Source organism: Streptomyces sp. NPDC005566, from assembly GCF_040605575.1.
Taxonomy (GTDB): Bacteria; Actinomycetota; Actinomycetes; order Streptomycetales; family Streptomycetaceae; genus Streptomyces.
In genome coordinates this window covers 1-54450 of the sequence record NZ_JBEXDB010000008.1, presented here as the reverse complement: position 1 = coordinate 54450, position 54450 = coordinate 1, and the positions used below count along the sequence as shown (strand labels likewise).

The 54450-nt window shown below is 70.5% G+C and carries 58 protein-coding genes and 1 pseudogene (1 of these 59 only partly in view); 35 read left to right on the top strand and 24 right to left on the bottom strand.

Translation table 11 applies throughout. The features are described 5' to 3' along the window. A protein-coding gene (locus ABZS61_RS14610; RefSeq protein WP_356419586.1) for an inorganic phosphate transporter crosses the window boundary here: on the bottom strand, nucleotides 1–1254 show its 5' portion. Its footprint begins 9 nt before the window's first position; 1254 of the gene's 1263 nt are visible here — the first part of the coding sequence; its start codon is at nucleotides 1252–1254; its stop codon lies off the left edge, out of view. Between the two features lie 305 nt (nucleotides 1255–1559). Here ABZS61_RS14610 and ABZS61_RS14605 point away from each other — a divergent pair, with 305 nt between their 5' ends. From ABZS61_RS14605 to ABZS61_RS14595, 3 genes are all read left to right on the top strand, one after another. Beyond that, nucleotides 1560–2219, top strand: coding sequence for a class II aldolase/adducin family protein (locus ABZS61_RS14605; RefSeq protein ID WP_356419583.1), 660 nt, complete (start codon nucleotides 1560–1562; stop codon nucleotides 2217–2219). 68 nt (nucleotides 2220–2287) lie between these two features. After that, a complete protein-coding gene (locus ABZS61_RS14600) occupies nucleotides 2288–3418 on the top strand; it encodes an alpha/beta hydrolase (RefSeq protein ID WP_356419580.1) in 1131 nt (376 codons plus the stop codon). 184 nt (nucleotides 3419–3602) lie between these two features. Then, complete coding sequence (locus ABZS61_RS14595; RefSeq protein ID WP_356420269.1) at nucleotides 3603–4910, top strand: hypothetical protein; 1308 nt, start codon at nucleotides 3603–3605, stop codon at nucleotides 4908–4910. 30 nt (nucleotides 4911–4940) lie between these two features. Here the strand turns inward: ABZS61_RS14595 and ABZS61_RS14590 are convergent, their stop codons facing one another. Both ABZS61_RS14590 and ABZS61_RS14585 read right to left on the bottom strand, forming a co-directional pair. Next, nucleotides 4941–5351 (bottom strand): VOC family protein, encoded by a 411-nt coding sequence (locus ABZS61_RS14590; RefSeq protein WP_356419577.1) that lies wholly within the window; start codon nucleotides 5349–5351, stop codon nucleotides 4941–4943. A gap of 98 nt (nucleotides 5352–5449) precedes the next feature. Then, nucleotides 5450–6337, bottom strand: coding sequence for a neutral zinc metallopeptidase (locus ABZS61_RS14585; protein ID WP_356419574.1), 888 nt, complete (start codon nucleotides 6335–6337; stop codon nucleotides 5450–5452). Between the two features lie 255 nt (nucleotides 6338–6592). Here ABZS61_RS14585 and ABZS61_RS14580 point away from each other — a divergent pair, with 255 nt between their 5' ends. From ABZS61_RS14580 to ABZS61_RS14570, 3 genes are all read left to right on the top strand, one after another. After that, nucleotides 6593–8191: an ABC-F family ATP-binding cassette domain-containing protein gene (locus ABZS61_RS14580; protein ID WP_356419571.1), complete on the top strand. Its 1599-nt coding sequence runs from the start codon at nucleotides 6593–6595 to the stop codon at nucleotides 8189–8191. A gap of 365 nt (nucleotides 8192–8556) precedes the next feature. Further along, a complete protein-coding gene (locus ABZS61_RS14575) occupies nucleotides 8557–8778 on the top strand; it encodes a helix-turn-helix domain-containing protein (RefSeq protein ID WP_018518904.1) in 222 nt (73 codons plus the stop codon). Between the two features lie 150 nt (nucleotides 8779–8928). Beyond that, complete coding sequence (locus ABZS61_RS14570; protein WP_356419568.1) at nucleotides 8929–9720, top strand: enoyl-CoA hydratase/isomerase family protein; 792 nt, start codon at nucleotides 8929–8931, stop codon at nucleotides 9718–9720. Between the two features lie 39 nt (nucleotides 9721–9759). On the opposite strand, the gene ABZS61_RS14565 is transcribed toward ABZS61_RS14570, so the two are convergent. After that, nucleotides 9760–10455: a hypothetical protein gene (locus ABZS61_RS14565; protein WP_356419565.1), complete on the bottom strand. Its 696-nt coding sequence runs from the start codon at nucleotides 10453–10455 to the stop codon at nucleotides 9760–9762. Between the two features lie 94 nt (nucleotides 10456–10549). Here ABZS61_RS14565 and ABZS61_RS14560 point away from each other — a divergent pair, with 94 nt between their 5' ends. Genes ABZS61_RS14560 through amaP form a run of 5 tightly spaced genes read left to right on the top strand, consistent with a single transcriptional unit; the run spans nucleotide 10550 to nucleotide 12886 of the window. Further along, nucleotides 10550–11041 carry an Asp23/Gls24 family envelope stress response protein gene (locus tag ABZS61_RS14560; protein WP_356419562.1) on the top strand — a complete coding sequence of 164 codons (492 nt, stop codon included), beginning with the start codon at nucleotides 10550–10552 and terminating at the stop codon, nucleotides 11039–11041. A 36-nt stretch (nucleotides 11042–11077) separates the two neighbouring features. Then, on the top strand, nucleotides 11078–11269 hold the full coding sequence (locus ABZS61_RS14555; RefSeq protein WP_329212455.1) for a hypothetical protein: 192 nt from the start codon (nucleotides 11078–11080) through the stop codon (nucleotides 11267–11269). Further along, on the top strand, nucleotides 11266–11619 hold the full coding sequence (locus tag ABZS61_RS14550; RefSeq protein ID WP_356419558.1) for a hypothetical protein: 354 nt from the start codon (nucleotides 11266–11268) through the stop codon (nucleotides 11617–11619). The genes ABZS61_RS14555 and ABZS61_RS14550 overlap by 4 nt, the downstream gene beginning before the upstream one ends. After that, on the top strand, nucleotides 11616–12302 hold the full coding sequence (locus ABZS61_RS14545) for a DUF6286 domain-containing protein (RefSeq protein WP_356419555.1): 687 nt from the start codon (nucleotides 11616–11618) through the stop codon (nucleotides 12300–12302). Before ABZS61_RS14550 ends, ABZS61_RS14545 begins: the two co-directional genes overlap by 4 nt. Before the next feature lie 5 nt (nucleotides 12303–12307). Beyond that, on the top strand, nucleotides 12308–12886 hold the full coding sequence (gene amaP, locus ABZS61_RS14540; RefSeq protein ID WP_356419552.1) for an alkaline shock response membrane anchor protein AmaP: 579 nt from the start codon (nucleotides 12308–12310) through the stop codon (nucleotides 12884–12886). Between the two features lie 22 nt (nucleotides 12887–12908). Here amaP and ABZS61_RS14535 read toward each other — a convergent pair whose 3' ends face one another. The 5 genes from ABZS61_RS14535 to ABZS61_RS14515 all read right to left on the bottom strand — a co-directional run bounded on the left by ABZS61_RS14535 (nucleotide 12909) and on the right by ABZS61_RS14515 (nucleotide 17757). Next, the gene (locus ABZS61_RS14535; RefSeq protein WP_356419550.1) at nucleotides 12909–13664 is read right to left on the bottom strand and encodes an SDR family oxidoreductase; all 756 of its coding nucleotides are present in this window, start codon (nucleotides 13662–13664) and stop codon (nucleotides 12909–12911) included. A gap of 4 nt (nucleotides 13665–13668) precedes the next feature. Continuing rightward, nucleotides 13669–15462 carry a glycoside hydrolase family 15 protein gene (locus ABZS61_RS14530; RefSeq protein ID WP_356419547.1) on the bottom strand — a complete coding sequence of 598 codons (1794 nt, stop codon included), beginning with the start codon at nucleotides 15460–15462 and terminating at the stop codon, nucleotides 13669–13671. Between the two features lie 132 nt (nucleotides 15463–15594). Continuing rightward, nucleotides 15595–16389: an SURF1 family protein gene (locus ABZS61_RS14525; protein WP_356419544.1), complete on the bottom strand. Its 795-nt coding sequence runs from the start codon at nucleotides 16387–16389 to the stop codon at nucleotides 15595–15597. A 68-nt stretch (nucleotides 16390–16457) separates the two neighbouring features. Further along, nucleotides 16458–16691, bottom strand: coding sequence for a hypothetical protein (locus ABZS61_RS14520; protein ID WP_073747930.1), 234 nt, complete (start codon nucleotides 16689–16691; stop codon nucleotides 16458–16460). A gap of 64 nt (nucleotides 16692–16755) precedes the next feature. Next, complete coding sequence (locus ABZS61_RS14515) at nucleotides 16756–17757, bottom strand: DEDDh family exonuclease (protein WP_356419540.1); 1002 nt, start codon at nucleotides 17755–17757, stop codon at nucleotides 16756–16758. 142 nt (nucleotides 17758–17899) lie between these two features. Here ABZS61_RS14515 and ABZS61_RS14510 point away from each other — a divergent pair, with 142 nt between their 5' ends. The 4 genes from ABZS61_RS14510 to ABZS61_RS14495 all read left to right on the top strand — a co-directional run bounded on the left by ABZS61_RS14510 (nucleotide 17900) and on the right by ABZS61_RS14495 (nucleotide 21361). Next, nucleotides 17900–18619, top strand: coding sequence for a VIT family protein (locus tag ABZS61_RS14510; protein WP_356419537.1), 720 nt, complete (start codon nucleotides 17900–17902; stop codon nucleotides 18617–18619). A 109-nt stretch (nucleotides 18620–18728) separates the two neighbouring features. Then, complete coding sequence (locus ABZS61_RS14505; protein ID WP_356419534.1) at nucleotides 18729–19619, top strand: sterol desaturase family protein; 891 nt, start codon at nucleotides 18729–18731, stop codon at nucleotides 19617–19619. Continuing rightward, complete coding sequence (locus tag ABZS61_RS14500; protein ID WP_356419531.1) at nucleotides 19616–20296, top strand: lysoplasmalogenase; 681 nt, start codon at nucleotides 19616–19618, stop codon at nucleotides 20294–20296. Before ABZS61_RS14505 ends, ABZS61_RS14500 begins: the two co-directional genes overlap by 4 nt. A gap of 21 nt (nucleotides 20297–20317) precedes the next feature. Then, complete coding sequence (locus tag ABZS61_RS14495; protein WP_356419529.1) at nucleotides 20318–21361, top strand: zinc-dependent alcohol dehydrogenase family protein; 1044 nt, start codon at nucleotides 20318–20320, stop codon at nucleotides 21359–21361. A gap of 69 nt (nucleotides 21362–21430) precedes the next feature. Here ABZS61_RS14495 and ABZS61_RS14490 read toward each other — a convergent pair whose 3' ends face one another. Further along, a complete protein-coding gene (locus ABZS61_RS14490) occupies nucleotides 21431–22960 on the bottom strand; it encodes a S8 family serine peptidase (RefSeq protein ID WP_356419526.1) in 1530 nt (509 codons plus the stop codon). Between the two features lie 302 nt (nucleotides 22961–23262). Here ABZS61_RS14490 and ABZS61_RS14485 point away from each other — a divergent pair, with 302 nt between their 5' ends. The 3 genes from ABZS61_RS14485 (at nucleotide 23263) to moaA (ending at nucleotide 26421) form a co-directional block, all read left to right on the top strand. After that, entirely contained in the window at nucleotides 23263–23628 is a 366-nt protein-coding gene (locus ABZS61_RS14485; RefSeq protein WP_356419523.1) for a DUF485 domain-containing protein, read from the top strand. After that, a complete protein-coding gene (locus ABZS61_RS14480; protein ID WP_356419520.1) occupies nucleotides 23625–25277 on the top strand; it encodes a cation acetate symporter in 1653 nt (550 codons plus the stop codon). The genes ABZS61_RS14485 and ABZS61_RS14480 overlap by 4 nt, the downstream gene beginning before the upstream one ends. A gap of 154 nt (nucleotides 25278–25431) precedes the next feature. Beyond that, nucleotides 25432–26421: a GTP 3',8-cyclase MoaA gene (gene moaA / locus ABZS61_RS14475; RefSeq protein ID WP_356419517.1), complete on the top strand. Its 990-nt coding sequence runs from the start codon at nucleotides 25432–25434 to the stop codon at nucleotides 26419–26421. On the opposite strand, the gene ABZS61_RS14470 is transcribed toward moaA, so the two are convergent. Continuing rightward, nucleotides 26404–26652 (bottom strand): hypothetical protein, encoded by a 249-nt coding sequence (locus ABZS61_RS14470; RefSeq protein ID WP_356419514.1) that lies wholly within the window; start codon nucleotides 26650–26652, stop codon nucleotides 26404–26406. The genes moaA and ABZS61_RS14470 overlap by 18 nt on opposite strands. Before the next feature lie 206 nt (nucleotides 26653–26858). Continuing rightward, nucleotides 26859–27236 (bottom strand): DUF3099 domain-containing protein, encoded by a 378-nt coding sequence (locus ABZS61_RS14465; protein ID WP_356419511.1) that lies wholly within the window; start codon nucleotides 27234–27236, stop codon nucleotides 26859–26861. A 209-nt stretch (nucleotides 27237–27445) separates the two neighbouring features. Between ABZS61_RS14465 and ABZS61_RS14460 the strand changes: the two genes are divergently transcribed. Further along, complete coding sequence (locus ABZS61_RS14460) at nucleotides 27446–27727, top strand: GlsB/YeaQ/YmgE family stress response membrane protein (RefSeq protein WP_356419508.1); 282 nt, start codon at nucleotides 27446–27448, stop codon at nucleotides 27725–27727. A gap of 80 nt (nucleotides 27728–27807) precedes the next feature. Here ABZS61_RS14460 and tyrS read toward each other — a convergent pair whose 3' ends face one another. The 3 genes from tyrS to ABZS61_RS14445 form a co-directional block, all read right to left on the bottom strand. Further along, on the bottom strand, nucleotides 27808–29076 hold the full coding sequence (gene tyrS / locus ABZS61_RS14455; RefSeq protein WP_356419504.1) for a tyrosine--tRNA ligase: 1269 nt from the start codon (nucleotides 29074–29076) through the stop codon (nucleotides 27808–27810). Between the two features lie 74 nt (nucleotides 29077–29150). Then, nucleotides 29151–30545, bottom strand: a complete 1395-nt coding sequence (locus ABZS61_RS14450; RefSeq protein WP_356419501.1) for a metallopeptidase TldD-related protein — start codon at nucleotides 30543–30545, stop codon at nucleotides 29151–29153. Next, nucleotides 30542–32065 (bottom strand): TldD/PmbA family protein, encoded by a 1524-nt coding sequence (locus ABZS61_RS14445; RefSeq protein WP_356419498.1) that lies wholly within the window; start codon nucleotides 32063–32065, stop codon nucleotides 30542–30544. Before ABZS61_RS14445 ends, ABZS61_RS14450 begins: the two co-directional genes overlap by 4 nt. Before the next feature lie 222 nt (nucleotides 32066–32287). Between ABZS61_RS14445 and fabG the strand changes: the two genes are divergently transcribed. The 3 genes from fabG to ABZS61_RS14430 all read left to right on the top strand — a co-directional run bounded on the left by fabG (nucleotide 32288) and on the right by ABZS61_RS14430 (nucleotide 34296). Continuing rightward, nucleotides 32288–33007 carry a 3-oxoacyl-[acyl-carrier-protein] reductase gene (gene fabG, locus ABZS61_RS14440; protein ID WP_356419494.1) on the top strand — a complete coding sequence of 240 codons (720 nt, stop codon included), beginning with the start codon at nucleotides 32288–32290 and terminating at the stop codon, nucleotides 33005–33007. A 5-nt stretch (nucleotides 33008–33012) separates the two neighbouring features. Further along, entirely contained in the window at nucleotides 33013–33780 is a 768-nt protein-coding gene (gene fabI / locus ABZS61_RS14435) for an enoyl-ACP reductase FabI (protein ID WP_356419491.1), read from the top strand. 150 nt (nucleotides 33781–33930) lie between these two features. After that, nucleotides 33931–34296, top strand: a complete 366-nt coding sequence (locus ABZS61_RS14430; protein WP_356420267.1) for a hypothetical protein — start codon at nucleotides 33931–33933, stop codon at nucleotides 34294–34296. 88 nt (nucleotides 34297–34384) lie between these two features. Here the strand turns inward: ABZS61_RS14430 and ABZS61_RS14425 are convergent, their stop codons facing one another. Further along, on the bottom strand, nucleotides 34385–35059 hold the full coding sequence (locus tag ABZS61_RS14425) for an FCD domain-containing protein (protein ID WP_356419488.1): 675 nt from the start codon (nucleotides 35057–35059) through the stop codon (nucleotides 34385–34387). A 127-nt stretch (nucleotides 35060–35186) separates the two neighbouring features. On the opposite strand from ABZS61_RS14425, the gene ABZS61_RS14420 reads away from it, so the two are divergent. From ABZS61_RS14420 to ABZS61_RS14405, 4 genes are all read left to right on the top strand, one after another. Then, the gene (locus ABZS61_RS14420; protein WP_356419485.1) at nucleotides 35187–36530 is read left to right on the top strand and encodes an MFS transporter; all 1344 of its coding nucleotides are present in this window, start codon (nucleotides 35187–35189) and stop codon (nucleotides 36528–36530) included. A 17-nt stretch (nucleotides 36531–36547) separates the two neighbouring features. Continuing rightward, nucleotides 36548–36667: an SGM_5486 family transporter-associated protein gene (locus tag ABZS61_RS14415; protein WP_329212505.1), complete on the top strand. Its 120-nt coding sequence runs from the start codon at nucleotides 36548–36550 to the stop codon at nucleotides 36665–36667. 146 nt (nucleotides 36668–36813) lie between these two features. Continuing rightward, complete coding sequence (locus ABZS61_RS14410) at nucleotides 36814–37020, top strand: hypothetical protein (RefSeq protein ID WP_356419482.1); 207 nt, start codon at nucleotides 36814–36816, stop codon at nucleotides 37018–37020. Nucleotides 37021–37128: 108 nt separating this feature from the next. Beyond that, the gene (locus ABZS61_RS14405; RefSeq protein WP_356419480.1) at nucleotides 37129–37647 is read left to right on the top strand and encodes a histidine phosphatase family protein; all 519 of its coding nucleotides are present in this window, start codon (nucleotides 37129–37131) and stop codon (nucleotides 37645–37647) included. A 72-nt stretch (nucleotides 37648–37719) separates the two neighbouring features. Here the strand turns inward: ABZS61_RS14405 and serB are convergent, their stop codons facing one another. After that, a complete protein-coding gene (serB, locus tag ABZS61_RS14400; RefSeq protein ID WP_356419477.1) occupies nucleotides 37720–38967 on the bottom strand; it encodes a phosphoserine phosphatase SerB in 1248 nt (415 codons plus the stop codon). Between the two features lie 279 nt (nucleotides 38968–39246). On the opposite strand from serB, the gene ABZS61_RS14395 reads away from it, so the two are divergent. Then, on the top strand, nucleotides 39247–41796 hold the full coding sequence (locus ABZS61_RS14395; RefSeq protein WP_356419474.1) for an FHA domain-containing protein: 2550 nt from the start codon (nucleotides 39247–39249) through the stop codon (nucleotides 41794–41796). A gap of 138 nt (nucleotides 41797–41934) precedes the next feature. On the opposite strand, the gene ABZS61_RS14390 is transcribed toward ABZS61_RS14395, so the two are convergent. From ABZS61_RS14390 to ABZS61_RS14380, 3 genes and pseudogenes are all read right to left on the bottom strand, one after another. After that, entirely contained in the window at nucleotides 41935–42687 is a 753-nt protein-coding gene (locus ABZS61_RS14390) for a transglycosylase SLT domain-containing protein (protein WP_356419471.1), read from the bottom strand. Between the two features lie 272 nt (nucleotides 42688–42959). Continuing rightward, a pseudogene (locus ABZS61_RS14385) lies at nucleotides 42960–44046 on the bottom strand (S-adenosylmethionine:tRNA ribosyltransferase-isomerase). Next, nucleotides 44043–44744, bottom strand: a complete 702-nt coding sequence (locus tag ABZS61_RS14380) for an SDR family oxidoreductase (RefSeq protein WP_356419468.1) — start codon at nucleotides 44742–44744, stop codon at nucleotides 44043–44045. Before ABZS61_RS14380 ends, ABZS61_RS14385 begins: the two are co-directional and overlap by 4 nt. Nucleotides 44745–44924: 180 nt before the next feature. On the opposite strand from ABZS61_RS14380, the gene ABZS61_RS14375 reads away from it, so the two are divergent. From ABZS61_RS14375 to ABZS61_RS14365, 3 genes are all read left to right on the top strand, one after another. Further along, complete coding sequence (locus tag ABZS61_RS14375; RefSeq protein ID WP_356419465.1) at nucleotides 44925–46070, top strand: GAF domain-containing sensor histidine kinase; 1146 nt, start codon at nucleotides 44925–44927, stop codon at nucleotides 46068–46070. Continuing rightward, nucleotides 46063–46707 (top strand): response regulator transcription factor, encoded by a 645-nt coding sequence (locus ABZS61_RS14370; protein ID WP_356419462.1) that lies wholly within the window; start codon nucleotides 46063–46065, stop codon nucleotides 46705–46707. Before ABZS61_RS14375 ends, ABZS61_RS14370 begins: the two co-directional genes overlap by 8 nt. A gap of 161 nt (nucleotides 46708–46868) precedes the next feature. After that, the gene (locus ABZS61_RS14365; protein WP_356419459.1) at nucleotides 46869–47120 is read left to right on the top strand and encodes a chaplin family protein; all 252 of its coding nucleotides are present in this window, start codon (nucleotides 46869–46871) and stop codon (nucleotides 47118–47120) included. 115 nt (nucleotides 47121–47235) lie between these two features. Here the strand turns inward: ABZS61_RS14365 and ABZS61_RS14360 are convergent, their stop codons facing one another. Next, the gene (locus ABZS61_RS14360) at nucleotides 47236–48015 is read right to left on the bottom strand and encodes a hypothetical protein (protein WP_356419456.1); all 780 of its coding nucleotides are present in this window, start codon (nucleotides 48013–48015) and stop codon (nucleotides 47236–47238) included. 122 nt (nucleotides 48016–48137) lie between these two features. On the opposite strand from ABZS61_RS14360, the gene ABZS61_RS14355 reads away from it, so the two are divergent. The 4 genes from ABZS61_RS14355 (at nucleotide 48138) to ABZS61_RS14340 (ending at nucleotide 51341) form a co-directional block, all read left to right on the top strand. Next, entirely contained in the window at nucleotides 48138–48935 is a 798-nt protein-coding gene (locus ABZS61_RS14355; protein WP_356419453.1) for an ABC transporter ATP-binding protein, read from the top strand. 67 nt (nucleotides 48936–49002) lie between these two features. Continuing rightward, nucleotides 49003–49431: an NfeD family protein gene (locus tag ABZS61_RS14350; RefSeq protein ID WP_356419449.1), complete on the top strand. Its 429-nt coding sequence runs from the start codon at nucleotides 49003–49005 to the stop codon at nucleotides 49429–49431. A 128-nt stretch (nucleotides 49432–49559) separates the two neighbouring features. Further along, nucleotides 49560–50489 (top strand): SPFH domain-containing protein, encoded by a 930-nt coding sequence (locus ABZS61_RS14345; RefSeq protein ID WP_329212534.1) that lies wholly within the window; start codon nucleotides 49560–49562, stop codon nucleotides 50487–50489. Nucleotides 50490–50573: 84 nt separating this feature from the next. Then, nucleotides 50574–51341: a sulfite exporter TauE/SafE family protein gene (locus tag ABZS61_RS14340; RefSeq protein WP_356419447.1), complete on the top strand. Its 768-nt coding sequence runs from the start codon at nucleotides 50574–50576 to the stop codon at nucleotides 51339–51341. A gap of 49 nt (nucleotides 51342–51390) precedes the next feature. Here the strand turns inward: ABZS61_RS14340 and ABZS61_RS14335 are convergent, their stop codons facing one another. The 3 genes from ABZS61_RS14335 to ABZS61_RS14325 form a co-directional block, all read right to left on the bottom strand. Further along, nucleotides 51391–51897, bottom strand: a complete 507-nt coding sequence (locus tag ABZS61_RS14335) for an HNH endonuclease (protein WP_329212538.1) — start codon at nucleotides 51895–51897, stop codon at nucleotides 51391–51393. 142 nt (nucleotides 51898–52039) lie between these two features. Further along, a complete protein-coding gene (locus ABZS61_RS14330; protein ID WP_356419443.1) occupies nucleotides 52040–52573 on the bottom strand; it encodes a YbhB/YbcL family Raf kinase inhibitor-like protein in 534 nt (177 codons plus the stop codon). Nucleotides 52574–52626: 53 nt separating this feature from the next. Then, a complete protein-coding gene (locus tag ABZS61_RS14325) occupies nucleotides 52627–53409 on the bottom strand; it encodes a sporulation protein (RefSeq protein ID WP_329212542.1) in 783 nt (260 codons plus the stop codon). 87 nt (nucleotides 53410–53496) lie between these two features. Between ABZS61_RS14325 and ABZS61_RS14320 the strand changes: the two genes are divergently transcribed. Further along, nucleotides 53497–54138 (top strand): DNA-3-methyladenine glycosylase, encoded by a 642-nt coding sequence (locus tag ABZS61_RS14320; RefSeq protein ID WP_356419440.1) that lies wholly within the window; start codon nucleotides 53497–53499, stop codon nucleotides 54136–54138. The last annotated feature ends 312 nt before the right edge of the window (nucleotides 54139–54450 follow it).

The following is a 54450-nucleotide window of genomic DNA, read 5'->3' as shown; positions in this document are numbered from 1 at the left end:
GGCCGGTCGGGCCGGGTCGGCCGGGGTTCCGGCCGTCGGGGCCGGGGCCGGGATGGTGGTCTTGAGGTCCGGGACGCCGGAGCCGATGGGCGGCGGGCTGACGGCCGCGATGGCGGTGGTGACGACGCCCGCGGGCTCGGCGTCCGTCTCGTTGACGTTGGTGTGGTCGACCGGCTTGCGGCGCGACAGCAGCCAGATGGCACCGGAGCCCGCGACGAGGAGAACGGCGACCACGCCGACACCCCAGGGGCCCTGTTTGGTGAGGAACTCCGCGCCCGCGCCGACCAGGCCGGCGGCCGGCAGGGTCAGGCCCCAGGCGATGAACATGCGGGTGGCCGTGGACCAGCGGACCACGCCTCCCTTGCGTCCGAGACCGGCGCCCATCACGGCACCGGAGCAGGACTGGGTGGTGGAGAGGGAGAAGCCGAGGTGCGAGGAGGCCAGGATGACCGTGGCCGCACTGGTCTGGGCGGCGAAGCCCTGCGGCGGCCTGAGGTCGGTGAGGCCGCTGCCCATGGTGCGGATGATGCGCCAGCCGCCGAGGTAGGTGCCCAGTGCGATGGCGATACCGGCGGAGGCGATGACCCAGACCGGCGGGTTGGAGCCGGGGGCGAGCACGCCACCGGTGACCAGGGCCAGGGTGATGATGCCCATCGTCTTCTGGGCGTCGTTGGTGCCGTGGGCGAGGGAGACGAGACCGGCCGAGGCGATCTGTCCGGCCCGGTAGCCCTTGGCGGTCGACTTCAGCTGCGCCTCGTCGGTGATCTTCCGGTTGAGGCGGTACGTCAGCTTCGTGGCCAGTAGTGCGGCCAGACCTGCCACGAGGGGGGCCGCGATCGCGGGCAGGAGGACCTTCGTGACGACGGTGCCGCCGTTGATCGAGGACCAGCCGGCCGACATGACCGCGGCGCCGATGAGGCCGCCGAAGAGCGCGTGGGAGGAACTGGAGGGCAGGCCGACCAGCCAGGTCAGCAGATTCCACAGGATGGCGCCGACGAGCGCCGCGAAGATGACCTCGGTTCTGAGGCCGTTCTCATTGATGATCCCGCCGGAGATCGTCTTGGCGACCTCCACCGACAGGAACGCGCCGACGAGGTTGAGAACGGCGGACATGGCCACCGCTGTCTTGGGCTTGAGGGCGCCGGTCGAGATGGTGGTGGCCATCGCGTTGGCGGTGTCGTGGAAACCGTTCGTGAAATCGAACACGAGAGCTGTCACGATCACGATCGCGAGCAGCAGCGTGATGTGTTCCATTTACCCAGGCAATCGTTCGACGTCAGTGGCTGTAGGAACGTAAGCAACCTGGATGAACGGAAGATGAACTGGGCAGGGCGTTGTGGTGACTCCAAGCGCGAGCAGCCATTCCGCTTGTGTGCGCCCAGGGTGGCCGCACCGGCCCGCGCCGGTGCGGCAACCGGCCTTCGCCGGGTTCCGGTGCGCACCTGGTGTGCCGCATTTGCCCCTTTGGGATGACATCGGTCACGTGACCCTCGACGGCTCCGCCCGACAGGCCACGGCGGAGCCGGAGTGATACGAACGGATGACCCTAGGATCGCCCCATGAGCGATCAGCACCAGGACGCGATCGAGCGGGCATGGGACGGCGTCGTCGCGACGGCCCGCAGGACTGCCGCGGACGGGCTGGTCGTCGGCACCTCGGGCAACGTGTCGGCGCGGGTCGGCGGAGTCGTCCTGGTCACCCCCAGCGGAGTGCCCTACGACCGGCTGGGCCCCGCAGACGCGGTCGGCGTCGACCTCGAAGGGCGTCAGGTCCTCGGCGGCATGACCCCGACGAGCGAGCTCCCCCTCCACCTGGCCGTCTACAACAACAGCGGCGCCGCCGCCGTCGTGCACACCCACGCGGTCCACGCCACGGCCGTCTCCACCCTCGTCGACGAGGTCCCGCTGGTGCACTACGCCGCCGCCATGCTCGGCGGCCCCGTCCGCACCGCCGCCTACGCCCGGTACGGGACGCCGGAGCTCGCCGGGAACATGCTCACCGCACTGCGCGACCGCACCGGCTGCCTGCTCCGGAACCACGGGACGGTCACCTACGGGGACACCCTCGACGAGGCCTACGACCGCACCGCCCAGCTCGAATGGATGTGCAGGCTCTGGCTCACCGCGAGCTCCGTGCCCGGCCACCATCCCTCCCTGCTCTCCCGCGCCCAGCTGCGCGACGTACAGGAAGCCCTGAAGGGGTACGGCCAGCCGGGCTGAGCCCGGCGACGGCACCGGACGGCCCCCTCCCACTGGCAGCCCGCGCCGCAGCCCAGGACACTGGAGCCGTGCGCCCGGCAACAGCGACGGCAGCAGCCGTCTCCACGATCCTCGGCGTCGGAGCGGCAGCGGTCGCGGCCGGCCGCTACGCCAGCGACGCCGCCCTCGGGGCCCCGTCGCCACGCCCCTTCCCCGGAGACCGCAGACTCACCGTGCACGCCACGGCGCCCGGGCAGGTCACTCTGACCCGTTCCTTCGCCGCGCTGCGCCCCGGCACGTACGGACTGGTGGGCCGCGACGTCCGCGCGATCGTCGGCCCGGTCCTCGAGCAGGCACCGCACGGCTCCGCCGACACCGTCGTGCGCAGGCTGGAACGCGTCACCCGGGGCAGCCTGGAACCGGGTGCCAAGGTCCGCCTCACCCCCGAGCTCCACAGCGGCGACCCGCTCGGCGCACTCGGCCTCGCGTACAAGGAGATCGAGATCCCCGGCGAGCTGGGCGCCCTGCCCGCGTGGTTCCTCCCCGGCGCCCGCGACACCTGGGTGATCACCGTGCACGGCCTCGGAACCACCCGCGAACACCCCCTGAACGTGACGGGATTCCTGCAGGAGCAGCAGTTCCCGGTGCTCGGCCTCGCCTACCGCGGTGACGCCGGCGCACCCCGCTCGCCGGACGGGCTCGGCCACCTCGGCGAGTCCGAGTGGCGCGACCTGGACGCCGCCATCCGGTACGCCGTGCGCTACGGGGCCGAACGCGTCGTCGTCCACGGCTGGTCCACCGGCGCCTCCATGGCCCTGCACACCGCCGTCAACTCCGCACTCCGCGACCGCATCAGCGGCCTCGTCCTGGACTCCCCGGTCCTGGACTGGAAGGTCACGCTCCGTGCCCTGGCCGCCGCCCACGGCATCCCCGCCGCGCTCCTGCCCCTTGCCGTCCGGGCAGCCCAGGGCCAGACCGGACTGCGCGGGGCCCCGCTCCTGGACACGGTCGTACCGACCGCCCTGCACGCCCCCACGCTGATCTTCCACGGCCCCGACGACACCCTGGCGCCCTGGCAACCGTCCCGGGAACTGGCCGCACGACGCCCCGACCTGGTCACCCTGCACCCTGTGACGCAGGCTCCGCATGCGGCGATGTGGAATGCCGGTCCGGCACGGTACGAAGAGGCCCTCAGACGCTTCCTCACGCCCCTGATGTGAGCTGATGTGATGGAACGGCCCGGTTGGTGACCGGGCCCGAAACCTTCCCGTACCCATGGGATCCGGCTTCCGTTTGGGCTTTCGGGCCGTCAGAGGCAAGACTGCTCCCGTGACGTCCCGTACCCCGCGCGACTCCAGGCTGCGACTTGTCCGCCCGCGACCCCTTGCCACCGCCCGCAAGGCCGTGACCACCCGGCGCACCAGGCCGGCCCCCCGCCCACCCGAGGGCACACCGCCCCCTGCGGAACTGGCACGCCAGGCCAGGGCCGTGCTCGCCCATGCCGTCCGGATCGCCCACTGGGCCGCCGACGCGACGGGTCCGGGGGCGGCCCCGCTCGCCACCCAGGCCCTGGAACAGGCCGCGGCGGCGCTGGAACTGTCCCCCGCCCAGATACAGACCGGCTGGGACCGGGCCAGGCTGGCCGGGCTGATCGAACTCCACGGCGACACCGCGCGCCCCGGCTGGAGGCTGCGTGCCTGGGACCGGGACGACTCCGCCGTGCTCCGCGGCTGGGTGGCGCTCTTCGACGCCTGGTCGCTCGTCCACGCCGCACCCGAAGGCATCGAGGCCACCGCCGTCGCCGAAGCCGTCGAGGCGGTGCCCCAGGTGCTCTCGCTCCTGCAGCTCTCCGCCGGCCCCGTCACCGTGCCGGCCCTCCTCGACCTCCTCGGCCAGCGCGTCGCGGAACTCCACGAGGAGCGGTGCGAGGTGCCGTACGGGCTGCCGCAGCAGCCCGTTCCCGGCAGCCCCGCGACCGGGCAGCCCGAGGACCTGAACGCGCTCCTGCTCGACTGGGCCCTGGAGGGCCTCGCCGCCGTCGGCGCGCTGACGCTCGGAGCCGGACAGGCCACGCTCACCCCCCTCGGCAACTGGGCGGTATGGGTCAAGCTGGAACAGATCTGCGTCGCCGCCCAGAGCCCGGCCGGGAACATCGAGCAGTCCGCCGCCGACATGCTGCTCGGCTGCGCCCGGCTCACCCCCGGGCCTGCCCGCATCGAGTACCGGGCCTGGCTCGCCGCCCGGACCGTCGGCAGCGCGGTGACCGAACTGCTCGCCGTCGCCCGCGGCGAGGACGCCCTGCTGCGCGGTCTCGCCTTCGAGGCGCTGCGTGTCGTCGGTGCTCCCGCGGAGCCCGTGGTGCGCACCGTCGTCAGCGAACCGCCGCTGCGTCCGTACGCCCTGCTCTGGCTCGCCGAGTACGAGGGTGCCGACCCGGACGACGCCCAGGACGTCCTCAGCCGTGAGGAAGCCACCTGGCTCTGGATCGACACCGCCGCCGCGGTCGCGGATCACGGCGAGACCGGACTCCTGGTCCGGCACCTCGACTCCGCCGTCCAGGGCACGGTCCCGGCCCTGCTCGACGAGGTCCGTGCGGTCGGACACCCGCGCACCGTGCAGGTACTGGTCGCCCTGGCCGCCGCCCACCCCGACCCGGCCCTCGCCAAGGCCGTACGCCGGGCGGCCTTCCAGGTGCACACCGGCGGAGTCTGAGCACGGATCGCGGAACCCCGGGGGAGGCGGTCAGCCCGCCGACCCCGGGGCGTACGTCCCGAAGCTCCAGACATTGCCCTCCGCGTCCCGCGCCATGTAGTCACGCGAGCCGTAGTCCTGGTCGGTGGGCGGCATCAGGATCTCCACGCCGTGCTCCACGGCCCGCGCGTGGTGCTCGTCCACCTCGTCCACGACGACGTACACCCCCGCGGGTCCCGCCCCCGTCATCGCCTTGGCGAACACGCCTTCGCCCCCCTTGGAGCCGAGCATCACCCTGCCGTTGCCGCAGGACAGCTCGGCGTGCAGGACGCTGCCGTCCTTCCCCTCGTACACCGCTTCCTGAGTGAAACCCAGGGCCTGGGTCAGCGTCCTGATCGCCGCCTTCGCGTCGTCGTACAGCACCGTCGGGTAGATCGTCGGTGCACCGCCCGCGCCTGCCATCGCGCTCACCCTCTTCCAGCCGTTCCCACCGGTTCGCTGTGATCTGTGTCTCAGTCTTCCACCGGGCACCGGCAGTGCGCCCCCGCAGGGGCGGTGGTTCAGCGGAAGGTGTTGCAGCGGCTCGGGTCCCCGGTACGGAATCCGGTGGTGAACCACTGCCGGCGCTGCTCCGACGAGCCGTGCGTCCAGGACTCCGGGTTCACGCTCCCCTGGAACCTCTCCTGGATGCGGTCGTCGCCGACCGCCGCCGCGGCGTCCAGGCCGTCACGGATGTCCGCCTCCGTCAGCTCGGTGATCAGGGGGCGCCCCGACTCGGCGGGAGTGGTGGTCGCGTGGTTCGCCCACACCCCGGCGTAGCAGTCCGCCTGCAGCTCCACCTTCACGGAATTGCTGTCGGCGCCCTGCCGCCCGTCCTGTGCCCTGCTGAGCGTGCCCAGCTGGTTCTGCACGTGGTGGCCGTACTCGTGAGCGACGACGTACGCCTCGGCGAACGGCCCGCCGCTCGATCCGAACGTCGTGCGCAGTTCGTCGAAGAACCCCAGGTCCAGATAGACCTGCCGGTCACCCGGGCAGTAGAACGGCCCGACCGCCGAGGTGGCCGACCCGCACGCGGTGCCGATCCGGTCGCTGAACAGGACGGTCCGCGCCGGCGTGTACGTCTCGCCGCTCCGGGCGAATTCCTGGCGCCAGTAGTCCTGCACGCTGTTGACCACCGCCACGGCCCGGCAGTCGTCCTTGGTGTTCGCGTCCTCGCCCGTCCGGCAGCTCTGCTGGACCTGGGCGGCTGACGACGCGGCCGCCGTCGTGTCGGGGTCGCCCGAGGAGAGTCCGAGCTGGTCCGGGCCGACGCCGAAGAAGAGCCCCAGGACCAGCGCGATGATGCCGACGATGCCGCCGCCCATGGTGGCCCTGCCGCCCGGGATCCGGCTGCCGCGCACATCCCGGACCTCGGATGTGTCCAGGTCGGCGTCGTCGTCGAACTGCATGGGCGCACCACCCTCTGCTCCGGCTGCGGCACGGCACCCTTGCCGTCCTGCGCCGAGTATCGGACAGTTCGGTAGGGGATGCCCTTTTGTGTGACGCGCCGTGCTCGCGGGGTGGCAGGCCGGAAGCACGCGGAAAAGCAGGTGGACACCGCCAGTAGAATGAGCTCCATGGCAATTCTCCTTGTGCATTAGACGGCGTCGAGTCGTGAGTCCGTTACCGTCCCTCCGCCGTCCATACCGCCCTGGAGTTTTTCCGTGATCACCGCTTCCGGCATCGAGCTGCGCGCCGGCGCCCGCATCCTCATCGAGTCCGCCTCCTTCCGTATCGCCAAGGGCGACCGCATCGGTCTGGTCGGCCGCAACGGAGCGGGCAAGACCACCCTCACCAAGTGCCTCGCCGGTGAGGGAACCCCGGCGGGCGGCACCATCACGCGCTCCGGCGAGGTCGGCTACCTCCCGCAGGACCCGCGCACCGGTGACCTCGAGGTCCTGGCCCGCGACCGCATCCTGTCCGCCCGCGGACTCGACGCGATCCTGCGCAAGATGCGGGAGAACGAGGAGCGGATGGCGAACGGCCAGGGCGCCACCCGCGAGAAGGCGATGAAGAAGTACGAGCGCCTGGAGACGGAGTTCCTCACCAAGGGCGGATACGCCGCCGAGGCCGAGGCCGCCACCATCGCCGCCGCGCTCAGCCTGCCCGACCGGGTGCTCGGCCAGCCCCTGCACACGCTCTCCGGTGGTCAGCGCCGCCGTGTCGAGCTGGCCCGCATCCTGTTCTCGGACGCCGACACCCTGCTCCTCGACGAGCCCACCAACCACCTGGACGCGGACTCGATCGTCTGGCTGCGCGACTACCTCAAGACCTACCGCGGCGGCTTCATCGTGATCTCCCACGATGTCGAGCTCGTCGAGACGGTGGTCAACAAGGTCTTCTACCTCGACGCCAACCGCGCGCAGATCGACGTCTACAACATGGGCTGGAAGCTCTACCAGCAGCAGCGCGAGGCGGACGAGAAGCGCCGCAAGCGCGAGCGCCAGAACGCCGAGAAGAAGGCCGCGACACTCAACGCGCAGGCCGACAAGATGCGCGCCAAGGCCACCAAGACCGTCGCCGCGCAGAACATGGCCAAGCGCGCCGACCGGCTGCTCTCGGGCCTGGAGGCCGTCCGGGTCTCCGACAAGGTCGCCAAGCTGCGCTTCCCCGACCCGTCGCCGTGCGGCAAGACCCCGCTGATGGCGGAGGGCCTCTCCAAGTCGTACGGGTCGCTCGAGATCTTCACCGACGTCGACCTCGCCATCGACAAGGGCTCCCGCGTCGTCATCCTCGGCCTCAACGGTGCGGGCAAGACCACGCTGCTGCGCCTCCTCGGCGGTGCCGAGAAGCCCGACACCGGCGACATCATCGAGGGGCACGGGCTCAAGCTCGGCTACTACGCCCAGGAGCACGAGACCCTCGACCCGGACCGCACCGTCCTGGAGAACATGCGCTCCGCGGCGCCCGACCTCGACCTCGTCGCGGTCCGCAAGACGCTCGGCTCCTTCCTCTTCTCCGGCGACGACGTCGACAAGCCCGCGGGAGTGCTCTCCGGCGGTGAGAAGACCCGGCTCGCCCTGGCGACCCTGGTCGTCTCGTCCGCCAACGTGCTGCTCCTGGACGAGCCGACGAACAACCTCGACCCGGCCAGCCGCGAGGAGATCCTCGGCGCGCTGCGCACGTACAAGGGCGCGGTCGTGCTCGTCACCCACGACGAGGGCGCCGTCGAGGCGCTCCAGCCGGAGCGGATCATCCTGCTGCCCGACGGGGTCGAGGACCTCTGGGGTGCGGACTACCGCGACCTGGTGGCCCTGGCCTGATCCCGGGGGCCGGGCCTTCGGGCCCGATCCCGCCGCGATGGTGGCGATCCACTGCGTCTGGATCATTCGGCCTACGTGTGATCCATCATCTGGGTGAGCGGGTCTCGTACCCCGGCGCGGCGCCCGGCAGATGCCTGCCAGGGGCACCCATTTGGGGCGACTCACCCCGTACGGCCCTGACCTGGCCGTTCTTCCGGACAGCCGCCCCGTGGGCCTCCACAACCCCTCGGAATGCTGGATTCCACTTGTGTCTCCCCGCTTCAGGACCCGGAAACCGGTCGGACGGACCTTGCCGAATGGGTGGCCAGGAAGCCCAGGAGGGGTGATCATGAGAGTCCAGAGCGCACTTCCTTGAGGAGGCACGGGTGGCCGAGACTCTGAAGAAGGGCAGCCGGGTAACCGGCGCCGCGCGCGACAAGCTCGCGGCAGACCTGAAGAAGAAGTACGACTCCGGTGCGAGCATCCGGGCGCTGGCCGAGGAAACCGGCCGCTCCTACGGGTTCGTCCACCGGATGCTCAGCGAGTCCGGAGTGACGCTGCGGGGACGCGGCGGAGCGACACGAGGCAAGAAGGCCGCTACGGCCTGACGGCGGGCAGCGGTCCGGGGCAGGCGTGTGCCGACCCCCGGGGCTCACCGGAACACCGGGTGGCCACCCGGCCGATCGTCAGGTCGTCCGGGTGGTTACTGTTCAGTACTTGCCAGTAAGTGCTGACTGCACCCGATCCGGAGGCGCCCCATGACCTCGCTCGACTCTGTGCTCGACAAGGACGGCGTACGGCTCACCGTCGATGACGCGGTTGCCACGGTGACGCTCACCAACCCGGCCAAGCGCAACGCTCAGTCTCCCGCTCTGTGGCGGGCGTTGGCAGAGGCCGGACGGGTACTGCCCGGCAACGTGCGGGTCGTCGTGCTGCGTGGCGAGGGCAAGTCCTTCTCCGCGGGCCTCGACCGGCAGGCGTTCACCCCCGAGGGGTTCGACGGTGAGCCGTCCTTCCTCGACATGGCGCGCGGCTCCGAGGCCGACCTCGACGCGACCATCGCCGAGTACCAGGAAGGGTTCACCTGGTGGCGCCGCAACGACATCGTGTCGATCGCGGCCGTCCAGGGCCACGCGATCGGCGCCGGCTTCCAGCTCGCCCTCGCCTGCGACCTCCGGATCGCCGCCGAGGACGTGCAGTTCGCCATGCGCGAGACCGGCCTCGGTCTCGTCCCCGACCTCACGGGCACCCACCCCCTGGTGAACCTCGTGGGGTACGCCCGCGCGCTCGAGATCTGCGCCACCGGCCGCTTCGTGCACGCCGAGGAGGCCGAGCGCACCGGCCTCGCCAACCTCGTGGTCCCCGCCGACCAACTGGACGCGGCAGCCCGCGACCTGGCCGCAGCACTGCTCGCCGCCCCGCGCGACGCGGTCATCGAGACCAAGGCCCTGCTGAGCGGCGCCGTCTCCCGCACATACGAGGAGCAGCGCACCGCCGAGCGCGCCGCACAGGGCCGCCGACTGCGCGACCTCGCCGGCGTCACCGACTGAACCGCCCGGACCCGGCCCCGCCCCTGCCCGGGGGCGGGGTCAGCCCTGCCCCACCACGGCCGTGACCAGTACGGCGACGGATGGCCGGCCCTCCACGGCACAGGCCACCGCCTCGCGCACGGCCTGCGCCACGTCGAGCGCACGGTGGTCCCCGGCCGTCGCCAGCTCCACCCTGACGTGGCCGTCGCCGGAGTGCACCGCGCCGCCCAGCACCCGCGTCAGCGAGACCACGCCGGGCACCCCGGCGGCCGCGGCACCCGCCACCCCGTCCGGCTCGGCCCTGTGCACCTCGGCCTGCGGAACCGCGGCGGGCTCGGGCTCCGCCTCCAGCAGCTCCGTCACCCGAAGATCCACCTCGGCGACGTCCATGCCCAGTCGTGCGGACGCCGCGATGAGCAACACGGAGCGCAACGCGTCCGCGGTGACGTGCAGCGGACGCTGCGCCGTCGTGGAGAAGTCCGCCTCGATCCGCAACGGCCCCGGCGGCAGCGCGCCGGGCGGAGGAGGCACCACCGGCTCCGGCGCGCTGTCCGCGTCGGAACCGGCGATCCTGAGCCGCCCCAGCACCGCCCCCGAACCGGTCGCGGCCTCCCGCAGAACGGCCGCCGCCGCCCGTTCCGCGATCCAGGCGCCGTCGGCGGGGCCGCCCAGAGGGACCAACCGGCCCAGACCCAGCCGTTGCCGTACCGCAGCGGTCCATCCGTCGGCCCGGTGCGGGCTGTCAGCCGTTGTCATTCCCCCACCCTGCCGCATCCACGGCGCGGGACGGGGAAAGCGCACTTACTGTGGGCGACGGAAGTCCAATCCTGCCCCGAAGGGAAGAGCGGCGATGACCGAGACCCCACAGCGGAACCGGCCCGACAACCCCGGCGGTGTGCCCGGCGGGGACGACGGCAGGAAGAATCCGCTCGCCAAGCGCGGCGGGGGAGCCCCCGCCACCCGCGGCCGCACGACGATCGCCGACGGTGTCGTCGAGAAGATCGCCGGAATGGCCGCGCGCGACGTCGTGGGCGTCCACGCGATGGGCAGCGGCTTCTCCCGGACCTTCGGCGCCGTACGCGACCGGGTCCCGGGCGGAGGCAAGTCCGTGACCCGCGGCGTCAAGGCGGAGGTCGGCGAGTCCCAGACCGCCCTCGACCTGGAGATCGTCGTCGACTACGGCGTATCGATCGCCGACGTGGCCCGCGATGTGCGTGAGAACGTCGTCGCCGCCGTCGAGCGCATGACCGGACTCGAAGTCGTCGAGGTCAACATCGCGGTCAGCGATGTCAAACTGCCCGACGAGGAGGACGAGCCCGAGCCCGAGCCACGTCTGCAGTAGACCTCCCTCCCCCATGAGGCAGTTGAGGAGCGCACGATGAGCATGGCTGTGGCCGGCCTGTTGGCCGGCATGGCGCTCGGTTTCGCCGGATACTTCGGTGGGTTCGGGGCCTTTCTGCTGGTGGCCGCCCTGGGCGCGGTCGGCTTCATCGCCGGCCGGTTCCTGGACGGCGATCTTGAACCCGGCGACTTCTTCCGCAGTCGCGATCGCGGCGACCGGCGACGGTGACGGCGGTGACAGTCCGGGTCGCTGCCGCGGAGCGCGGGGAGACCCGGATCGCCGACCGGGTCGTCGCGAAGATCGCCGCGCAGGCGGCGAAGGAGGCGGTCGACAAGCCGCCCGAGGACGGCGCGCCGCCGAGCGCCACGGTCACCGTGCACCGGGACACCGCCCGGGTGCGGGTCAGCCTCGAGCTCGGATACCCCAGTGATATCGGCCGCCAGTGCGGAGCGGTGCGTCGCCGCGTCACGGAGCGGGTAGAAGCACTGGCGGGCATGGAGGTGCCCGAAGTCGCCGTGCAGGTCGAGCGGCTGCATCCCGCAGGAGCGGGCGCGAAGCCGGAGGGGAGCATCCGATGAGCGAGCCCCAGGACCCGGAGAACAGCACACAGCGCCTGCCCGCCGCGGAGTCCGCGGCACCCACAGGCGTACTCGACATGGACCAGTCCGCGTCGGGCTCCTCCTACGACCCCGTTCCCGGACCCGACCGGCCCGGCGGTCACGTCGGCCGGTTCCGGTCCGAGCGCCGGATCCCCGCCACACTCGTCGGCCTCGTGGTCCTGGGCGGCGCCGGGCTCCTGCTCTACGACATCGCGGCGGTACGGACCGGTCACCCCGCCATGCAGTGGCGGCGCTCGCTCGCCGACGAACTGGCGACCCGTCACCTCGACGACGTCTGGGTGCTGGCAGGCTCCGCGGCGGCAGCGGCCATCGGCCTGTGGCTGCTCTGGCTGGCCGTCACACCCGGACTGCGTGCGCTGCTGCCCATGCGCCGCGACCACCCCGGAATCCGGGCCGCACTCGACCGGAAGGCCGCCGGCCTGGTCCTGCGCGACCGGGCCATGGAGGTGTCCGGCGTGCAGTCCGTACGGGTCAGCACGGGACGCGGCAAGGTGGCCGTGCGCGCCGTGTCGCACTTCCGTGAACTCGACGACGTACGCAACGACCTGGACACCGCGCTGGGAGCGGGAATCAAGGAGTTGGGCCTGACCAGGCCGCCGCGCCTGTCCGTTCACGTCCGCAGGGCGGCGAAGAAGGGGTGAACCGCGTGATCGGAACCGTCAACCGGGTGCTGCTCGTTCTGGCCGGGCTCGTCCTCCTCGTCGTGGGCGGGGCAGTCCTGGCGACCGGGCTCGGTGTGTCCGTGCCGTCCTGGTGGCCCTTCGACGGCAAGGACGATGTGCTGCTCAGCCGGGGCGACCGGTACCGCTGGCGGGACGAGGGCTGGTGGTGGCCGGCCGTCATCGCGGGCCTGGCCGTCCTGGTGGTCCTCGCCCTGTGGTGGCTGCTCGCCCAGCTGCGCCGCGCCCGCCTCGCCGAGGTACTCGTCGACAGCGGCGACGGCCAGGGCGCGCTCCTGCGGGGCAGGGCCCTGGAGGGCGTGCTCGGCAACGAGGCACGCACCCTGGACGGGGTCTCCGAAGCCAAGGTCGTGCTGACCGGCCGGCGCACCGCTCCGCAGGCCCGCGTCCGGTTGCTGCTGGAGCCGCACGCCGCCCCGGACCAGGCTCTGCGAGGTCTCGCCGACGAGGCGCTGGCCCATGCGCGCACCTCGGCGGGCCTGGACGAGCTGCCCGCCGAGGTGCGGCTCAAGGCGGTCAAGCACCGGGCGGAGCGGGTGAGCTGACGGAGCCGTCGGCTCCGGACCGTCAGAAGCCGCGCCGGGCACCGCCGTCGACGGGCACCATGATGCCCGTCAGATACGAGGCGGCAGGGGAGAGCAGGAAGGCCGAGGTCCTCCCGAACTCCTCCGGGGTGCCGTAGCGGCGCAGCGGGATGCGCGCCTCATTCGCCCTGCGGGACGCCTCCGCGTCACCGGACAGGGCGTCCAGCTCGCGCAACCGGTCCGTTTCGATCCGGGACGGCAGCACCCCGACGACCCGGATACCCTGCGGGCCCAGCTCGTCGGCGAGCGACTTGGCGAAGCCGGCGAGGCCGGGGCGCAGGCCGTTGGAGATGGTGAGCCCGGCAATCGGCTCGTGCACCGAAGCGGACAGGACGAAGCCGATGACACCGCCCTCGCCCAGTGCGGCAGCCGCCGTACGGGCCAGCCGCACGGCACCGAGGAAGATCGACTCGAACGCGGTCTGCCACTGATCGTCCGTGTTGTCGGCGGCGAAGCCGGGTGCGGGTCCGCCGACGCTGATGAGGATGCCGTCCAGCCTGCCGAAGCGTTCCTTCGCGGCGTCCACCAGGCGCCGCGCGGCCGTGGGGTCGGCGTTGTCGGCGGCGAGGCCGAGGGCGCCGGGCCCCAGGTCCGCGGCGGCCGCCGCGGCCCCCTTCTCGTCCCGGCCGGTAATGATCACCTTCGCGCCGTCGGTGACCAGCGCCTGCGCGGTCGCACGGCCCAGCCCACGGGTCGCACCCGTGACGATGTAGACGCGGTCCTTCAGTCCTAGATCCATGGCCCTATCCTGCCGCGTCCTGCCGGGCGAGGTCGACCGCGCTGTTCACCAGCCCGATGTGGCTGAACGCCTGCGGGTAGTTGCCGAGCTGGCGCCCGGCCACCGTGTCGTACTCCTCGGCCAGCAGCCCCACGTCGTTGCGCAGTTCCAGCAGCCGCTCGAACATTTCCTCGGCGTCGTCCGTCCTGCCGATCCGCAGCAGTGCGTCGACCAGCCAGAACGAGCAGGCGATGAACGCCCCTTCGTCGCCGGGCAGACCGTCCACGGAAACGCCCTCGGTGCTGTAGCGGCGGATCAGACCGTCGCGGGCGAGCCCGACCCGTACGGCATCGACCGTGCCGATGACCCGGGGGTCGTCGGGCGGCAGGAAGCCGGTCCGCAGGATGAGGAGGGTGGAGGCATCGAGCTCCTGGGAGCCGTAGTACTGGGTGAACGTATTGCGTACGGGGTCATAGCCCTTCTCGCACACCTCCGCGTGCACGGCGTCCCGCATCGCCCGCCAGCGGTCCGCGTCGCCCGGCAGCTCGGGGTTCTCCTCCAGGCTGAGCACCGCGCGGTCGGCGGCCACCCAGGCCATCACCTTGGAGTGGACGAAGTGGCGGCGCTGCCCGCGGACCTCCCACAGGCCCTCGTCGGGTTCGCGCCAGGTGGATTCCAGGAAGCCGAGCAGACTGAGCTGCAGGTTCCACGCGTGCGGCTTGCTGTCGAGTCCGGCCTCATGGGCCACCCTGAGCGAGTCGATGACCTCGCCGTACACATCGAGCTGCCGCTGCCGTACCGCCGCGTTGCCCGTACGCACCGGCCGGGACTGTTCGTAACCGCTCAGCCACGGGAGCTCGGATTCCGGGAGTCTGCGCTCGCCCGCGAGTCCGTACATGATCTGCAGGTCCGCCGGGTCGCCGGCGACGGCCCGCAGCAGCCAGTCCCGCCAGGCGGCCGCCTCCTCCAGGTAGCCGGCCGCGACCATGGCGGCCAGTGTGAGAGTGGAGTCCCGCAGCCAGCAGTAGCGGTAGTCCCAGTTCCGTACGCCGCCGATCTCCTCCGGCAGCGAGGTGGTGGGGGCCGCGACGATTCCGCCGGTGGGCGCGTAGGTGAGTGCCTTCAGGGTGATCAGGGAGCGGAGCACGGCTTCCCGGTGCCTGCCCTGGTAGGTGCATCGCGCCGACCACTTCGCCCAGTCGGTGAGGGTGTGCTTCAGCGCCTCGAACGGATCGATCAGCTTCGGACGCGGGGCGTGCGAAGGATGCCAGGTGAGGACGAACGCCACCTTCTCCCCCTCGGCGACGGTGAACGAGGAGCACGTGCTGAACTGCTGGCCCCAGGTCTTGACCGGCGGCTCGCTGCGCAGCCAGACGGAGTCGGGCCCGGCGACGGCCACCCGGTGGCCGTGCGAGCGGCGCATCCACGGCACCACGGAACCGAAATCGAAGCGAAGCCGCAGGACGGAGCTCATGTCGACACTGCCGCTGACCCCCTCGACGATACGCATGACGTCGGGTGCCTTGTCGCGCTGCGGCATGAAGTCGATGACCTTGACCGTGCCGGTCCTGGTCTCCCAGAACGTCTCCAGCACCAGGGAGTCGCCCGCGTACGCGCGCCGGGTGCAGGTGTCGGCGCCGCTCGTGCCCTGGGGGGCGATGCGCCAGTGGCCGTTGTCCTCGTCGCCGAGAAGGGCGGCGAAGCAGGCGCCCGAGTCGAAGCGGGGCAGGCACAGCCAGTCGACAGAACCGTTCCTGCCGACCAGGGCGGCGGTCTGGAGATCGCCGATGAGTGCGTAGTCCTCGATACGTGGGGTCACGCTCTGGCGTCTTCCCGAACCTGGGCCCCGTTAAGCAGCCCTGCCGGGCCCAACACGCCACCGTGACGCGCTACACGGAGACGGGCGCGCTCCACGGAGACGGGGTGCGGGCTACACGGAGACGAGCGTGGGCTACACGGAGACGGGCGCGGGCTCCCCGGCCGTCTCGCTCTCCCGCGCCGCCTGTTCGCGGTCGTGCTTCTCGCGCCGTACGAGAATCACCCAGCCGACGGGCACGCCGGCGGCGAAGAGCCACCACTGGACGGCGTAGGCCATGTGCGAGCCGATGGAGCTGTCGTCGGGGGCGGGGATCATCTCGGGGGTACCGTCGGCCGGTTCGGGAGCGGTCAGTTCGAGATATCCGCCGAGGACGGGCCTGCCGAGAAGCTGTGACTGCTGGGCGCTGTTGATGAGCATCACCTGGCGGTCGGGCAGACCCGCCAGGTCCTTGATGCCACTGGCGCCCGTCGTCTCGTCGGCCTTCAGCCGGCCGGTGACCGTGACCTCGCCCCGGGGCGGGGCCGGGACCTGCGGGAAGGCCTGCTGGCTGTCGGCCGAGGGAACCCACCCGCGGTTGACCAGCACGGTGCCGCCGCCCTTGAGGTCCAGCGGGGTCAGGACGTGGACGCCGATGCGCTCGTCCTTCGAGGTACGGCGCCGTACGACCACCTCGTGCGCGGTGTCGAACGTGCCGGTGGCCGTCACCGCCCGCCAGTAGTCGGAACGGGGAACGGTGTGTCCCGGGGAGGTGAGGCGGGAGACCGGGGCCGGCTTCGCCTCGAGGTTCTGCGAGATCAGCGCATTCTGCGCGACGCGGTGCTGATGCCGGTGCAGCTGCCAGAAACCGAGCTCGACCATCGTGGGAATCAGGACGAGGACGAGGAGGGTGAGAATCACCCACTGCCGGGTCAACAGGAAGCGGTACACCCCATGACCGTACAACCGGGGTCATGGGGTGCAGCACGCAGGGGTCCCCGGGGTGCCGGGGCGGACCGTCACACTTTGTCCACGATGCCCGCCCTTCCCTCGGCCCGGGCGCAGTGTCCGCCGCAGTACCAGTGGCCGTCGACCTCGACGCCCTGGCCGATCACCTGGACCCGGCAGTGCTCACAGATGGGTGCCATGCGGTGGATGGCGCAGGAGAAGCAGTCGAAGACGTGCACCGCGCCCTGCGCGTGCACCTCGAAGGACATCCCGTAGTCGTTTCCGCAAACCTCGCAACGTGCCATGCGCCACAGGGTCGGACGAGAGGACGGCGGCGGGCGAGCGGGTGGCGGGCGAGTCGCGCCCGGTTCACTCCGATGACGGCGGCGGCAGGATCCTTGAGCGCGCCGGTGCCACGTCCCGCAGCAGATGGGTGAAGGCGCTCTCCTCCAGGATCGGCGTGCCGAACGACTTCGCCTTCACCGTCTTCGACGTCGCCGCGTCCGGATCGTTGCTGACGAGCAGACTCGTGAGCCGGGAGACGCCGGTCGCCACGTGCAGGCCCGCTTCCACGGCCCGGTCCTCCAGCAGCTCGCGGTCGATCGAGGTGTCTCCGGAGAACGCCACCCGCATCCCCTGCATGAGGGGTTTGTCCGACTCGTACCGCCCCGGATTCGGGTACGGGCACGCGGGGCGCTTACGCGCGGGCCGCCAGCTGCCCTGGCCGTGCGACGCCTGGTAGCCGATGCGCGGGGTGACGGGGGAGTCGGACCACTCGGTCAGCGGCCGGCACTCCAGCAGGGGCAGCCGCATCCCGTCCCGGGCCGCCGCGTGCAGACTCGGCCGGAAGGCCTCGGCCAGCACCCGGGCATCGTCCAGCGCATGGTGCGCCCGCTGCTGCACCACGCCGAAGTGCGCGGCGAGCGACTCCAGCTTGTGGTTGGGGAGGGGGAGCCGGAGCTCCTTGGAGAGCGCGATGGTGCACAGCCGCTGCTCGACGGGCGCGATGACCGCCGCGCGCGCGTACTCCCGGGCGAGCATCGACCAGTCGAACGCCGCGTTGTGCGCGACGAGCACCCGGCCGGCGAGCCGCTCGGACAGCTGCGCGGCCACCTCCGGGAAGAGCGGTGCGCCCTCCAGGACGGCGCTGGTCAGGCCATGGATCCAGACGGGCCCCGGATCCCTCTGGGGGTTCACCAGCGTGTACCAGTGGTCCTCGACGTTGCCCAGGGCGTCCAGGCGGTAGACGGCCGCGGACACTATCCGGTCGTCGCGGGCGAGTCCCGTGGTCTCCACGTCGACGACCGCGTACCCCTGGGGGTAGGCGGTCGGCCACGGCGTTGCGGTCTGGCGGTCGTCGAGCATGGTCACAGAGAATACGGGCCGCGACCGACAGTGCCCTATTCGGGCGCCTCCGGACCGCGAACCCGGAGCGGCTGCCGAGCAGTTGGCCGAGCCGGTGGACAGGCGGGTCGGGGTGCGGTGGGCGACCTCGCGGTGAGACCCTCCCGAGGTGACGGACACACAGGCGCAGACTCACGACGAACCCCATCAAAACGGACTGGGTGTCCGGCTCAACTGGCTGCGGGCCGCGGTCCTCGGTGCCAACGACGGTGTGGTCTCCACCGCGGGCCTCGTCGTCGGCGTCGCCGGGGCGACGGATGACAGGGCCGCCCTGCTGACGGCGGGTCTGGCCGGGCTGCTCGCGGGATCCATGTCGATGGCGGCCGGCGAGTACGTATCGGTGTCCACCCAGCGCGATTCCGAGAAGGCGGCGCTGGCCACGGAGAAGCGCGAGCTGGAGGAGACCCCGGAGGCCGAACTCGTCGAACTGACCGGACTGTTGGAAGAGAAGGGGTTGAGTGCGAAGGTGGCCCGCGAGGCGGCCGTCCAGCTCACGGAGCGCGATGCGCTGCGCGCCCACGCGGAGGTCGAGCTGGGCATCGACCCGGACGAGCTGACGAACCCGTGGCACGCGGCGGGTGCGAGCTTCCTGGCGTTCACGGCGGGTGCGCTGCTGCCCCTGCTGGCGATCGTGCTGCCGCCCTCCTCGGTGCGGTTCGCGGTCACGGTGGTGTCGGTCCTCGCGGCCCTGGCGCTCACCGGTTGGTGGAGTGCGCGGCTCAGCGACGCGGCGGTGGGGCGTGCGGTGCTGCGGAACATGGGCGGGGGAGCGGTGGCGATGGCGGTGACCTACGGTGCGGGGGCGTTGCTGGGGGCTGCGGGGATCTGACGCGGACCGGCACTTGGCGGAACCCGCCAACAGCTGCTGACATCACGTCTCGCATACTTGTGGGTAACAACGTCTAGCCCCGGCCGCCCCGCAGCTCTACGGTGCTCGCATGGAGCCGAACCTGCCCGATGTCGTGCTGTGGTCGATCCCGGCCTTCGTCCTGCTCACCGTCCTCGAAATGGTGGTCCACCGGCTTCACCCGGACGAGGACGCCGCCGGGTACGACGCCAAGGACGCCGCCACCAGCGTCACCATGGGCCTCGGCAGCCTGGCCTTCGACCTGCTGTGGAAGATCCCCATCGTCGCGATCTACGCCGCGGTGTACGAACTGACCCCGCTGCGCGTACCCGTCCTGTGGTGGACGATCCTGCTGATGCTGCTCGCGCAGGACTTCTTCTACTACTGGTCCCACCGCGGCCACCACGTCATACGGATCCTCTGGGCCTGCCACGTGGTCCACCACTCCAGCCGGAAGTTCAACCTCACCACCGCGCTGCGCCAGCCCTGGACCTCGCTGACCGTCTGGCCCTTCTACGTCCCGCTCATCGCCTGCGGCGTCCACCCGGCGGCGCTCGCCTTCTGCTCCTCGGCCAATCTCGTCTACCAGTTCTGGGTGCACACCGAACGGATCGACAGGCTGCCCCGCCCCTTCGAGTACGTGCTCAACACGCCCTCGCACCACCGGGTGCACCACGCCTCCCAGGGCGGCTACCTCGACCGGAACTTCGGCGGGATCCTGATCATCTGGGACCGGCTCTTCGGCTCCTTCACCGCGGAGACCGAACGGCCCGTCTTCGGCCTCACCAAGAACATCGCCACCAGCAACCCGTTCCGCGTCGCGACCCATGAGTACGCGGCCATAGCCCGGGACGTACGGGCGGCGGACACCTGGAGCGAGCGGGCGGGCCGGGTCTTCCGCGGCCCGGGCTGGCAGCCCGCGGGCAGGGCCCCCGCAGCAGCCCCCGTACAGCCGCGCACCTCCGCGGAGCGCACCGGATGAGCCCCCGCCCCGGCGCGCCCCGGCTCGTCCGCCCGCTGCTCGCGGCCTTCCTCGCCGTCGCCGCCCTCCACCTGGCCGGGCTCCTCGCCGGTACCGACACCGTCCACCTGGCCACCAAGCCACTGCTGATGCCTCTGCTCGCCGCCTACGCCGCCGCCCGGGGAGGCCCCCGGCTGCTCATCGCCGCGCTGCTCCTCGGCTGGGGCGGGGACGTCCTGCTGATGCCCGACGCGGAGGTGGCCTTCCTCGCCGGGATGGGCTCCTTCGCCGCAGGCCACCTCTGCTACCTGTGGCTCTTCGGACGTGCCCGGGCCTCCCGCCCGGCCGGCCTCGCCTACGCCGCCGTCCTCGCGACCTTCCTCGTCCTGCTCTGGCCCGGCCTGCCCGCGGACCTGCGGATCCCGCTGACCGGCTACAGCCTGCTCCTCACCACCATGGCCTGGCGGGCCGGCATCCTCGGCCGGTACGCGACACTCGGCGGCGCGCTCTTCCTGCTCTCCGACGCGCTCATCGCGACCGGTATCGCCGACTGGCCGCAGCTGCCCGTCCACGATTTCTGGATCATGCTGACGTATCTGGCCGCGCAGTACCTGCTCACCACGGGAGCGCTCGCCAGCCCAGGTGATTCCGCCGGCCCGGCCCGCGGGGCGTACCGTGAGGGGAGTATCAGCATCTGAGACGAGCGAGGACCCCCACGCATGCGCGCCACCGTGATCCATGCCCCCCACGACATCCGCGTCGAGGAGGTACCGGACCCGACGGTCCAGCAGCCGACCGACGTGGTCCTGCGGGTCCTGCGGGCCTGTATCTGCGGCAGCGACCTGTGGGCCTACCGCGGCGAATCCGCCCGGCAGCCCGGCCAGCGCATCGGCCACGAATTCCTCGGCATCGTCGAGGAGGCGGGCTCCGCGGTCAACGGCTTCGCCGTCGGCGACCTCGTCGTCGCCCCGTTCGTCTGGTCCGACGGCACGTGCGCCTACTGCACGGAGGGCCTCACCACGTCCTGCGCCCAGGGCGGATTCTGGGGATCGGTCGGATCCGACGGCGGCCAGGGCGAGGCCGTGCGGGTCCCGTTCGCCGACGGCACCCTCGTCAAGCTGCCGGCGGCAGCCGCCTCCGACGACCGGCTGCTCACTGCGCTCCTGGCACTCTCCGACGTCCTCGGCACCGGGCACCACGCCGCGATCGGCGCGGGGGTGAAGCCCGGCAGCACCGTCGCGGTCGTCGGTGACGGTGCGGTCGGCCTGTGCGGTGTCATGGCCGCCAAGCGCCTCGGGGCCGAGCGGATCATCGCGCTGGGCCGCCACGAGGCCCGTACCGACATCGCCCGCGCCTTCGGCGCCACGGACGTCGTCGCCGAGCGCGGCGAGGCCGCCGTCGCCGCCGTGCGTGAACTGACCCGGGGCGAGGGCACCCACGGGGTGATCGAGGCGGTCGGCACCGAGCAGTCGATGCGTACGGCCCTCGGCATCGTCCGCGACGGCGGCTCCGTCGGGTACGTCGGCGTCCCGCACGGCAGCGGTACCGGACTCGACCTCGGTGTCATGTTCGACCGGAACATCGCGCTGCGCGGCGGCGTGGCCCCCGTGCGCACGTACATCCCGGAACTGCTCCCCGACGTGCTGGACGGCACGATCGACCCCTCTCCCGTCTTCGACCTGAGCATCGGACTGGACGGGGTCCCCGGTGGCTACAAGGCGATGGACGAGCGCACGGCACTCAAGGTGCTCATCAAGCCGTAGCCGCTTCCCGGAGCGCAGGAGGGGCCGGGGACTGAGTCCCCGGCCCCTCCTCACGCCTTGGCGCAGGTGTTACCTGCGGACCGCGTCGAGCGCGTCCACGACACCGGCTCCGTAGAAGCCGTTGTAGTTCGTGCCGCCCTCACAGACCGCGTCGATCGTTCCGTCACCGTTGATGTCGTACGGGGCGCCACAGGCCTTGGCGTCCGCCTGGTGCGTCAGGAGTGCCTTCACCGTGCGCGCGGAGGCGTACGGGTGGGTCGACTTGATCAGCGCCGCGACGCCCGCGACGTGCGGGGACGCCATGGACGTACCGGCCATGTAGCCGAACCCGCCGCCGGGCAGCGTGGACAGGATCAGGCCGCTGGTGGCAGGGGCTTCGGGCGTCTGGTAGATCGTCGAGTCGCCGCCCGGGGCAGCCACGTCGATGACGCCGAGACCGTAGTTGGAGTACGAGGACTTGAGGCCCTTGGCGCCGGTCGCCGAGACTGTCACGACGCCCGGGAGCTGCGTCGGGATGTCGGGGCAGAGGCTCGGGTCGATGGTCCGGGTGACCGGTTCGGTGTCGTTCGGGCTGCTCGCGTCCTCGATCGCGTCGGACGCCAGGTCGAACCGGGAGTTGCCCGAGGCCGCGACGTTCACGGTGCCCTTGCTCTCCGCGTAACGGGTCGCCCGGGTGATCGCGTCGACCAGGGCGCCCTGGTCCGGATCGTTCGTGCAGTTGAACATCCACGGGTCCGTGTAATAGCTGTTGTTCGTCACATCGACACCGTGGTCCGCGGCCCACATGAAGCCGCAGACGACCGCCTCGGTGTAGAAGAAGCCGGCCGGCGTGGACACCTTGATGCCGGAGACCTTCACGCCGGGCGCGGTGCCGGTGACGCCGACACCGTTCTTCGCCGCGGCTATGGTGCCCGCGACGTGCGTGCCGTGGGGGCTCTCACCGGCGGCGGGCCGCCAGGCGCCGTCCGTCGTGTCCGGCGCGCCGGACACACAGTTCACCGACGCCGCGCGGTCGAAGTTGGGCGCCAGGTCCGGGTGCGTGTCGTCCACACCCGTGTCGATGACGGCGACCGTGACCCTGCTGCTGCCGAGCGACTTCTGGTGCGCCTTGTCCGCCTTGATGGCGGGCAGGTCCCACTGCAGGGGCTCCAGCGGGTCCTGACCGGCCTTCGCGTCCGCCGCGGCGGCCTCGGCCTGTCCGGCCGTGAGCGGCTGCTCGACCCCCACGTCCTTGGTGGCCTGCGGGAGGATCGGGCTGGTGCGCGTGGACCCCGCCGACTGAACGCCCTTGGCCTTGCGGATCGTCGGGCCGAAGTCCGGGTTCTGCGAGTGGACGACGATGACGCCGATCCTGTCGTACGACGACACGACGGTGCCGCCGGCCTTGGCTATCGCCTTCCTCACCTGCTTGACGGTGCCGTGACCGGCCCGCGTGTTCACGACGTACGACAGCTTCGGGCCGTCGGTCGACACCGCCGCGGTCGGCTCCTGGGCCGGAGCGGCCGTCGCGGTCCCCGGAAGGAAACCGAGCGAGGCCGTGAGGGCCAGTCCGACGGGCAGCGTGAGTGCGCGTGTCCGTCTGGATGCCAGATGAGCCATGGGTTCTCCACATCATCCGTGCCTGCGGCCGGACACACGGCGTGTCCGGCCGGGTACATAACGAGTGAAGTTATCGCCGATCATGCCGCCGCATCAATGAATAAGGGCAAGTGAGTTCGAGGTGTGATCTCGGAGAGGCGTATCCGCGGAGGTGGGTCCGAGAACGGCGAATCTGCGATGAACCGCTTCGCCGTGCTCTCCGTGCCGTTGTCAGGGAGTCGCACGCCAACCCCCCACCACCCAGAGGACTCCCTGTGAAAACCACTGCCGAGACCACCGCACCCGCGTCGCGAGGAGAATCCGTGGCTACCGATGCACCGCCGCCCCCGGGCACAACGGACGACAGTCCCGCCCAGCCCACGACCGAGGCATTCCTCGAGGTGCAGAAGAGCGCGGAGTTCGCCGAACTGCGCCGCTCACAGCGCTCCTTCGCCTTTCCTCTGACCGTCGGCTTCATCGCCTGGTACCTGCTGTACGTGCTGCTGTCCAGCTACGCCGGCGGCCTCATGGGCACCGTCGTCGTCGCCAACTTCAACGTGGCCTTCGTCTTCGGCCTCGCCCAGTTCGCCACCACGTTCCTCATCGCCTGGCTCTACTCGCGCCACGCCTCGGCGAAGCTCGACCCCAAGGCGGAGGCCATCAAGTCCCGTATGGAGGCCGACGCATGAGCGCCGTATACCACTCGCACCCCGCGATCCAGCTCGCCGCCTCGTCCACGACCGAGCACCGGCCGCTGATCATCAGCCTCTTCGCGGTCTTCGTCGCCGCGACCCTGGCCATCACCGTCTGGGCGGGGCGGCAGACCAAGAGCGCCTCCGACTTCTACGCGGGCGGACGCCAGTTCACCGCCTTCCAGAACGGCCTCGCCGTCTCCGGCGACTACATGTCCGCGGCGTCCTTCCTCGGCATCGCCGGTGCCATCGCGCTCTTCGGGTACGACGGCTTCCTCTACTCCATCGGCTTCCTCGTCGCCTGGCTGGTGGCACTGCTGCTCGTCGCGGAACCGCTGCGCAACTCCGGCCGCTACACCATGGGTGACGTCCTCGCGTACCGGATGCGGCAGAGGCCGGTCCGTACCGCCGCGGGCGCCTCCACCATCGTCGTGTCGATCTTCTACCTGCTGGCGCAGATGGCGGGCGCGGGCGTCCTCGTCTCGCTGCTGCTCGGTATCACCAGCGACGCGGGCAAGATCGTCATCGTGGCGCTGGTCGGCGTGCTCATGATCCTCTACGTCACCATCGGCGGCATGAAGGGCACCACCTGGGTGCAGATGGTCAAGGCCGTGCTGCTCATCGCGGGCGCCCTGCTGATGACGTTCATGGTGCTGTGGAAGTTCAACTTCAACATCTCCGACCTGCTGGGCACCGCGGCCGAGAAGAGTCTCGCCGGACAGCAGGGCGACGCGAAGGCGTTCCTCGAGCCCGGCCTCAAGTACGGCGCGGACGCGATCACCAAGCTGGACTTCATCTCCCTCGGCATCGCCCTGGTCCTGGGAACCGCAGGTCTGCCGCACATCCTGATCCGCTTCTACACGGTGCCGACCTCCAAGGCCGCCCGGAAGTCCGTCAACTGGGCCATCGGCATCATCGGCTCCTTCTACCTGATGACGATCGCCCTCGGCTTCGGCGCCGCGGCACTGATCGGACCGGAGGAGATCAAGGCGAAGAACCCGGCGGGCAACGCGGCGGCACCCCAGCTCGCCGAGTACCTCGGCGGGGTAGGCACCACGGGCGGCGCGATCATGCTCGCTGTGATCTCGGCCGTCGCCTTCGCCACGATCCTCGCCGTCGTCGCGGGCCTCACCCTCGCGTCCTCGTCCTCCTTCGCCCATGACATCTACGCCAACGTCATCCGCAAGGGGAAGGCCACGGAGAAGGAGGAGATGCGCGCCGCGAAGTGGGCCACCGTCGCCATCGGCGTCGTCTCCATCGCCCTCGGCGCGATGGCCCGCGACCTGAACGTGGCAGGGCTCGTCGCCCTGGCCTTCGCCGTCGCCGCGTCGGCCAACCTGCCGACCATCCTCTACAGCCTCTTCTGGAAGCGGTTCACCACCCAGGGCGCGCTGTGGTCCATCTACGGCGGACTCTTCTCGTCCGTCTTCCTGGTGCTGTTCTCCCCCGTCGTCTCCGGGAAGGCCACCTCGATGTTCCCGGAGGTCGACTTCGCCTGGTTCCCCCTGGAGAACCCGGGCCTCGTCTCCATCCCGCTGGGCTTCCTGCTCGGCTGGATCGGCTCGCTCCTCTCCAAGGAGGAGCCGGACGCGGGCAAGTACGCCGAACTCGAGGTCAAGTCCCTCACCGGCGTCGGCGCCCACTGACACACGCCGCACCCCGGCGGGGCCCCGTCGTAGAGACCTACGACGGGGCCCCGCCGCAGCTCGTGTCAATCGGGCACCCTCGATGTCACAGGTCTCGCGTAGTCTCGGAGGAGTCAGACCGCAACCGCGGACACCACGGGGGAGGGGGCCCACAGTGCTCATCGACACCTACGGCAGGGTCGCCACGGACCTGCGTGTATCTCTCACCGACAAGTGCAACCTGCGCTGTACCTACTGCATGCCGGAGGAAGGCCTGCAGTGGCTGGCCAAGCAGGAACTGCTGAGTGACGACGAGATCGTCAGGCTCATCCGCATCGCCGTCACCGACCTCGGCATCCGAGAAGTCCGCTTCACCGGTGGCGAGCCGCTGCTGCGCCCCGGGCTCGTCTCCATCGTCGAACAGTGCGCCACCCTGGAGCCCCGCCCCAGGATGTCGCTCACGACCAACGGCATCGGACTCAAGCGCACCGCCGCGGCCCTGAAATCCGCAGGCCTGGACCGGGTCAACGTCTCCCTGGACACCCTGCGCCCCGATGTCTTCAAGACCCTCACCCGCCGTGACCGGCACCAGGACGTGCTGGACGGACTCGAGGCCGCCCGCGACGCCGGACTCACCCCGGTCAAGGTCAACACGGTCCTGATGCCCGGACTCAATGACGACGAGGCCCCCGAGCTCCTCGCCTGGGCTGTCGAGCACGACTACGAGCTCCGCTTCATCGAGCAGATGCCGCTCGATGCCCAGCACGGCTGGAAGCGCGACGGAATGATCACGGCCGGTGACATCCTGGAGTCGCTGCGCACCCGCTTCACCCTCACCGCCGAGGGCGAGGACGCGCGAGGGTCCGCCCCCGCCGAGCGCTGGACCGTGGACGGCGGCCCGCGCCGCGTCGGTGTCATCGCCTCCGTGACCAGGCCGTTCTGCCGTGCCTGCGACCGCACCAGGCTCACCGCCGACGGCCAGGTCCGCACGTGCCTGTTCGCCCGCGAGGAGACGGACCTGCGCGGCGCACTGCGCTCGGACGCACCGGACGAGGAGATCGCGAGAATCTGGAAGCTCGCCATGTGGGGCAAGAAGGCGGGCTCCGGACTCGACGACCCGGCCTTCCTGCAGCCCGACCGGCCGATGTCAGCGATCGGTGGCTGAGGACTCCCACTCCGCGAGGGGCACGACATCCTTCAGGAATCCTCGTACGCCGAGGAAGGAGGAGAGGTGCTCCCTGTGCTCGTCACAGGCCAGCCAGGTCTTGCGCCGCTCCGGGGTGTGCAGCTTCGGGTTGTTCCAGGCGAGCACCCACACGGCATCGGCGCGGCAGCCCTTGGCAGAACAGACAGGCGCACCGGTGGCGCTCTCGGCGGAAGTCTCGGGAAAGTTCACGGCCTCAAGCCTAAGGGCCTCGTCGACGCATCCCCGCCGGAGAAAAGGCGACGCCGAGCAGCCACGGGGGGAGCTGCCCGGCGTCGGTCCATCGCTCCGACGGGGGATGCGGAGCGCGTACGAAGTATGTCACGGGGACCGGGGTGCGGTGCACCGGAACTTCATGATTGATCTGAGGTTTTCTTGAGCTTTCCCGGCCTGCCGGATCACTCGTTCTCGCGCACGTTTTCGGTGCTGCCCGCCTGCCCGGCGTCCGGGGCCGGCTCCGAAGGTCCCGTCGCGGGAGCGGTGTCGAGAGCGGGCCGCAACGGTGCGGGCACGAACGTCGAGGGAAGCGAAGGGGCGTTCTCACGACCGGCGTTGGCGATGACCACCGCGACATAGGGGAGCAGGACCCCCAGTGCGAGCGCCACCACAGCCACATGCCTCTCGACGTTCCACAGCGTCGCCGCGAGCACCACCGAGACGGTCCGCACGGACATCGAGATGATGTAGCGCCGCTGCCTGCCACGCACATCGTCGGCAAGTCCCTGGCGGGCTCCGGTGATCCGGAAGACCTCTGTGCCGCTCTGCTTCCGCGCCATGCTCCACCACCAGATCTCTGTGCCGGGCAATCCCGGACCGGGCCGCTCCTACGGTACGCCCGGCATCCGCCGGGTTCGAGACCGGGGCATGTCCCGTCCGTCCTGATCCGTACCGCCTCACCACGTACGGACCTGTCCGGCATGCGGCGTACGTCCTCTGCGTCGAGACTGGGCGCACGTGCGCACACCGCGCCGCACGAGGAGGCGATATGGGCTGGTTGTGGGCAATCATCGTGGGATTGGTCCTGGGGCTGCTCGCCCGGGCCATCCTGCCGGGCAAGCAGGACATCCCTCTCTGGCTGACGGTCGTGTTCGGCATCCTCGGCAGCATCCTGGGCAACGCCGTGGCGACCTGGATCGGTGTCAACGAGACCAAGGGCATCGACTGGATGCGCCACCTGCTGCAGCTGATCGGCGCCGTGGCCGTCGTCGGAGTCGGAGACATGCTCTGGCAGTCGATCAGAAGCAGCCGCGGCAAACAGCGGACCTGACCCGGGAGGCACAGCACGGCGGCCGGCCACGCATCACGCGTGACCGGCCGCCGTGCCGTGCCGTGGGTGCCGTCGCCGGATCAGCCGGACGTGACCTCGACGGCCGCCAGGTTCTTCTTGCCCCGGCGCAGCACCAGCCAGCGCCCGTGCAGCAGCTCCTCGCGGGCCGGGGCGGCCTCGCCGTCCGTGACCTTCACGTTGTTCACGTAGGCCCCGCCCTCCTTGACCGTGCGGCGTGCGGCCGACTTGCTCGGCGCCAGGCCGACCTCGACCAGGAGATCCACCACCGGACCGAGCTCGGTGACCCGGGCGTGCGGAACCTCGGACAGGGCGGCGCCCAGCGTCGCTCCGTCCAGCTCGCCGAGATCACCCTGGCCGAACAGCGCCTTCGAGGCCGCGATGACCGCCGCGCACTGCGCGCCGCCGTGCACCAGCGTCGTCAGCTCCTCGGCCAGCGAACGCTGGGCCGAACGGGCCTGCGGGCGCTCCGCGGTGAGCTGCTCCAGCTCCTCGAGCTCCTCACGGCTCTTGAAGCTGAGGATGCGCATGTACGTGGAGATGTCCCGGTCGTCCACATTCAGCCAGAACTGGTAGAAGGCGTACGGGGTCGTCATCTCCGGGTCGAGCCAGACGGCCCCGCTCTCGGACTTGCCGAACTTGGTGCCGTCCGCCTTCACCATCAGCGGGGTCGCCAGCGCGTGCACGGCGGCACCCGGCTCCACGCGGTGGATCAGGTCGATCCCCGCCGTGAGGTTGCCCCACTGGTCGCTGCCGCCCTGCTGGAGGGTGCAGCCGTAGCGCCGGTACAGCTCCAGGAAGTCCATACCCTGCAACAGCTGGTAGCTGAACTCCGTGTAGCTGATGCCCTCCTGGGACTCCAGCCGGCGGGCGACCGAGTCCTTGGTGAGCATCTTGTTGACCCGGAAGTGCTTGCCGATGTCCCGCAGGAACTCGATCGCGGACAGGCCCGCGGTCCAGTCCAGGTTGTTCACCATCGTCGCGGAGTTCGGACCCTCGAAGGCGAGGAAGGGCTCGATCTGGCCGCGCAGCCGCTGGACCCACGCGGCGATGGTCTCCGGGTCGTTCAGCGTGCGCTCCGCGGTCGGCCGCGGGTCACCGATCTGGCCGGTGGCCCCGCCGACCAGAGCGAGCGGCTTCAGCCCGGCCTGCTGGAGCCGGCGCATGGTGAGCACCTGCACCAGGTGCCCGACGTGCAGACTCGCCGCGGTCGGGTCGAACCCGCAATAGAACGTGACCGGGCCGTCCGCGAGAGCCTTGCGCAGTGCGTCCTCGTCAGTGGACTGGGCGAACAGCCCACGCCACTTCAGCTCGTCGACGATGTCCGTCACGGTCTTTTCGCTCCTTGTGGGGTCGACATGGGTCGAGATGCGATCGATGGAATGTGCGGTTCAGTCTAGGACGGTCAGACGCCCCGGCTGACCGAGCTCATGTGGAAATCGGGGATCCGCAGCGCGGGCATGGCGGCCCGGGTGAAGTAGTCGCCCCACTCGCGCGGCAGCGTCTTCTCCGTGCGGCCCGCCTCCGACGCCCGGGACAGCAGATCGACCGGCGACTCGTTGAACCGGAAGTTGTTCACCTCGCCGAGGACCTCTCCGTCCTCCACCAGATAGACCCCGTCCCGGGTCAGGCCGGTCAGCAGCAGTGTCGCCGGATCCACCTCCCGGATGTACCACATGCAGGTCAGCAGCAGGGCCCGGCCGGTCGTGGCGGCCACCATCTCCTCCAGCGAGCGCTTGCCGCCGCCGTCCAGCACCAGGTTGTCCACCGCCGGGGCCAGCGGCAGGTCCGTAAGCCCCGCGGAGTGCCGCGTCGTGGTCAGCCGCTCCAGCTTGCCCTCCCTGACCCAGTCCGTGGGCGCCAGCGGCAGGCCGTTGTCGAAGACGGAGGCGTCGTCGCCGGACGCGTGGGCGATCACGAACGGTGCGGACTCCAGGCCCGGCTCGTGCGGGTCGCTGCGCAGGGTCAGCGGCAGGGCGGAGAGCTTCTCACCGAGCCGCGTACCGCCTCCCGGCCTGGAGAAGACCGTCCGGCCCTCCGCGGCGTCCCGGGCGCTCGACGACCAGAACTGGTAGATCAGCAGGTCGGCCACCGCGGTCGGCGGCAGCAGCGTCTCGTACCGGCCGGCCGGCAGCTCGATCCGGCGCTCGGCCCAGCCCAGCCGCTGTGCGAGTTCCGCGTCCAGGACCGCCGGGTCGACGTCCGTGAAGTCCCGGGTCGCCCGTCCCGCCCAGGCGGACCGGGTGCGGTCGGGCGACTTGGCGTTCAGCTCCAGCGTCCCGTTCGGCTGGTCGTGGCGCAGCCGCAGCCCCGTCGACGTACCCAGGTAGGTCGAGGTCATCTCGTGGTTGGCGAAGCCGTACAGCTCACGGCCGCCGGAGCGGGCGCGCGCGAAGGCGTCACCGAGCGCCGGGGCGAAGGCGGCGAAGACATCGGAGCCCGTCTCCGCGGGGGCGTCCGTGAAGGCGGCGGACACCGGCACCCCGGAGACGAGCGGCTGCGCGTCCTCCGCCGGCCCGGCCCCGCGCGCGGCGGCCTCGGCGGCCCGTACGAGCGGTTCCAGGTCGTCGGCGGTGACGGCGGAGCGGGACACCACACCGGACGCCGTCCCCCGGGCGCCGTCCACGGTCGCGATCACGGTCAGGGTCCGGCCGCGCGTCACCCCGTTCGTGGTGAGCGCGTTGCCGGCCCAGCGCAGGTTGGCGGAGGAGTTCTCGTCCGCGATGACCACGCAGCCATCGGTGGTGGACAGTTCGAGTGCGCGCTCGACGATCTCGTACGGCTTGCTGACGCGGCTCATCGCCCGGCCTCCTGCGTCGTGTTGAGGATGTTCACGCCTCGGAAGAGGGCGGAGGGGCAGCCGTGCGAGACGGCGGCGACCTGGCCCGGCTGGGCCTTGCCGCAGTTGAACGCGCCGCCCAGGACATAGGTCTGCGGCCCGCCGACCTTCTCCATCGAGCCCCAGAAGTCCGTGGTCGTCGCCTGGTACGCCACGTCCCGCAACTGGCCGGCCAGCTTGCCGTTCTCGATGCGGAAGAACCGCTGCCCGGTGAACTGGAAGTTGTAGCGCTGCATGTCGATCGACCAGGACCGGTCGCCGACGACGTAGATCCCGCGCTCCACCCCGCCGATCAGGTCCTCCGTGGACAGCCCGCCCGGATCTGCCTGCAGCGACACGTTCGCCATGCGCTGTACGGGGACGTGGCCCGGCGAGTCCGCGTACGCGCAGCCGTTGGACCGGCCGAGACCGGTCAGCTTCGCGATCCGCCGGTCCGTCTGGTAGCCCACCAGCGTCCCGTCCTTGACCAGGTCCCACGCCTGCGCCTCGACGCCTTCGTCGTCGTACCCGATCGTGGCGAGCCCGTGCTCGGCGGTGCGGTCGCCCGTCACGTTCATCACGGGGGAGCCGTACGCCAGCTTCCCCAGCTGGTCGAACGTGGCGAACGACGTACCGGCGTACGCGGCCTCGTAGCCCAGCGCCCGGTCCAGTTCGGTGGCGTGGCCGATCGACTCGTGGATGGTCAGCCACAGGTTGGACGGGTCGACGACCAGGTCGTACGTCCCCGCCTCGACGCTCGGCGCCCGCATCTTCTCGGCCAGCAGCCCCGGGATCCGCTCCAGTTCGGCGTCCCAGTCCCAGCCGGTGCCGGTGAGGTACTCCCAACCCCGGCCCACCGGTGGTGCGATGGTCCGCATCGAGTCGAACTCACCGGTCGTGGAGTCCACGGCCACCGCGGTCAGCTGCGGGTGCACGCGCACGCGCTGCTGCGTGGTGACGGTCCCCGACGTGTCCGCGTAGAACTTGTTCTCGTGGACGGTCATCAGCGAGGCGTCCACATGCGCGACCCCGTCAGCCGCCAGCAGCCGAGAGCTCCACTCCGCGAGCAGCCCGGCCTTCTCCTCGTCCGGTACGGAGAAGGGGTCGATCTCGTACGCCGAGACCCAGCTCCGCTCTCCGTGCACCGGCTCGTCCGCCAGCTCGACACGCTCGTCGGATCCTGCCGACGCGATCACCTTCGCCGACAGCTTCGCCATGGCGACGGCCTGCGAGGCCACCTTCGCCGCGGCGTCCATCGTCAGGTCCACCCCGGAAGCGAACCCCCACGCACCGCCGTGCACCACCCGCACCGCGTAGCCGAGGTCGGTGGTGTCCGAGGTCCCGGAGGGCCGGGCGTCCCGCAGCCGCCAGGAGGCGCCCCGTACCCGTTCGAACCGGAAGTCGGCGTGCACCGCGCCGAGCGCCCGCGCGCGGGCGAGCGCCGCATCGGCGAGGGCACGCAACGGCAGGGCCAGGAACGACTGATCTACCTCGTGGGCCACGCGGGCCTCCCCTTCTCCACCTCTGGAAAATGTCTCCGCAGTGAATCATGGGGGGTTCCGGGGCCCGGTGCGCCGGATTTTACGTGTCCGGCCCCCCGGAGGTTCGTTCTGTAGGGATCCGACAGTCGCGGCACTGCGGCGCTGTCACAGGACGATTCTCGTTATCCGGCACGGTACCGATAGGTTTTCGATGTACCAGACCGCCAAGGAAAGGGTGATCCGTTGAGCCGCTCGGTTCTCGTCACCGGAGGAAACCGGGGCATCGGCCTCGCCATCGCCCGCGCCTTCGCCGACAACGGCGACAAGGTCGCGATCACCTACCGTTCCGGAGAGCCGCCCCAGGCGCTCGCCGACGCGGGCTGCCTCGCGGTCCGGTGCGACATCACCGACACCGAGCAGGTGGAGCAGGCCTACAAGGAGATCGAGGAGAAGCACGGTCCCGTGGAGGTGCTGGTCGCCAACGCCGGTATCACCAAGGACCAGTTGCTGATGCGGATGTCCGAGGAAGACTTCACGTCGGTACTCGACACCAACCTCACCGGCACCTTCAGGGTCGTCAAGCGAGCCAACCGTGCGATGCTGCGCGCGAAGAAGGGCCGCGTCGTCCTCATCTCCTCCGTCGTCGGCCTCCTCGGCTCGGCGGGCCAGGCCAACTACGCGGCCTCCAAGGCGGGCCTGGTCGGTTTCGCCCGGTCGCTGGCCCGTGAGCTCGGCTCGCGCAACATCACGTTCAACGTCGTCGCACCCGGGTTTGTCGACACCGACATGACACAGGCGCTCACCGATGAGCAGCGCAAGGACATCGTGTCCCAGGTGCCGCTCGGCCGCTACGCGCAGCCCGATGAGATCGCCGCCGCGGTGCGCTTCCTCGCGTCCGACGACGCGTCGTACATCACTGGAGCCGTCATCCCCGTTGACGGCGGATTGGGCATGGGTCACTGATCACCATGAGCGGAATTCTCGACGGCAAGCGCATCCTCATCACGGGTGTGCTGATGGAGTCGTCCATCGCGTTCCACACCGCGAAGGTGGCACAGGAGCAGGGCGCCGAGGTCATCCTGACGGCGTTCCCCAGGCCGACACTGACCGAGCGCATCGCCAGGAAGCTGCCCGAGCCGGCCAAGGTCATCGAGCTGGACGTGACCAACGACGAGCACCTGGACCGGCTCGCGGGCCTGGTCAAGGAGGAGCTCGGTTCGCTGGACGGTGTCGTGCACTCCATCGGCTTCGCGCCGCAGGACGCGCTCGGCGGCAACTTCCTCAACACCCCGTTCGAGTCCGTCGCCACCGCGATGCACGTCTCGGCGTTCTCGCTGAAGTCCCTCGCCATGGCCTGCAAGCCCTTGATGAACGACGGCGGCTCGATCGTCGGCCTCACCTTCGACGCGCAGTTCGCCTGGCCCCAGTACGACTGGATGGGCCCGGCCAAGGCGGCGCTGGAGGCCACCTCCCGCTACCTCGCCCGTGACCTGGGCAAGGACAGCATCCGCTGCAACCTGATCTCGGCCGGACCGCTCGCTTCCATGGCCGCCAAGTCCATCCCGGGCTTCGGCGAGCTCGCGGACGTCTGGAACCACCGCTCCCCGCTCGAGTGGGACATGGCCGACCCGGCGCCGGCCGGCCGCGGTGTCGTGGCGCTGCTCTCGGACTTCTTCCCGAAGACGACGGGCGAGATCATCCACGTCGACGGTGGCGTGCACATGATGGGCGCCTGAGTACCGCAGACCGCTCACGGCCGCGTACCGCCCCCTCGCGAGGGGGCGGTACGCGGCCGTCGTGCGTCTCAGGTCGAAAAGATGGTCGATCCACCGCAGAATGTGGAGGAACCGGACTTTTGGTCAGGCTGTGGGGAGGAGATCGCCGTGCTGCGCTCCACACGTCGCCGAACCTGGGCCCTCGTGGCCGCAGCGGCTGCCGTCGCCGGTCTCCTCGCGCCGGTCGCCGTGAACGCGGCGAACCGGGCGGGGTCCGGGGCCGCCGCACCCCTCGCACCGGCCCCGGAACCCTCGGGCGCCGAGTGCCGTACGTCGGTCGACGGCTCCCGGGTCGTCGCCTACTGCCACAACCCGGACTCCACCACCGACCACGTCCAGCTCCACACCGAGTGCGCCCGCTGGTGGGACGTCGACGCGGACGGAGAGGCTGTCGTGGTCCAGCCGGGGCGGACGGTGCGCCTCGAGGACCGGTGCTGGAAAGAGGTCGGCTCGGCCTGGGTCAGTCACGGGTCCTGAGGGCCTCGTGCAGCTGGATGGGCCTTGAGGGCACGTGCAACCGGAGGGCCGTGAGGGCTTCGTGCACCGGAGCCCCGTACTCAGGGCTTCAGACCCGGTCCCTCAGGCAGTTCAGCGCATGGCCGGCGGCTTCGGCGGCGGCCGTCTCGGCATCTCCCGCCCGGATCGCCTCAACCAGTCGTGCGTGGTCCATGTACTCCTCGGGGCGCAGCTCCGAGCCCACGTCGTCGCGCAGGTAGTCGCGGAGCAGGTCGTTCAGGTCGGCGTACAGCTCGGTCAGTACGTCGTTGTGCGAGGCGGCGACCACCGCGAGGTGCAGCGTCGCGTCGGCGGCGACGAAGGCCTCCGCGTCCCCGGCGGCCCAGGTGGCCTCACGCCGCGCCATCAGCGCGTCCATCTGGCGCAGATCCCGCTCCGTACGCCGGGCGGCGGCCAGCCGGGCCGCCGAGGACTCCAGCGTGGAGCGCAGCTCGGCGACGTGGCGCGGGTCGGCGTCGGCGAAGCGGCGGTGCATCACGCCGGCGAGCTCGCTCGTGGCGACGACGTACGTCCCCGACCCCTGCCGGATGTCCAGGAGGCCGTTGTGCGCCAGTGCGCGCACCGCCTCGCGCACGGTGTTGCGGGCGACCCCCAGCTGCTCGACCAGCTCGGGCTCGGTGGGAATGCGTGAGCCCACGGGCCACTCGCCCGAAGTGATCTGATTTCTCAGCTGGGCAATCACCTGGTCGGCGAGAGCCGAACGCCGCGGAGACGTCAGCGCCATGGTGCTCCTTGCTCGGGGTCCTTGGGACGGGGTCTGGTCGTGCTGTGCGGAGCGGGTGCCGGAAGTGTCTCAGGAGAGACGGCCCGGAGTGGACAACCAATCATCCCATGATTCTATGATGGGCCTCATGCTCGACGACGAAACCCGGCCCCTGAGCCCCGCTGCCAACCGGAGCGCAACCATCCCGAGCGCCCCCGCCTCCCGGGCCGCCATCCCCGGACCCGGACCCGGACCCGTACCGGGAACGGGAACGGGAGCGGCACCGGGCTCGGCATCGGGCCCCGCCCCGTGGCTGCTGCGCCTGGTCGTCGTCGGCCTCGTCCTTGCCGCGCTCAATCTGCGGCCCGCCATCACCAGCCTCGGCCCGCTCCTGGAGGAGGTGCGGGACGGGCTGCACATGAGCGGCAGCGTCGCCGGAGTCCTCACCTCCGTACCGCCGCTCTGCTTCGCGCTCTTCGGCTTCATGGCGCCGCGGCTCGCCCGCCGGTTCGGGCCGGGTGCCGTCGTCTGCGCGGGCATGGTCGCCATCACGGCGGGTCTCCTGATCCGCCCCTTCGTCGGCAGCACCGCGGGGTTCCTCGCCGCCAGCGCCCTCGCACTGATGGGCATCGCCGTCAGCAACGTCCTGATGCCCGTCATCGTCAAGCGCTGGTTCCCCGACCGCGTCGGGAGCATGACCGGCCTCTACTCGATGGCCCTCGCCCTCGGCACCGCGCTCGCGGCAGCCGTCACCGTGCCCATGACCGATGCGCTGGGCGGCAGTTGGAAGACCGGGCTGGCCGTCTGGGCCGCACTCGCCGCAGCGGCGATCCTGCCCTGGGCAGCGCTCGTACGGGACCGCGGCAGCGCCCACGGAGGGCCGGCCGACAGGCACAGGCAGCAGGCCCCCGCCCTCAGGATCACCCGCAGCCGCACTTCCTGGGCACTCGCCTGCTTCTTCGGCCTCCAGGCCACGGCCGCGTACATCACCATGGGCTGGATGCCGCAGATCTTCCGCGACGCGGGGATCCCGGCAGGCACCGCCGGGATCCTGCTCGCCGTGACCATGGCCATGGGCGTACCCCTCGCCTTCGTGATCCCCCGGGCGGCCGCCCGTCTGAAGAACCAGGGCCCGATCGTCCTCGTCCTGGGCGGCTGCGGCCTCATCGGCTACGCGGGGCTCTACCTCGCCCCCGCCGGCGGCGCCTGGCTCTGGGCACTGCTGCTCGGCATCGCCAACTGCGCCTTCCCGCTCGCGCTCACCATGATCGGCATGCGCTCGCGCACCGGTGCGGGCGTGGTCAGGCTCTCCGCGTTCGCCCAGTCCACCGGCTACCTGCTCTCGATCCCCGGCCCGCTGCTCGTCGGCGTGCTCTACCAGCACAGCGGCGGCTGGGGCCTGCCGATCGCCCTGATGGCGGGGCTCATGGTGCCGCAGATGGTGGCGGGAGTGCTGGCAGGACGGGACCGGACGATCGAGGACGAGTGCTGAGATGCGAGACTGGACCCATGCCAGTGCTCGATCCGAATCCTCAGAACGGCCAGAAGAAGTTTCTCCTCGTCCTCGGGGCGATGCTTCTCATCGGTGTCGTCATCAGTGTCATCGCCACGATCGCCTCGCCCTCCTAGCGGCTCGCGCGAGCGAGGGTGGTGCTAGCCCCACCATCCCTTAGGGGGCCAGGTTCAGGGTCGAGTGGGTGGGCCACCGGATGGGACCCACGCCCCGCGCTCCGTAGGTTCTAGGTATTCAGTGCCGAGGACCCACGGAGGCGGACATGTCGGCCCGTATGCACCCCCGGACCCACCGCCCGGCCACGGACAGCGTCGAGATCCGGCTGCCGTGGTGGGCCGTCGCGCTGCCCGCCGTCGCCTTCGCCGCCCTCCTCCTGCTGATCGTGGGACCGGGCCAGGCGCACGCCGCCACCGGGGATCCCGCGATCGGGCGACTGCTCGGGCGCGTCCTGGAGCTGCTCGCCGCCTGACCGGTTCCGGACCGGACGTGCACAGGTCACCCGGCGTCATTCACCCTCACCGGGGTAGCACGTCAACACCCTGCGCCCGGACACGCATTTCGTGCGAAGCTGAGGTGTATGAGCGCCGATACACCTCGCAGCATCGTCCTTCTCAGGCACGCCAAAGCGGAATGGTCGCAAGCGGCCGACCATGAGCGGCCCCTGGCCGAACGGGGACGGAAGGACGCCCCCGTCGCCGGCCGCAAGCTCGCCGATTCCGGCACCGTCTTCGATCTGGCTCTGTGTTCGACCGCCACCAGGACGCGCGAGACCTGGAAGCTCGCGGTCCACGAATTCCCGCAGCGCCCCAGGACCGTGTACGAGGAGAGGCTCTACGAGGCATCCCTCGGAGAATTGATTGCCCTGTTCAACGAGACCCCGGACGACGTGCGGAATCTGCTGGTCATCGGCCACAATCCCGGCATGCACGGCGCCGCGGACGCGCTGTCCGGCCAGGCCGAGGGGGAGACCCTCGCCCGCATGACCAGGGACGGCTTCCCGACGGCCGCCTATGCCGTCGTCGAGTTCTCCGGATCCTGGAAGGGCCTGGAGCAGGGCGTGGGCAAGCTCGTCGAGTACTGGACTCCGAACGACTGAGCAGGATGCACGAAGGGGCCCCGGCACTGTCGATCGTGCCGGGGCCCCTTCGTACGACTGTGTCCGGAGGGATCAGTCGACGAGACCGTCGGCCGCCTCCACCTCCTCGCGGGTGATACCGAGCAGGTACAGAACCGTGTCCAGGAACGGGACGTTCACCGCTGTGTGCGCCGCCTCACGCACGACCGGCTTGGCGTTGAACGCGACCCCGAGACCGGCCGTGTTCAGCATGTCCAGATCGTTCGCGCCGTCCCCGATCGCCACCGTCTGCGCCAGCGGCACCCCCGCCTGCTCGGCGAAGCTGCGCAGCAGCCGGGCCTTGCCGGCACGGTCCACGATGTCGCCCACGACCCGGCCCGTGAGCTTTCCGTCGACGACCTCCAGGGTGTTGGCGGAGGCGAAGTCGAGCCCGAGGCGTTCCTTGAGATCGTCCGTGACCTGGGTGAATCCGCCCGAGACCACGCCGACTTGGTAACCGAGCCGCTTCAGCGTACGGATCAGGGTGCGGGCACCCGGGGTCAGCCGGACCTCGGTCCGAACCTTGTCCACCACCGACTCGTCGAGCCCTGCCAGCAGCGCCACACGTGCGTGCAGCGACTGCTCGAAGTCGAGCTCGCCCCGCATCGCCTGCTCGGTCACCTCGGCGACCTTGTCCTCGCAGCCCGCATGGGCCGCGAAGAGCTCGATGACCTCGTCCTGGATGAGCGTCGAGTCCACATCCATGACGACGAGCCGCTGCGCCCGGCGGCTGAGCCCGGCCGACACGACGGCGATGTCGACACCGATTCCTGCGGCCTCGGTCGCCAGCGCGGTCCGCAGCTCCTCCGTCCCGGTGCCGGACACCGCGAACTCCACTGCGGTGACCGGGTACTTCGCCAGCCGGAAGATCCGGTCGATGTTGCCGCCGGTCGACGTGATCCGAGCAGCTATGACCGCCGTCGACTCCGCGGTCAGCGGGTGCCCCAGCACGGTCACATGGGAACGGCCGTCACCACGGGGCCGGTTGTCACCCGTACCGGAGATGATCTCGGCCTGCAGTTTCAGCGACTCCGCCCAGCTGTGGACGGTCGCCCGGAGGTCGCCCTCGGTCGTACCGCCCGAGACCGGCGAGGTGACCAGCGCGCACAGGACGATGCGGCCGCGGGTGACCACCTGCTCGATGTCGACGACGTCGACGGAGTAGGCGGCCAGGGTGTCGAAGAGCCCGGCGGTGATGCCGGGACGGTCCTTCCCGAAGATCTTGACGAGAAGAGTGGGTTCGTCTGTGCCCAGAAGGGGCTCAGGGGGCTCAGGAGACCGGGGAGACTGAGGTGCGCTCATGGTGGTTCCACCGTATAGGTCCGGCGCGCGGCCCCCGAAGCCCGTCCCGAGTGGCGGACAGCACCCCGACCCCAGTGGCCGCACCGCCGCGCCGGCCAAGGCTGCCCCGGTTGCCACGCTCCGATCCGATATCTCCCGAGTCGGCCGAGGTGCTGCACAGGCCTCCGCGCTGTCTTCACCCCGCCCGGCTTTCCGTTCAGGGACTGCTCCTGGAATAGTTCCCCACGATGTTCAGCATCCCTAGACTCCCTGCAACGGGGGTAACTCGGGGGACAACTAGTGGGGCGCGGAGTGCCGGAACTCGTACTGGAATTGAATGGAAGGACCTGGACGCTCGATCCGTCCAGGTCGTACACCCTCGGACGCGATCCGCAGGGCGACCTGATGATCGACGACGCCAGGGTCTCCTGGCGGCATGCCACGATCAGCTGGGGTGGTCGCAGCTGGGTCATCGAGGACCACGGCAGCACCAACGGCACCTACGTGCAGGGCCATCGGATCCAGACAATGGAGATCGGCCCCGGCTCGTCGGTGCACCTGGGCAACGCCACGGACGGGCCGCGGCTGAGCCTGACCGGCGCTGCCGCGGCTGCCGGTGTCCACAGCGGCCAGGCCGCGGCTGCGCAGAAGGCGCCCGCGCCCGTGCAGCCGCAGCAGGGTGCGGCCGGCTGGCACGACCCCGCACAGCAACAGCAGCAGGCTGCCTGGCAGCAGGCGCAGCAGCCGCCGCAACAGCCGCAGGTCCCGCATCAGCAGGGCCTCGGTGCCCCCGGAGCGGGCGGCCCCGGCGGTGTCGCGGGGGCCCCGCCGGTGTACGGGGACCGGAGCCCGACCACGTTCCACCAGCTGGACCTCGGCCGGGTCATGCGCATCGGTCGTGCGCTGGAGAACGAGCTGGTCGTCTCCGACCTCCAGGTCTCGCGCCTCCACGCCGAATTCCGTGCGACGCCCGACGGCCGCTTCGAGATCCGCGACCTCGGATCCCACAACGGCACGTACGTCAACGGCCAGCCGCTCAGCAAGTCCGGCTCAGCGCTCATCGGCCCGAACGACATCGTCGGCGTCGGCCACTCGACCTTCCGGCTGGTCGGGGACCGGCTGGAAGAGTTCGTCGACACCGGTGAGGTCTCCTTCTCCGCCCGCCACCTCACGGTGACGGTCGACGGAGGGAAGGACATCCTCAAGGACGTCTCGTTCGGCGTTCCGGAGAAGTCCCTGATCGCCGTCATCGGCCCGTCCGGCTCCGGCAAGTCCACCCTGCTCAAGGCGCTCACCGGCTACCGGCCCGCCAACCAGGGCGACGTCCTCTACGACAACCGGAACCTGTACAAGCAGTTCGCCGAGCTGCGGCAGCGCATCGGGCTGGTCCCGCAGGACGACATCCTGCACAAGGAACTCACGGTCACCAGGGCTCTGCGGTACGCGGCCAAGCTGCGCTTCCCCGCGGACACCACCGAGGCCGAGCGCACCGCCCGGATCCACGAGGTCCTCGCCGAGCTCAAGCTCGACATCCACAAGGACAAGAGGATCACCTCGCTCTCCGGCGGCCAGCGCAAGCGCGTCTCGGTCGCCCTGGAGCTGCTGACCAAGCCGTCGCTGATCTTCCTGGACGAGCCGACCTCGGGTCTCGACCCGGGCATGGACCGCGATGTCATGCAGTTGCTGCGCGGGCTCGCCGACGACGGCCGTACGGTCCTCGTGGTCACGCACTCCGTGGCCGAGCTGGCCATCTGCGACAAGCTCCTCGTGATGGCGCCCGGCGGGTCCGTCGCCTACTTCGGACCTCCCGAGGAGGCGCTGAACTTCTTCGGCTACACCAGCTGGGCCGACGTCTTCTCCGCGTTCGAGAACTACCGCGACTACGACTGGGCGGGACGCTGGCGCGGTTCGCAGCACTACCAGATGTACGCCGCGGACATCGACGCCGTCGCCGCGCAGCCGGTGCACATGCCCCCGCCGCAGCAGATCCGCCCCCCGAAGCCGTCGGGCTGGACGGCCCAGCTGTGGACGCTGATGCGCCGCTACATCTCGGTGATCGCGTCCGACAAGGGATTCCTGCTCCTGATGGTGCTCCTGCCGGCCGTGCTCGGCATCGTCAGCGTGGTCATTCCGGCCGAGTTCGGCCTGGCGGAGCCCGATCCGCCGTCCCGCTTCAACGGCAAGGCCGGGACGATCATGCTGATCCTCGCGGTCGGCATGTGCTTCGCCGCCGCGGCCAACTCCGTACGAGAACTGATCAAGGAACGGGTGATCTACGAGCGGGAACGGGCCACCGGCCTCTCCCGCTCCGCCTACCTGCTGTCCAAGGTGATCGTCCTCGGCGTGATCACCGCCTTCCAGGGCGTGATCATCTGCGGGATCGGCTTCTCCACCCGCCAGCTGCCGGAGGAGGGGCTGTTCATGCCCCCCGCCGTGGAGATCTGCCTGTCGATCATCGTGCTCGGGTTCGTCTCGATGATGTTCGGCCTGATGATCTCCGCGCTGGTGAAGACCGCCGAGAAGACCATGCCGCTGCTCGTCATGTTCGCCATCGTCCAGGTCGTCTTCACCGGTGTGCTCTTCCAGGTCTACGGATCGCCGGGCCTGGAGCAGTTCGCCTGGCTGATGCCGTCGCGCTGGGCGGTGGCCGCGGCCGGTACGACGCTCGACCTCGCCCACCTCATGCCGCCGTGGGACCCGAAGAAGCCGACCGACCTGGACCCGCTCTGGGAGCACTCGGCCGGCCAGTGGGGGGTCAACATCACGGTGATGCTCCTCATGAGCGCCGTCCTCTTCGTCGCGGTCTCGCGGATGCTGCGACGCCATGAGCCCGAGGTGATGCGCAAGTAACGCGTCCGGCCCGACCGGGCCCGGAAACGCCCGAGGGCGGCAACCCCGTGGGGTGCCGCCCTTCGGCATGTGCCGGCCGGTCACGCGACGCTGCGGACCGGCGGGCCCTCGAATGCCAGGCCTAGCTCGGTGCGTGGCTCAGTACGCGCTGTCGACGTTGTCGATCGAGCCGTACTTGTCCGCGGCGTAGTTGGCCGCAGCGGTGATGTTGGCGACCGGGTCGTACTGGTCGTGCTTGGTGCCGGCCACGTGGTAGAAGTCGAACGTCGGCTTGATGACCTGCAGCAGGCCCTTTGACGGGACGCCGTTGATGGCGTTGATGTCCCAGTCGTTGATGGCGCGCGGGTCACCGCTGGACTCGCGGATGATGTTGCGGTGCAGACCCTCGTACGTGCCGGGGATGTTCTTCTTGTCCATGATCGCGAGAGCCTCGCGAATCCAGCCGTCAAGGTTGTTGGCGTAGACCGGCTTGCGGTCGGCGGCACGGCTGGCCTTCTTGGCGGCGCGTTTCTTCGCGTCGGCCTTGGCCTTGGCGGCAGCCTTCTTCTTGGCTGCGGCTTCCTTCTTGGCCTCGGCGACGGCCTTGGCCTTCGCCTCGGTCTTCGCGGCTGCCTTCTTCTCGGCGGCCTTGGCGGCGTCGGCGGCCTTCACCAGCTGCGCGGCGGTGGAGTGCTGCTCGATGACGCTGGACTGGACGCTCTGGTTCTGCGCGGCACCGGCGAAGGCGACCGGCGCACCGGATATGGCCTGCGGCTCGGTCGACGCCGAGGCGTTGTCCGGGACGAGGGAGAAAGCGAGAGCGGCGGCGGCCAGGGTGGAGACCCCCGCGACGGAGAGCTTCTGCGCCTTGTTCAGGCGACGGCTACGGCTGGAGATGCGGGACACGGACATACAGTCGTACCTCTTCGAATTGCAGGGGGCCCTCGGCGAGGACGCAGACGGAAGCGGCGGTGCGCATCTCCGTCGTGGACAAGTGCAATTCTTAGCGACCGCAAAATGGCCTGGCAAAGGTGTGACGTACGAAGCTGAGTAGTGGAGCGGGGGGTCGTTCATACCTCCTTGTCCGGTTTGAGGCCCGGAGTATTGCCCGTTTTGCTCCAACTATTCATCTTCGTAAGTGACGTGGGCCCTATGCCTGGGCTCACACGGGGACCCCTCCGGGCTCACGAAACGTTGCTCTTGTAATGCGGAGCGTTAGCCTCCGGAACCCGGCAGGAGGAGATGGACGTCCCCGAACTCGTGCCAGAGGTACCGATGGAGCAGGGCCTGGGTGTAACCGTGCTGCAGCGCGGCCCTCCCGGCTATCGCCTCCAGCATCAGCAGGTGCGAGGCCTCCGGCTCGTGCAGTCCGGTCAGCAGCCCGTCCACCACCCGCACGCCCCGCTGCGGCGTCACCACCAGGTCCGTCCAGCCCGAGGCGGCCCGCACCACTCCGTCCGCCCCCGCCGCCGATTCCAGGGCCCGCACGGCCGTCGTCCCCACGGCGACGACCCTGCCGCCGCCCGCCCGCGCCGCATTGACCAGCCACGCCGTCGTAGGCGGCACCGCGAACCGCTCCGGGTAGGGCGGCTCGTGCGCCTCGGTCGACGCCACCCCCGTATGAAGGGACAGCGGGGCGAACTGCACCCCGCGGCTCACCAGCGCCGCCACCAGCCCCGCGGTGAACGGCCTCGCCGCACTCGGCATCTCCGCCGACCCCGCCCCGTCGGGCGAGGGCACGGCGAACACCGTCCGGTACGCGGACAGCGGCTGGTCCCGCTCCGTGTACGCGTACCGGATCGGCCGCCCGTACCGGCCCAGGAGCCCGGGTACGTCCCGCGGCACCCGCGCCCACCACAGCCGGGCGCCCGCCGGGGGCCCCAGCGGCTCGTCCAGCACCAGGACGTTCTCGCCCGGCAGCCGCACAGCGGCTCCCGCCGGGCCGCCGGGGCGCGGCCGCGTGGTCCCGTTCCCGTCCGGGCGGCGCAGCTCCACCGCCCACCGGCCGTCCTCGCCGCAGGTCGAGAAGTGCACGACGACGTGCTCACCGCCGACGCGCCCGTTCACCGCGGCCGCCAGCGTCGTCGACGTGTTCACCACGAGTACGTCCCCGGCCCGCAGCTCCCCGGGCAGGTCGAGGAACGCCCGGTGCGAGACCGCGGTACCCCGCGACACCAGCAGCCGCACGTCGTCCCGCCCCGCACCCCGCAGCTCGGCCGGAACCCGGGCGGACAGCTCCTCGGGAACCCGCAGGGCATCCAGCGCCGTCATCGCCGCCCCCCGCTCGTCTTCTCCAGCAGGGCCGCGGCCGCATAACGCCCGCCGGCCGGCCGCCGCTCAAGCAGCCTGACGAACGCGGGCGCCACGCTCTCCGGCCCCGGCCTCGGCTCCCCGTCCCCGGGCACCGCCGCCGTATAGAGGTCCGTCCGCATGTCCCCCGGATCCACGGCCCACACCCGCAGACCCGGTTCCTCCTCGCCCAGCACCGCGGCCAGCTGGTCGAGCGCAGCCTTGGACGCCCTGTACCCGCCCCACGTCGCATACGGCTCGGCAGCCGCGTCCGAGCTCACCGTCACCACCGCACCGGCCGCCGATGCCCTCAGCAGCGGCAGCGCCTCCTGCACCAGGCCGAGCGCCGCCACCACATTCGTCTCCAGCGCCTCCCGCAGCCCGGCCAGGGGCAGCGTCTCCAGCCGTACGAGCGGTTCGGCACCCAGGGCGCTCGCATTGCTCACCAGCACGTCCAGCCCGCCCAGGTCCCCGGCGGCGGCCACCAGGGCCTTGCGGTGCGCCCCGTCCGTGACATCCCCGGCAACGGTCACCACCCGCGTCCCGTACAGGCGGCTCAGCTCCCGCCCCGTCTCCCTCAGCACCCCGGCCGTCCGGGCGTCCAGGACCAGATCCCACCCCCGTTGCGCCAGCGCCCGCCCCAGCCCCTTCGACGCACCCGTGATCATCGCGATCGGCATGGCAACCGTCCCCTCGAACCTCGTGAAGCTCCGACCACACCAACGTAGGAACACGGCCCCTGCCCCGCCTCGTCCAGGAGCCGCACCGGCACAAGGCACTTCGACCTAGGCCCTGCGCCCCATGCGACGGCCGTCCGCAGCCCGATACGGCCGCCGAGGGCCCGCCGGTACGGTGAGGACATGAGTCATCGCCCACCGTCGGGCCTCGCCGCGGTGAGTGCCGCGCTGCTCGCCATGAGCCGGCACCTCGAAATGCGGGACGTCCTCAAGACGATCGTCGCCTCCGCCCGCGAGCTGCTCGACGCCGAGTACGCGGCCCTGGGCGTCCCCGACGACCACGGGGGCTTCGCCCAGTTCGTCGTGGACGGGGTCAGCGACGAGCAGTGGAAGGCCATCGGACCGCTGCCCAGGCAGCACGGCATCCTCGCCGCGATGCTCCACGAGGCGAAGCCCGAGCGGCTCGCCGACGTCCGCAAGGACCCCCGCTTCGGCGGCTGGCCCGACGCCCACCCGGACATGTCCGACTTCCTGGGCCTGCCGATCCAGGACGGCGACGAGATCATCGGCGCACTCTTCCTCGCCAACAAGCGCTGTCCCAAGCCCGAGGGCAGCTGCGGGTTCACGGAGGAGGACGAGGAACTCCTCGCGATCCTCGCCCAGCACGCGGCGATCGCGCTCGTCAACGCCAGACTGTACGAACGCAGCCGCGAGCTCACGATCGCCGAGGAGCGCTCGCGGCTCGCCCATGAGCTGCACGACGCGGTCAGCCAGAAGCTCTTCTCGCTCCGGCTGACCGCCCAGGCAGCCGCCGCGCTCGTCGACCGCGACCCCGCCCGCGCCAAGGGCGAGCTCCAGCAGGTCGCGGCCCTGGCCGCGGAAGCCGTGGACGAGCTGCGCGCAGCCGTCGTGGAGCTGCGCCCCGCCGCCCTGGACGAGGACGGTCTCGTCGCCACGCTGCGTACCCAGATCCAGGTACTGGACCGTGCGCACAGCGCCCGGGTCACCTTCGAGAGCGCCGGAGTGCGGGCGATGCCCTCCGCCCAGGAGGAGGCCCTGCTCCGGGTCGCCCAGGAAGCCCTGCACAACGCCCTCCGTCACTCCGGCGCCGAACAGGTCGCTGTCACGCTCAGCCGGCACACCTCCGCCACGGTGCTGCGGATCACCGACGACGGCCGCGGCTTCGACACCCATGCCGTCCGGCGTGCGGGCCGCCATCTGGGCCTGGTCTCGATGCGCCACCGCGCGGGCAGCGTCGGGGGAAGGCTCACCGTTGCATCGGAGCCCGGCAAGGGCACCACGATCGAGATGGAGGTCCCCTGTGCCTGAAAAGATCATCAGGGTGCTGCTGGTCGACGACCACCAGGTCGTCCGCCGAGGGCTGCGCACGTTCCTCGAGATCCAGGACGACATAGAGGTCGTCGGGGAAGCCTCCGACGGAGCCGAAGGAGTCGCCAGGACCGAGGAGCTCCGGCCGGATGTCGTCCTGATGGACATCAAGATGCCCGGTACGGACGGGATCGAGGCCCTGCGCAGGCTCAGGGAGCTGGAGAACCCCGCGAAGGTACTGATCGTCACCAGCTTCACCGAACAGCGCACGGTCGTTCCCGCCCTGCGCGCGGGCGCGTCCGGTTACGTGTACAAGGACGTCGACCCGGACGCGCTGGCCGGCGCCATCCGCTCGGTCCACGCAGGCCACGTCCTGCTCCAGCCGGAGGTCGCCGACGCGCTCCTGGCGCAGGAGGACGCCGGCAGCGGCACGGGCCGAGGGAGCACCCTGACCGAACGGGAACGGGAAGTGCTCGGGCTGATCGCCGACGGCCGCTCCAACCGGGAGATCGCCCGGGCGCTGGTCCTGTCGGAGAAGACCGTGAAGACGCACGTGTCGAACATCTTGATGAAGCTCGATCTGTCGGACAGGACACAGGCCGCACTCTGGGCCGTCCGGCACGGGGCGGCGGGCTGACGGGCCCGAGTTCCGGGGGAGGGGAAGCGGACGGTTCCACTCCAGTCCGAGATTCATACTGTCGGGTGTATGTCACCCGAACGGCGCATCCTGTGCGGCGCCGAGGCGTTCTCCATGCGTGCTGCGGCGGTCGGCCGCAGCGATGCGAGGAGGATCCTGAAGTGAAGAACCTGAAGAAGGCCGCTGCCGTCACCATGATCGCCGGTGGACTCATCGCCGCCGGTGCCGGGGCTGCCTCCGCCACGGGCCACAGCGGCGCCGGTGCTCACGGCGCGGCCGTGGGCTCCCCGGGCGTCGCCTCGGGCAACGTCGTCCAGGTCCCCGTGCACGTCCCCGTGAACGTGGTCGGCAACACGGTCAACGTGATCGGCCTGCTCAACCCGGCCTTCGGCAACCTCGGCCTGAACGGCTGATCCGCGCTGCCGCCACCAACCGCCGGACGGGCCGTTCAAGCCTGTCCGGCGGTTGAGTGCTGTGCCGTCGAGTGCCGGGCGGACAGGTGCGCGGCGGTCGAGCGCAGGGGGCGGCCTACCGCCCCCGCTCCTCCACGTACGCGTTGTACGCCGCGACCTGCGCCCGCCGGGCGACCCGCTCCACCGGCCGCAGCGCCTCACCCCGAGCCGCGATCTCCGAGGAGCTCACCGCACCGCCGTGCCCGTTCTCATGGGCCACCGAGATCAGCAGTCCCACCCGCTGGGCCAGTTCCAGCACCCGTACCGCCCGCGCCGGATACCCCGGAGCCAGCACCTCGCGGCCCCGCTCCGCCCGCGCCCGGTACGCATCCACCGCGGCCTCGGCCACCGGCCCGGAACCAGCCACATCCAGCCGGGACAGCACCGCCGTGGCATCCCGCAGGGCCTCCGCCAGCTCCCGCTCCGCCTCGCTCAGCGACGGCACATCCGCCGGCGGCGCCTCCCGCACCGGCAGGCAGCGCCACACCACCTCGACGTGCACGTCCCCGGCCGGCCCCGCCTCGCTCACCTCCGGAACGAGTCCGTACGGCGCTCCGGACGTGACCACCGCCTCCTCGGCGTCCAGTGCCCGCGCGTTGAAGTCCGGCGGCCCGCTGAGCCCCAGCGGATGGCCGGGCACCGGCAGCGCGACCCGGAAACCGGTCGCGCCGAGCCCTCTCAGCCGGCCGAGCGCCAGCGTGAGCCCGACCGGCCCCGCCTCACCCGGCAGGCCCTCGACGCGGTGCACCGCGTCCTCCCCGACAATCGCGAGCGCAGCGTCGTCCGGTGACACAAGTCCGGCCAAAAGTGCGTTTCCCCATGCGGCCAGCCGCCCTGAGCGTGGTTCCGAAAGCATGGGGACAGCCTAGGCAACCGCCCTAAGGGCTGGAGCACTCTTCGGGTGGCGTAGGTTTTCCCTGGGAGCTGTGCCCAGAGGCACGCGACGATCTCGAGACTGCATGGGGAGACAACGCGCTCATGAGCGATGTACTGGAGCTGGTGGACGTATCCGTGGTCCGCGACGGACGCGCTCTGGTGGACGACGTCTCCTGGTCGGTCAAGGAGGGGGAGCGCTGGGTCATCCTCGGGCCGAACGGCGCCGGCAAGACCACGCTGCTCAACATTGCGTCCAGCTACCTCTTCCCGAGCACCGGCAAGGCCAGGATCCTCGGTGAGGAGCTCGGCGGCGTCGGCACCGACGTATTCGAGCTCCGGCCCCGTATCGGGATCGCCGGTGTCGCCATGGCCGAGAAGCTTCCCAAGCGCCAGACCGTGCTGCAGACGGTACTCACCGCCGCGTACGGCATGACCGCCACCTGGCACGAGAACTACGAGGCCGTCGACGAGGAGCGCGCCCGCGCCTTCCTCGACCGGCTCGGCATGACCGATTACCTCGACCGCAAGTTCGGCACCCTCTCCGAGGGCGAGCGCAAGCGGACGCTGATCGCCCGCGCCATGATGACCGACCCCGAGCTGCTCCTGCTCGACGAGCCCGCCGCGGGCCTCGACCTCGGCGGCCGCGAGGACCTGGTCCGCCGCCTGGGCCGGCTCGCCCGTGACCCGTACGCCCCCTCCATGATCATGGTCACCCACCACGTCGAGGAGATCGCGCCCGGCTTCACCCACGTCCTGATGATCCGTCAGGGAAAGGTGCTCGCCGCGGGTCCGATGGAGACCGAGCTCAGCTCCCGCAACCTCTCCCTCTGCTTCGGCCTGCCGCTCGTCGTCGAGCACACCGGCGACCGCTACACCGCCCACGGACTCCCGCTCTCCTGAGGATCCGCACAACAGCCGCCCCCCGGCGCCCTGTCCGCGAGGGCACCTGCGGTCCTACGATGAACACGTGGAAATCGACGCGTGGGTATGGTGGTTGATCGGCGCCGTGGGACTGGGTATCCCCCTCGTCCTGACCGCGATGCCCGAGTTCGGAATGTTCGCCGTCGGGGCCGTGGCCGCGGCAGTCGTCGCCGCACTCGGTGGTGGCATCGTCGCCCAAGTGCTGGTCTTCGTCCTGATCTCCGTGGCGCTGGTCGCGGTCGTACGCCCGATCGCCGCCAGGCACCGTGCCGGCCAGACCCACCACGCCACCGGCATCGACGCGCTGAAAGGCCGTCAAGCCGTCGTGCTGGAACGGGTGGACGGCAGCGGCGGCCGCATCAAGCTGGCCGGCGAGGTCTGGTCCGCGCGCACACTCGACAGCGATCAGAGCTTCGAACCAGGACAGACCGTCGATGTCGCGGAGATCGACGGTGCAACGGCCGTCGTCATGTGAGCGAACCGGTCACGCGGCAGCCCGCAGTCTGCCAAACTCGAAGTCGATCATCATGAGAATGCACCCGTCATGAGCACGCGACCTCGATCATCGCGATCCGTCGGCAACCGAAGGGCACGAGGCACACGATGCAACCGATCATCATCGTCCTGATCATTCTGGTGGTGCTCGTCTTCATCGCCCTGATCAAGACGATCCAGGTCATCCCACAGGCCAGTGCCGCCATCGTGGAGCGCTTCGGCCGCTACACCCGCACCCTCAACGCCGGGCTGAACATCGTCGTCCCGTTCATCGACTCGATCCGCAACCGGATCGACCTCCGCGAACAGGTCGTTCCCTTCCCGCCCCAGCCGGTGATCACCCAGGACAACCTGGTGGTCAACATCGACACCGTCATCTACTACCAGGTGACCGACGCCCGCGCCGCGACCTACGAGGTCGCCAGCTACATCCAGGCGATCGAGCAGCTCACCGTCACCACCCTCCGCAACATCATCGGCGGCATGGACCTCGAACGGACCCTGACCTCCCGCGAGGAGATCAACGCGGCCCTGCGCGGAGTCCTCGACGAAGCCACCGGCAAGTGGGGCATCCGCGTCAACCGCGTCGAGCTCAAGGCCATCGAACCGCCCACCTCCATCCAGGACTCGATGGAGAAGCAGATGCGCGCCGACCGTGACAAGCGCGCCGCGATCCTCACCGCGGAAGGCATCAGGCAGTCCGCCATCCTCACCGCCGAAGGCGAGAAGCAGTCCGCGATCCTGCGCGCCGAAGGTGAGGCCAAGGCATCCGCCCTGCGTGCCGAAGGCGAGTCCCAGGCCATTCGTACGGTCTTCGAGGCCATCCACGCCGGAGACCCCGACCAGAAGCTGCTCTCCTACCAGTACCTCCAGATGCTGCCGAAGATCGCCGAAGGCGACGCCAACAAGCTCTGGATCGTGCCCAGCGAGATCGGCGACGCGCTCAAGGGCCTCAGCGGCGCCTTCGGCAACCTCGGCAGCGGCGCCCCCGGCTTCAGCACGGGACCTGAGCGCCGCGAGCAGCCCCCGGTCGACTGACCGCGAAAGACCTTCGTGCATGATCAGTGAGGCCCCTCGACCTTCATGGCGGGGAGGCGTCACTGACCATCGAAGGGGATGGCCTTGTCCATCTGGGAAATTCTCGCGGTCTTCGCGGCCGGAGTCGGCGCGGGCACGATCAACACGATCGTCGGCTCAGGCACGTTGATCACCTTCCCCGTCCTGCTCGCCACCGGCCTGCCACCGGTCACCGCCACCGTCTCCAACGCCCTCGGTCTGATCCCGGGCTCGATCAGCGGCGCCATCGGCTACCGGGCCGAACTCGCGGGCCAACGCCGCCGCATCATCAAGCTGAGCGCCGGCGCACTCGTCGGTGGCCTCACCGGCGCCACACTCCTGCTGGCCCTGCCCCCCACAGCGTTCGAGACGATCGTCCCCGTCCTGGTGGCACTCGCCCTCGTCCTGGTCATCCTGCAGCCCCGGATCAGCAAGGCCGTCCAGCGCCGCCGCGCGCGGAACGGGGCGCCGGCCCGCCCAGACGGCGGGCCGCTCCTGTTCACGGGACTGACACTCGCCAGCGTCTACGGCGGCTACTTCACGGCGGCCCAGGGCATCATCTACCTCTCCCTGATGGGCATGCTGCTCGACGACACGATGCAGCGCCTCAACGCCGTCAAAAACGTACTCGCCGCCGTCGTCAACAGCGTCGCGGCACTCTTCTTCCTCTTCGTCGCGGACTTCGACTGGACGGCGGTCGTGCTCATCGCCGTGGGGTCGGCGATCGGCGGCCAGATAGGCGCCAAGGTCGGCCGCAAGCTCAGCCCGGGCTTCCTGCGCGCCCTCATCGTCGTCGTCGGCACCGCCGCGATCGTCCAGCTGCTGCTCCGCTGACGGGAAGAGCCCGCCTCCCGGGGAGACGGGCTTCCGTGAACCTCGCGGGCTACGCGGCGGACCGCGCCAGCCACTCCGGCAGCACCGACCGGTCACCGGCCCCGAGCGCGAGCAGCATCGCGTCCGCCGGCGAGGGTACGAACGGCTTACGGAGCAGCGGCATGTCCGCCTGCTCCGGTGTCCGCGCAGCCTTGCGGTGGTTGTCCTCGGCGCACGACGCCACGGTGTTCAGCCAGGTGTCCTGACCCCCCTGGGCACGCGGTACCACGTGGTCGACGGTGCTGGCCCGCCGTCCGCAGTACGCGCACCGGTGCTGGTCCCGTATGAGCACACCCCTTCTGGACCACGGGGCGTGTCTTCGGAACGGCACCCGTACGTACCGGCAGAGCCTGATCACCACGGGCACCGGGATGTCGACGGCCGCGCCACGCATACGGAGTCCCGGGTGCGACTGCTCGACGACAGCCTTGTCCTGCAGGATCAGCACCACCGCGCGGTTGAGTGTCACCGTCGACAGCGGCTCGAAGCTCGCGTTGAGCACCAGTGTGTCCCGCATCCTGCCCACCTCCCGTGTGCCGGCCGCCTCCTGGCTGGCCCGGATCAACTCTGGCCGGGCGAGCCGTGATGGACAACGCAATAAAAAAATGCCCTGCCCTGATCTCTCCAAGACCAGGGCAGGGCAAACAGGAGGCGAACCCTCAGCTTTCGGGCGAGGTGTACTCACCGATCAGCTGGGCGCGTCCGAGGGTGTGGAACCGCAGATTGAATCCCACCACGGCAGGCGAGGCGTCACTGTCCGGCCCGAGCTTCTCGCTGTCCACCGCGTACACGGTGAAGACATAGCGGTGGTTCTCGCCCGCCGGCGGCGCGGCACCTCCGAAGTCCTGCGACCCGTAGTCGTTACGGGCCTGGACGGCGCCCGCGGGCAGCCCCTCGAACGTGCCGCTCCCCGCGCCGGCCGGTAGTTCCGTGACCGAAGCCGGGATGTCGAAGACCACCCAGTGCCAGAACCCGCTGCCCGTCGGGGCGTCCGGGTCGAAACACGTCACGGCGAAGCTCTTCGTGTCCGCGGGGAAACCCTCCCACCGCAACTGCGGCGACGTGTTGCCCGCCGCGAACACCTGCGCGTCCGCCAGCACGGCTCCCGGCGCGAGGTCCTTGCTCACCACGGTGAACGGGGGGACCTCGGGATGGAAGTCGTGCGGCAACGGCGCCCTCTTCGGCTCGGTCACGTCAGTACCTCTCCTGGTCGGCTGTGAAGTCTCGCCACCGACCCTAGAGCCCGTCAGAGCCAGTTGCGCTGTCCGCCGACCTGGGCGAGCCACTGGTTGAGGTAAGCGGCCCAGTCCGTGCCCTGGAAGTCGTTGTGGCCGACCTTGAACGCGCGGTAGGAGTCGCTGCCCTCACTGAAGAGACCCGGCTTCTTGTCCATTTCCAGCACGACGTCCATCTCGCGGTCGTCGGCGACGAACGTCAGCTCAACCTGGTTGAGCCCGCGGTACTGCTGCGGCGGGACGAACTCGATCTCCTGGTAGAAGGGCAGACGCTGGCGCGTGCCCCGGATGTGGCCGCGCTCCATGTCCGCGCTGCGGAACCCGAAGCCGAGCTGCGCGAAGGCGTCCAGGATGGCCTGCTGCGCAGGCAGGGGGTGCACATTGATCGGGTCCAGGTCACCCGAGTCCAGGGCACGGGCGATCTCCAGCTCCGTGGTCACCCCGATGTTCATTCCGCGCAGGTGCTGCCCGGCGAACGTCGTGATCGGCGTCTCCCACGGAATCTCGAGCCCGAACGGCACGACGTGGACGGCGCCCGCCTTTACTTCGAAGGCACCGCCGAGACGCAGCTTGGTGAACTCGATGTCCTGCTTGGTCTCCTGGTCCGCGCCCTCGACCTCGACCCGGGCCTGCAGACCGACCGAAAGCCCCTCGATCTGCTGGTCGACGGAACCGCCCTGGATCCGCACCTCGCCCTGAACGACCCCGCCGGGGACGACGTTGAGTTCGGTCAGCTCGGTTTCCACCGAAGCACCGCCGGCACCCATGCTCGCGAGCAACCGCTTGAAGCCCATGTCTTCTCCTCCTTGGTCCTGACCTCTACATACGCGTCACGACCGTAGCCGGTTCCCGGAGCGGCGATCCCAGTACCCTCGGACGCCATGAACGAGGGCATGGACCGTACGCCGCTGACGCGGGACTTCTTCGACCGGCCAGTCCTGGACGTGGCCCCCGACCTTCTGGGCCGCGTGCTCGTCCGCGCCGGTGAGGACGGCCCCATCGAACTGCGGCTGACCGAGGTGGAGGCGTACGCCGGCGAGATCGACCCCGGCTCCCACGCCTTCCGTGGTCCCACACCACGCAACAGCGTGATGTTCGGCCCGCCGGGTCATTCGTACGTCTACTTCACGTACGGGATGTGGCACTGCCTGAACCTCGTGTGCGGCCCGGAAGGAACGGCGAGCGGTGTCCTGCTCCGGGCCGGCGAGATCGGCGTGGGTGCCGAGACGGCCCGCAAACGTCGGTTCTCGGCCCGCCATGACAGAGAACTGGCCAAAGGGCCGGCCCGTCTGGCCACGGCCCTCGGAGTCGACCGAACGCTCAACGGCAGCGATGTCGTCGAAGGACCGTGCCGGCCCCTGTCCCTGCTGCGTGGCACCCCGCCGCTCCGTGACCAGGTGCGAAGCGGTCCGCGCACCGGGGTGGGCGGTGACGGTTCCCATCAGCCGTGGCGCTTCTGGATCGACGGCGACCCCACGGTGAGCCCCTACAGGGCCCATGCGCCACGCCGCCGCGCAACTTGACTCGCCCCTGCCCGTTGCCTAATGTAGTCCGAGCCGCTTGAACGGATGCAGTTGTTGTTGGCACGGTCCACAGGACCGGGTCGGAGCATCGGGAGAGGGCCAACCACTACCTACGATTCGCCCTGACGGGTGCAATTTCGGCATGCCGTAATTCGCCCCGCGACTCGATTATGAGTCGCCACGGAAATCGGCTAGCGTAGTGAACACGCCGAAAGGCAAAGGCCAGTCCACAGGCCACCGGAATCAAATTCGGACCGGAAACGGAACGGAAAAGAGTCTGGTAAAGTTGGAATCGCCGGAAAGGGAAAGCGC

Bases quoted from the DNA above. Each gene is read 5' to 3' on its own strand.
- ABZS61_RS14605 (WP_356419583.1), top strand. From the start codon at position 1,560: ATGAGCGATCAGCACCAGGACGCGATCGAGCGGGCATGGGACGGCGTC.
- ABZS61_RS14590 (WP_356419577.1), bottom strand. From the start codon at position 5,351: ATGGCAGGCGCGGGCGGTGCACCGACGATCTACCCGACGGTGCTGTAC.
- ABZS61_RS14585 (WP_356419574.1), bottom strand. From the start codon at position 6,337: ATGCAGTTCGACGACGACGCCGACCTGGACACATCCGAGGTCCGGGAT.
- ABZS61_RS14570 (WP_356419568.1), top strand. From the start codon at position 8,929: ATGACCTCGCTCGACTCTGTGCTCGACAAGGACGGCGTACGGCTCACC.
- ABZS61_RS14565 (WP_356419565.1), bottom strand. From the start codon at position 10,455: ATGACAACGGCTGACAGCCCGCACCGGGCCGACGGATGGACCGCTGCG.
- ABZS61_RS14560 (WP_356419562.1), top strand. From the start codon at position 10,550: ATGACCGAGACCCCACAGCGGAACCGGCCCGACAACCCCGGCGGTGTG.
- ABZS61_RS14555 (WP_329212455.1), top strand. From the start codon at position 11,078: ATGAGCATGGCTGTGGCCGGCCTGTTGGCCGGCATGGCGCTCGGTTTC.
- ABZS61_RS14545 (WP_356419555.1), top strand. From the start codon at position 11,616: ATGAGCGAGCCCCAGGACCCGGAGAACAGCACACAGCGCCTGCCCGCC.
- ABZS61_RS14535 (WP_356419550.1), bottom strand. From the start codon at position 13,664: ATGGATCTAGGACTGAAGGACCGCGTCTACATCGTCACGGGTGCGACC.
- ABZS61_RS14520 (WP_073747930.1), bottom strand. From the start codon at position 16,691: ATGGCACGTTGCGAGGTTTGCGGAAACGACTACGGGATGTCCTTCGAG.
- ABZS61_RS14505 (WP_356419534.1), top strand. From the start codon at position 18,729: ATGGAGCCGAACCTGCCCGATGTCGTGCTGTGGTCGATCCCGGCCTTC.
- ABZS61_RS14500 (WP_356419531.1), top strand. From the start codon at position 19,616: ATGAGCCCCCGCCCCGGCGCGCCCCGGCTCGTCCGCCCGCTGCTCGCG.
- ABZS61_RS14495 (WP_356419529.1), top strand. From the start codon at position 20,318: ATGCGCGCCACCGTGATCCATGCCCCCCACGACATCCGCGTCGAGGAG.
- ABZS61_RS14490 (WP_356419526.1), bottom strand. From the start codon at position 22,960: ATGGCTCATCTGGCATCCAGACGGACACGCGCACTCACGCTGCCCGTC.
- ABZS61_RS14480 (WP_356419520.1), top strand. From the start codon at position 23,625: ATGAGCGCCGTATACCACTCGCACCCCGCGATCCAGCTCGCCGCCTCG.
- ABZS61_RS14465 (WP_356419511.1), bottom strand. From the start codon at position 27,236: ATGGCGCGGAAGCAGAGCGGCACAGAGGTCTTCCGGATCACCGGAGCC.
- ABZS61_RS14460 (WP_356419508.1), top strand. From the start codon at position 27,446: ATGGGCTGGTTGTGGGCAATCATCGTGGGATTGGTCCTGGGGCTGCTC.
- ABZS61_RS14450 (WP_356419501.1), bottom strand. From the start codon at position 30,545: ATGAGCCGCGTCAGCAAGCCGTACGAGATCGTCGAGCGCGCACTCGAA.
- fabI (WP_356419491.1), top strand. From the start codon at position 33,013: ATGAGCGGAATTCTCGACGGCAAGCGCATCCTCATCACGGGTGTGCTG.
- ABZS61_RS14425 (WP_356419488.1), bottom strand. From the start codon at position 35,059: ATGGCGCTGACGTCTCCGCGGCGTTCGGCTCTCGCCGACCAGGTGATT.
- ABZS61_RS14420 (WP_356419485.1), top strand. From the start codon at position 35,187: ATGCTCGACGACGAAACCCGGCCCCTGAGCCCCGCTGCCAACCGGAGC.
- ABZS61_RS14415 (WP_329212505.1), top strand. From the start codon at position 36,548: ATGCCAGTGCTCGATCCGAATCCTCAGAACGGCCAGAAGAAGTTTCTC.
- ABZS61_RS14410 (WP_356419482.1), top strand. From the start codon at position 36,814: ATGTCGGCCCGTATGCACCCCCGGACCCACCGCCCGGCCACGGACAGC.
- ABZS61_RS14405 (WP_356419480.1), top strand. From the start codon at position 37,129: ATGAGCGCCGATACACCTCGCAGCATCGTCCTTCTCAGGCACGCCAAA.
- serB (WP_356419477.1), bottom strand. From the start codon at position 38,967: ATGAGCGCACCTCAGTCTCCCCGGTCTCCTGAGCCCCCTGAGCCCCTT.
- ABZS61_RS14390 (WP_356419471.1), bottom strand. From the start codon at position 42,687: ATGTCCGTGTCCCGCATCTCCAGCCGTAGCCGTCGCCTGAACAAGGCG.
- ABZS61_RS14380 (WP_356419468.1), bottom strand. From the start codon at position 44,744: ATGCCGATCGCGATGATCACGGGTGCGTCGAAGGGGCTGGGGCGGGCG.
- ABZS61_RS14375 (WP_356419465.1), top strand. From the start codon at position 44,925: ATGAGTCATCGCCCACCGTCGGGCCTCGCCGCGGTGAGTGCCGCGCTG.
- ABZS61_RS14360 (WP_356419456.1), bottom strand. From the start codon at position 48,015: ATGCTTTCGGAACCACGCTCAGGGCGGCTGGCCGCATGGGGAAACGCA.
- ABZS61_RS14355 (WP_356419453.1), top strand. From the start codon at position 48,138: ATGAGCGATGTACTGGAGCTGGTGGACGTATCCGTGGTCCGCGACGGA.
- ABZS61_RS14345 (WP_329212534.1), top strand. From the start codon at position 49,560: ATGCAACCGATCATCATCGTCCTGATCATTCTGGTGGTGCTCGTCTTC.
- ABZS61_RS14335 (WP_329212538.1), bottom strand. From the start codon at position 51,897: ATGCGGGACACACTGGTGCTCAACGCGAGCTTCGAGCCGCTGTCGACG.
- ABZS61_RS14325 (WP_329212542.1), bottom strand. From the start codon at position 53,409: ATGGGCTTCAAGCGGTTGCTCGCGAGCATGGGTGCCGGCGGTGCTTCG.
- ABZS61_RS14320 (WP_356419440.1), top strand. From the start codon at position 53,497: ATGAACGAGGGCATGGACCGTACGCCGCTGACGCGGGACTTCTTCGAC.